Source organism: Streptomyces atratus (assembly GCF_040655115.1).
GTDB lineage: Bacteria > Actinomycetota > Actinomycetes > Streptomycetales > Streptomycetaceae > Streptomyces > Streptomyces atratus_D.
The window spans coordinates 57,384-114,576 of the sequence record NZ_JBFAJH010000011.1 but is presented as its reverse complement, the minus strand read 5'-3'; the positions used below and the strand labels follow the sequence as shown (position 1 = coordinate 114,576).

49 protein-coding genes, 1 tRNA gene and 2 pseudogenes (2 of these 52 only partly in view) are annotated in these 57,193 nt (G+C 70.2%); 16 read left to right on the top strand and 36 right to left on the bottom strand.

The window, feature by feature from the left end; translation table 11 throughout:
* Positions 1-62, bottom strand: the start of a protein-coding gene (locus AB0I23_RS15780) for a hypothetical protein (RefSeq protein ID WP_359109740.1). 217 nt of this gene lie to the left of the window's left edge; the window shows 62 of its 279 coding nt (coding positions 1-62); it begins with the start codon at positions 60-62; its stop codon lies beyond the left edge, outside the window.
* A 507-nt stretch (positions 63-569) separates the two neighbouring features.
* On the opposite strand from AB0I23_RS15780, the pseudogene AB0I23_RS15775 reads away from it, so the two are divergent.
* The 3 genes and pseudogenes from AB0I23_RS15775 to AB0I23_RS15765 form a co-directional block, all read left to right on the top strand.
* Positions 570-871 (top strand): annotated as a pseudogene (locus AB0I23_RS15775) (DUF2804 family protein); the annotation flags it as partial.
* A 43-nt stretch (positions 872-914) separates the two neighbouring features.
* On the top strand, positions 915-1,037 hold the full coding sequence (locus tag AB0I23_RS15770) for a DUF2804 family protein (RefSeq protein ID WP_359109821.1): 123 nt from the start codon (positions 915-917) through the stop codon (positions 1,035-1,037).
* Between the two features lie 37 nt (positions 1,038-1,074).
* Positions 1,075-1,755 carry a phosphotransferase gene (locus tag AB0I23_RS15765; RefSeq protein ID WP_359109739.1) on the top strand — a complete coding sequence of 227 codons (681 nt, stop codon included), beginning with the start codon at positions 1,075-1,077 and terminating at the stop codon, positions 1,753-1,755.
* Here AB0I23_RS15765 and AB0I23_RS15760 read toward each other — a convergent pair.
* From AB0I23_RS15760 to AB0I23_RS15750, 3 genes and pseudogenes are all read right to left on the bottom strand, one after another.
* Positions 1,736-2,392, bottom strand: a complete 657-nt coding sequence (locus AB0I23_RS15760; RefSeq protein ID WP_359109738.1) for a hypothetical protein — start codon at positions 2,390-2,392, stop codon at positions 1,736-1,738. The two genes, AB0I23_RS15765 and AB0I23_RS15760, sit on opposite strands and share 20 nt — an antisense overlap.
* A gap of 52 nt (positions 2,393-2,444) precedes the next feature.
* Positions 2,445-2,706: pseudogene (locus AB0I23_RS15755) on the bottom strand (GntR family transcriptional regulator); the annotation flags it as partial.
* A 647-nt stretch (positions 2,707-3,353) separates the two neighbouring features.
* Positions 3,354-3,725 carry a hypothetical protein gene (locus AB0I23_RS15750; protein ID WP_359109737.1) on the bottom strand — a complete coding sequence of 124 codons (372 nt, stop codon included), beginning with the start codon at positions 3,723-3,725 and terminating at the stop codon, positions 3,354-3,356.
* A 1,248-nt stretch (positions 3,726-4,973) separates the two neighbouring features.
* Between AB0I23_RS15750 and AB0I23_RS15745 the strand changes: the two genes are divergently transcribed.
* Positions 4,974-5,216, top strand: coding sequence for a type II toxin-antitoxin system VapB family antitoxin (locus AB0I23_RS15745; protein ID WP_359109820.1), 243 nt, complete (start codon positions 4,974-4,976; stop codon positions 5,214-5,216).
* Positions 5,216-5,635: a PIN domain nuclease gene (locus tag AB0I23_RS15740; protein WP_359109736.1), complete on the top strand. Its 420-nt coding sequence runs from the start codon at positions 5,216-5,218 to the stop codon at positions 5,633-5,635. The genes AB0I23_RS15745 and AB0I23_RS15740 overlap by 1 nt, the downstream gene beginning before the upstream one ends.
* A 106-nt stretch (positions 5,636-5,741) precedes the next feature.
* Here the strand turns inward: AB0I23_RS15740 and AB0I23_RS15735 are convergent, their stop codons facing one another.
* The 3 genes from AB0I23_RS15735 to AB0I23_RS15715 all read right to left on the bottom strand — a co-directional run bounded on the left by AB0I23_RS15735 (position 5,742) and on the right by AB0I23_RS15715 (position 8,588).
* Positions 5,742-6,215, bottom strand: coding sequence for a peptidoglycan-binding domain-containing protein (locus AB0I23_RS15735; RefSeq protein ID WP_359109735.1), 474 nt, complete (start codon positions 6,213-6,215; stop codon positions 5,742-5,744).
* A 474-nt stretch (positions 6,216-6,689) separates the two neighbouring features.
* Positions 6,690-6,854: a hypothetical protein gene (locus AB0I23_RS15725; protein WP_359109734.1), complete on the bottom strand. Its 165-nt coding sequence runs from the start codon at positions 6,852-6,854 to the stop codon at positions 6,690-6,692.
* A 621-nt stretch (positions 6,855-7,475) separates the two neighbouring features.
* A complete protein-coding gene (locus AB0I23_RS15715; RefSeq protein ID WP_359109733.1) occupies positions 7,476-8,588 on the bottom strand; it encodes a bifunctional NAD(P)H-dependent oxidoreductase/GNAT family N-acetyltransferase in 1,113 nt (370 codons plus the stop codon).
* 30 nt (positions 8,589-8,618) lie between these two features.
* Here AB0I23_RS15715 and AB0I23_RS15710 point away from each other — a divergent pair, with 30 nt between their 5' ends.
* Complete coding sequence (locus tag AB0I23_RS15710; protein WP_359109732.1) at positions 8,619-9,086, top strand: MarR family winged helix-turn-helix transcriptional regulator; 468 nt, start codon at positions 8,619-8,621, stop codon at positions 9,084-9,086.
* 711 nt (positions 9,087-9,797) lie between these two features.
* Here the strand turns inward: AB0I23_RS15710 and AB0I23_RS15705 are convergent.
* The 15 genes from AB0I23_RS15705 to AB0I23_RS15635 form a co-directional block, all read right to left on the bottom strand.
* A tRNA-Thr gene (locus tag AB0I23_RS15705) sits at positions 9,798-9,871 on the bottom strand.
* 124 nt (positions 9,872-9,995) lie between these two features.
* A complete protein-coding gene (locus AB0I23_RS15700) occupies positions 9,996-11,525 on the bottom strand; it encodes an alpha/beta hydrolase (protein WP_359109731.1) in 1,530 nt (509 codons plus the stop codon).
* Positions 11,526-11,613: 88 nt separating this feature from the next.
* On the bottom strand, positions 11,614-12,819 hold the full coding sequence (locus AB0I23_RS15695; RefSeq protein WP_359109730.1) for a DNA polymerase III subunit delta': 1,206 nt from the start codon (positions 12,817-12,819) through the stop codon (positions 11,614-11,616).
* Positions 12,820-12,935: 116 nt separating this feature from the next.
* Positions 12,936-16,055, bottom strand: coding sequence for a dTMP kinase (gene tmk / locus AB0I23_RS15690; protein ID WP_359109729.1), 3,120 nt, complete (start codon positions 16,053-16,055; stop codon positions 12,936-12,938).
* A 151-nt stretch (positions 16,056-16,206) separates the two neighbouring features.
* Positions 16,207-19,005 (bottom strand): type I DNA topoisomerase, encoded by a 2,799-nt coding sequence (gene topA / locus AB0I23_RS15685; RefSeq protein WP_359109728.1) that lies wholly within the window; start codon positions 19,003-19,005, stop codon positions 16,207-16,209.
* A gap of 335 nt (positions 19,006-19,340) precedes the next feature.
* The gene (locus tag AB0I23_RS15680; protein ID WP_359109727.1) at positions 19,341-19,538 is read right to left on the bottom strand and encodes a hypothetical protein; all 198 of its coding nucleotides are present in this window, start codon (positions 19,536-19,538) and stop codon (positions 19,341-19,343) included.
* A gap of 150 nt (positions 19,539-19,688) precedes the next feature.
* Entirely contained in the window at positions 19,689-20,504 is an 816-nt protein-coding gene (locus tag AB0I23_RS15675) for an ABC transporter permease (protein ID WP_359109726.1), read from the bottom strand.
* Positions 20,505-20,589: 85 nt separating this feature from the next.
* Positions 20,590-21,393: an ABC transporter permease gene (locus AB0I23_RS15670; RefSeq protein WP_359109725.1), complete on the bottom strand. Its 804-nt coding sequence runs from the start codon at positions 21,391-21,393 to the stop codon at positions 20,590-20,592.
* Entirely contained in the window at positions 21,390-22,421 is a 1,032-nt protein-coding gene (locus AB0I23_RS15665; RefSeq protein ID WP_359109724.1) for an ABC transporter ATP-binding protein, read from the bottom strand. The genes AB0I23_RS15670 and AB0I23_RS15665 overlap by 4 nt, the downstream gene beginning before the upstream one ends.
* An 84-nt stretch (positions 22,422-22,505) precedes the next feature.
* Positions 22,506-23,513, bottom strand: a complete 1,008-nt coding sequence (locus tag AB0I23_RS15660) for an ArsR/SmtB family transcription factor (RefSeq protein WP_359109723.1) — start codon at positions 23,511-23,513, stop codon at positions 22,506-22,508.
* A gap of 28 nt (positions 23,514-23,541) precedes the next feature.
* Positions 23,542-25,053, bottom strand: a complete 1,512-nt coding sequence (locus AB0I23_RS15655) for a class I SAM-dependent methyltransferase (RefSeq protein WP_359109722.1) — start codon at positions 25,051-25,053, stop codon at positions 23,542-23,544.
* Between the two features lie 80 nt (positions 25,054-25,133).
* Complete coding sequence (locus AB0I23_RS15650) at positions 25,134-25,760, bottom strand: small secreted protein (protein ID WP_359109721.1); 627 nt, start codon at positions 25,758-25,760, stop codon at positions 25,134-25,136.
* 302 nt (positions 25,761-26,062) lie between these two features.
* Positions 26,063-28,495, bottom strand: coding sequence for a sodium-translocating pyrophosphatase (locus AB0I23_RS15645; RefSeq protein WP_359109720.1), 2,433 nt, complete (start codon positions 28,493-28,495; stop codon positions 26,063-26,065).
* A 287-nt stretch (positions 28,496-28,782) separates the two neighbouring features.
* Positions 28,783-29,256 (bottom strand): ATP-binding protein, encoded by a 474-nt coding sequence (locus tag AB0I23_RS15640; protein WP_037690937.1) that lies wholly within the window; start codon positions 29,254-29,256, stop codon positions 28,783-28,785.
* 402 nt (positions 29,257-29,658) lie between these two features.
* Positions 29,659-30,012 carry an STAS domain-containing protein gene (locus tag AB0I23_RS15635; protein WP_003967428.1) on the bottom strand — a complete coding sequence of 118 codons (354 nt, stop codon included), beginning with the start codon at positions 30,010-30,012 and terminating at the stop codon, positions 29,659-29,661.
* A gap of 78 nt (positions 30,013-30,090) precedes the next feature.
* On the opposite strand from AB0I23_RS15635, the gene AB0I23_RS15630 reads away from it, so the two are divergent.
* A complete protein-coding gene (locus AB0I23_RS15630; protein WP_359109719.1) occupies positions 30,091-32,613 on the top strand; it encodes a DEAD/DEAH box helicase in 2,523 nt (840 codons plus the stop codon).
* On the opposite strand, the gene AB0I23_RS15625 is transcribed toward AB0I23_RS15630, so the two are convergent.
* From AB0I23_RS15625 to ssd, 7 genes are read right to left on the bottom strand one after another with little or no spacing between them, the layout of a single operon-like run.
* Positions 32,510-32,956: an Rv3654c family TadE-like protein gene (locus AB0I23_RS15625; protein ID WP_436846936.1), complete on the bottom strand. Its 447-nt coding sequence runs from the start codon at positions 32,954-32,956 to the stop codon at positions 32,510-32,512. The two genes, AB0I23_RS15630 and AB0I23_RS15625, sit on opposite strands and share 104 nt — an antisense overlap.
* Before the next feature lie 50 nt (positions 32,957-33,006).
* Positions 33,007-33,405, bottom strand: coding sequence for a TadE family type IV pilus minor pilin (locus AB0I23_RS15620; protein ID WP_359109717.1), 399 nt, complete (start codon positions 33,403-33,405; stop codon positions 33,007-33,009).
* Positions 33,392-33,601: a DUF4244 domain-containing protein gene (locus AB0I23_RS15615; RefSeq protein ID WP_359109716.1), complete on the bottom strand. Its 210-nt coding sequence runs from the start codon at positions 33,599-33,601 to the stop codon at positions 33,392-33,394. The genes AB0I23_RS15620 and AB0I23_RS15615 overlap by 14 nt, the downstream gene beginning before the upstream one ends.
* A gap of 57 nt (positions 33,602-33,658) precedes the next feature.
* Entirely contained in the window at positions 33,659-34,462 is an 804-nt protein-coding gene (locus AB0I23_RS15610) for a type II secretion system F family protein (protein WP_359109715.1), read from the bottom strand.
* On the bottom strand, positions 34,459-35,340 hold the full coding sequence (locus AB0I23_RS15605; RefSeq protein WP_436846935.1) for a type II secretion system F family protein: 882 nt from the start codon (positions 35,338-35,340) through the stop codon (positions 34,459-34,461). The genes AB0I23_RS15610 and AB0I23_RS15605 overlap by 4 nt, the downstream gene beginning before the upstream one ends.
* The gene (locus AB0I23_RS15600; RefSeq protein ID WP_359109714.1) at positions 35,337-36,485 is read right to left on the bottom strand and encodes a TadA family conjugal transfer-associated ATPase; all 1,149 of its coding nucleotides are present in this window, start codon (positions 36,483-36,485) and stop codon (positions 35,337-35,339) included. The genes AB0I23_RS15605 and AB0I23_RS15600 overlap by 4 nt, the downstream gene beginning before the upstream one ends.
* Entirely contained in the window at positions 36,482-37,555 is a 1,074-nt protein-coding gene (gene ssd, locus AB0I23_RS15595; RefSeq protein WP_359109818.1) for a septum site-determining protein Ssd, read from the bottom strand. The genes AB0I23_RS15600 and ssd overlap by 4 nt, the downstream gene beginning before the upstream one ends.
* A 565-nt stretch (positions 37,556-38,120) precedes the next feature.
* Between ssd and AB0I23_RS15590 the strand changes: the two genes are divergently transcribed.
* A complete protein-coding gene (locus tag AB0I23_RS15590) occupies positions 38,121-38,960 on the top strand; it encodes an HAD family hydrolase (protein WP_359109713.1) in 840 nt (279 codons plus the stop codon).
* A gap of 578 nt (positions 38,961-39,538) precedes the next feature.
* Here the strand turns inward: AB0I23_RS15590 and AB0I23_RS15585 are convergent.
* A complete protein-coding gene (locus AB0I23_RS15585; RefSeq protein ID WP_359109712.1) occupies positions 39,539-40,363 on the bottom strand; it encodes an oxidoreductase in 825 nt (274 codons plus the stop codon).
* A 102-nt stretch (positions 40,364-40,465) separates the two neighbouring features.
* Between AB0I23_RS15585 and AB0I23_RS15580 the strand changes: the two genes are divergently transcribed.
* Positions 40,466-41,461 (top strand): ATP-binding protein, encoded by a 996-nt coding sequence (locus AB0I23_RS15580; protein WP_359109711.1) that lies wholly within the window; start codon positions 40,466-40,468, stop codon positions 41,459-41,461.
* A gap of 102 nt (positions 41,462-41,563) precedes the next feature.
* Here AB0I23_RS15580 and AB0I23_RS15575 read toward each other — a convergent pair whose 3' ends face one another.
* A complete protein-coding gene (locus tag AB0I23_RS15575) occupies positions 41,564-42,889 on the bottom strand; it encodes a hypothetical protein (protein WP_359109710.1) in 1,326 nt (441 codons plus the stop codon).
* A gap of 287 nt (positions 42,890-43,176) precedes the next feature.
* On the opposite strand from AB0I23_RS15575, the gene AB0I23_RS15570 reads away from it, so the two are divergent.
* The 6 genes from AB0I23_RS15570 (at position 43,177) to AB0I23_RS15545 (ending at position 51,917) form a co-directional block, all read left to right on the top strand.
* Positions 43,177-45,801 carry a bifunctional SulP family inorganic anion transporter/carbonic anhydrase gene (locus tag AB0I23_RS15570; protein ID WP_359109709.1) on the top strand — a complete coding sequence of 875 codons (2,625 nt, stop codon included), beginning with the start codon at positions 43,177-43,179 and terminating at the stop codon, positions 45,799-45,801.
* 162 nt (positions 45,802-45,963) lie between these two features.
* Positions 45,964-47,958 (top strand): acetate--CoA ligase, encoded by a 1,995-nt coding sequence (gene acs / locus AB0I23_RS15565; protein WP_359109708.1) that lies wholly within the window; start codon positions 45,964-45,966, stop codon positions 47,956-47,958.
* A 597-nt stretch (positions 47,959-48,555) separates the two neighbouring features.
* Positions 48,556-49,962, top strand: coding sequence for a Na+/H+ antiporter NhaA (nhaA, locus tag AB0I23_RS15560; RefSeq protein WP_359109706.1), 1,407 nt, complete (start codon positions 48,556-48,558; stop codon positions 49,960-49,962).
* A 47-nt stretch (positions 49,963-50,009) separates the two neighbouring features.
* Complete coding sequence (locus tag AB0I23_RS15555) at positions 50,010-50,549, top strand: phage holin family protein (RefSeq protein WP_359109705.1); 540 nt, start codon at positions 50,010-50,012, stop codon at positions 50,547-50,549.
* On the top strand, positions 50,546-51,550 hold the full coding sequence (locus AB0I23_RS15550) for an alpha/beta fold hydrolase (RefSeq protein ID WP_359109704.1): 1,005 nt from the start codon (positions 50,546-50,548) through the stop codon (positions 51,548-51,550). The genes AB0I23_RS15555 and AB0I23_RS15550 overlap by 4 nt, the downstream gene beginning before the upstream one ends.
* Before the next feature lie 163 nt (positions 51,551-51,713).
* The gene (locus AB0I23_RS15545) at positions 51,714-51,917 is read left to right on the top strand and encodes a hypothetical protein (protein ID WP_359109703.1); all 204 of its coding nucleotides are present in this window, start codon (positions 51,714-51,716) and stop codon (positions 51,915-51,917) included.
* Positions 51,918-51,972: 55 nt separating this feature from the next.
* Here the strand turns inward: AB0I23_RS15545 and AB0I23_RS15540 are convergent, their stop codons facing one another.
* The 3 genes from AB0I23_RS15540 to nth all read right to left on the bottom strand — a co-directional run bounded on the left by AB0I23_RS15540 (position 51,973) and on the right by nth (position 54,969).
* A complete protein-coding gene (locus AB0I23_RS15540; RefSeq protein ID WP_359109702.1) occupies positions 51,973-53,178 on the bottom strand; it encodes a MarP family serine protease in 1,206 nt (401 codons plus the stop codon).
* A gap of 87 nt (positions 53,179-53,265) precedes the next feature.
* Positions 53,266-53,991 carry an NUDIX hydrolase gene (locus AB0I23_RS15535; protein ID WP_359109701.1) on the bottom strand — a complete coding sequence of 242 codons (726 nt, stop codon included), beginning with the start codon at positions 53,989-53,991 and terminating at the stop codon, positions 53,266-53,268.
* A 60-nt stretch (positions 53,992-54,051) separates the two neighbouring features.
* The gene (gene nth, locus AB0I23_RS15530; RefSeq protein WP_436846934.1) at positions 54,052-54,969 is read right to left on the bottom strand and encodes an endonuclease III; all 918 of its coding nucleotides are present in this window, start codon (positions 54,967-54,969) and stop codon (positions 54,052-54,054) included.
* A gap of 253 nt (positions 54,970-55,222) precedes the next feature.
* Here nth and AB0I23_RS15525 point away from each other — a divergent pair, with 253 nt between their 5' ends.
* Positions 55,223-55,897: a Crp/Fnr family transcriptional regulator gene (locus AB0I23_RS15525; protein ID WP_030925113.1), complete on the top strand. Its 675-nt coding sequence runs from the start codon at positions 55,223-55,225 to the stop codon at positions 55,895-55,897.
* A gap of 129 nt (positions 55,898-56,026) precedes the next feature.
* Here the strand turns inward: AB0I23_RS15525 and AB0I23_RS15520 are convergent, their stop codons facing one another.
* Together AB0I23_RS15520 and AB0I23_RS15515 are read right to left on the bottom strand one after the other, a co-directional pair.
* The gene (locus AB0I23_RS15520) at positions 56,027-56,857 is read right to left on the bottom strand and encodes an MBL fold metallo-hydrolase (protein WP_359109699.1); all 831 of its coding nucleotides are present in this window, start codon (positions 56,855-56,857) and stop codon (positions 56,027-56,029) included.
* Positions 56,854-57,193: the final stretch of an NUDIX hydrolase gene (locus AB0I23_RS15515; protein WP_359109698.1), read on the bottom strand. 575 nt of this gene lie beyond the right edge of the window; 340 of the gene's 915 nt are visible here — the last part of the coding sequence; the start codon falls outside the window, past its right edge — the gene reads right to left on this strand; its stop codon occupies positions 56,854-56,856. The genes AB0I23_RS15520 and AB0I23_RS15515 overlap by 4 nt, the downstream gene beginning before the upstream one ends.

The window sequence follows — 57,193 nt, the reverse complement described above, 5'->3', positions numbered from 1 at the left end:
ATGACGTACGCCGTCAACGCGATCATCGCCAGGACGACCGCCACGGTGATCAAGGTGTCCATGAGAGACGGCCCCCTTCGCACGCGCAGGCCGAGACTTCTCCAGGCTACTCCGCGAGCCGTCCGCAAAGCTCGTCGGCCGAACGGGGAAAGCGGCCCGGACCAGGAACGTTTCCGTTCCGGCCCGGACCGGGGCGCGGCCACCCAGGTGCGGAGGCATCCGGGGCGCGCCCGCGCAGCGGCGGTGCGCGACTGCTGCGTGTCATGCAGCACGCCTCACCGCCCCGCAGATCGGTGGACGTCCGCGGCTTCTCGCTCGCCCGACGCACCGTCACCACGGCGTGCTCGGATCCGGCGGTGGCGAGCAAGGCCTCGGGCACGGCGGACCCGACGACCGGGGCCCCTGCTCCGGCCCCGGTGATGCGGGCGCAGTCCGCGGTGTCGGTGGTGGCGACGGCCGGGAGACGGGGGCGGCATCGACGGAGGCGGTGCAGGTCGTCGGGTTGCCGGCGCGAGTACGCCGGTGGCCACGGTGGCGGCACAGGCGGCCAGTACACGTCCGAGCGCGAGATCACCGAGCCCGTCGACCTCTGCCGCCCCGACGGACTGCTGGACCCGGCAGCCGTCGGATGGTCCCGGCACCCTCTGCACCGGGCGAATCTGCGCGGCTGGGGCCGGACGAAGCGGGAGAGTACTGGTGCGTGACCACACCCACTCATCTCATCGCGCTGACCGTGAGCGATCTCGACGTCCTGGCACTGAACACGGTGTACGTACTCGGGTACGGGGCGGGCGGCCGCGCGACCGAACGCACCGCGATCATCCCCGGAGGCCGCGGCGTCCACCTCCCGCAGACGGTCGCCGGAGCCCCCGCACCCACCGTCGAAAGGTCCACGTCGGCGCGCCGCCTCGGGTCTGCTCAACCGCACCGACCGGTGCTTCGGCCACTACAACGGCCGGATCAGGGACGACCGGGGCCAGGAGATCGTCGTCGAGCAGCTCCTCGGCTGGGCGGAGGATGTCCATATGCGCTGGTGATCTCCCCGGGGTCCACCCGCAGCAGTAGGTTCCCCTCATGCGAATAGGCCACCTGCTGGGCACGGAACGATCTGCCGATGTGTACGCGATGGACGAGGCGTGGGTCCTGCGCCGCTACCGCGACAGCAGTGATGCCAGACCGGAGTTGGCCGTGATGTCCTACCTCTCGGCCTTCGGCTACCCGGTCCCCCGCCTCGGCCCGAGCCCGGCCGCCGCCACCCCCTCCGACCTCGTCCTGCAACGCCTGACCGGCCCGACCATGCGGGAGTCCCTGCTCTCCGGCGCACTCACCGGGGACGAAGGAGCCGCGATCCTCGCCGGTCTCCTCACCGACCTGCACACGATCCCGGCCCGGCTCTCCCCGGATCCCGGGGACCGGATCCTCCACCTGGACCTGCACCCGGACAACGTGATGCTGACGCCCGACGGCCCGGTGGTGATCGACTGGTGGACCGCCGCGGAGGGGCCGCCCGCCCTGGACCGGGCCATGTCGTCGCTGATCCTGGCCCAGGTGGCGGTCGATCGCACCTCCCCGCTGGCAACGGGCGCCCGCTCCCTGCTCAGCGCCCTGCTTCCCCGTCTCGCCGCGCAGGGCGGCGTCCCGGACGCCCAGCTGGCCCAGGCGGTCTGTCGCCGCGCGGCGGACCCGAACCTGACGCACGACGAACGGGAGTTCATCGACGAAGCGGCGGACCTGATCAGCGCATGGGCAGGCTGAGGATCGATCCGGCGACCTGTCGCTGAGGGGCGACGGCGGTCTCGATGTGCCGGACGACCCGGAGCAGATCCCGGTGGCCGAAGTACCTCATCCGGTCGTCCTGGAACGCCTCCGCAGACATACCCCGCTCCAACTCCGCGGCACATGCGTCGAGTCGTACGCGCATGTCTTCCGTCCACTCACCATCGACGCCGAGACAGGCAGCCGCGCACCGGTCCACCTCGCGCGCCGACGGCTCACTGCTGAGCGCCCCGGACTTCCGAAGCCGCCCGCGCCAGTGACCGATCGCGAACAGGGCGCCTTCGCGCGGAGCGCCGTACCAGTGGACGCAGTCGTTCGGATCGACCTGCCCGGCCGGCACGGTCCGCTCGCCCCGCCGCTTCGCCGCGGCCCGCTCGACGGCGTACGCCCGTAGCTCCGCCTGCCACACGGCCCGGCTGGCCTCCAGCACACCGAGCGCCCTCAGCAGGGCGGCCTCGTCCCGGCGGAACGGACCGGCCTTCGCCTCCAGACAGGCCACCGTCGCCTCGAACCCGATCGGCCGGTAGAGCTGTACGCACGAACGCAGCGACACCACCCGGTGCCCATGGGGCAGGGTGGTGTCGCGCACCTTGCGCGCGAAGTTGCCGAAGCTCATCACCGAAGGCTAAGGGCTGCAGCAGGCCCTTCTCGTCCTGCAGCGGTCGCGCGAATGTCTCCTCGAAGACCGCGGTGATCGGACTGCGGACGTCCTCACCGCTCATCCCCTCCTCGTGCGCCTGGCGCTCAGTCCGCGAGCCCGGCACGCCGCGGGGAGTCGACGCCGGTCCGGGGCTGGGCCAGAGAGTGCGTGATGAACGTCCCCGCGCCCTGGCGGACCTCGACGCGACCGGCCCGTTCCAGTTCCCGGTACGCCTTCAGCGTGGTGTTCGGGTTCACTTCGGTGGCCGCGACCACCTGTGCCGCGGTGGGTGCGACAGGCCGGCACGCCCACGACCGGAAGGTCCGCGCAACCGTCCGGGTCCAGCGGGCCCCAGGAGGGGGCCACCGGATCTCGAAGAGGGTTCAGGGGATCCGACACGTGGCTCTGCCGTCCCGTCCGCTGCCCGGAGTTCGTCGAGGATCGCGGGAATCCCGTCCGGGTCCTGTGCCGTCACCACCACCGCCACCTCGCCCTCGAGGGACGGCCAGTCGGCAGCGACCCGTACGGCCGGGTGTTCTTCGAGGCGGGACAGCAGCGCCGGGAGGTCGCCGTCGGACCGGGACCGGACAGGAGGGCCATCGCCGCGGTGGTGCACGAGGGGGGCGGGCCGCGGCACCTCACCGGGCGCGTCTCGCGCCCGCAGCACCGCCCCGCTGACCAGCCAGTAGCAGGACGTCACGCGGCGTTTCATCGGCTCGCACGGACCCGGACCGCACATACGGTGGCTCCCGGTGCCCCATATCGACCCGCAAGCGTCAGTCGTCGCTGACGACTCCGATGTCGATACGTAGCTCTGCCGGGAGCCTAGCCAGTTGCCGAGATGGGTGTCACTCGGGTCGATGGACGTCTCCATCGGCGGTGTGGCTCTCACCGGTTGGCTGGTGTATTAGTTAGCTTCCTCCTTATTTGTCCGTAGTCAAGAGAAGAAGCGAAAAAGATTCACCACGGATGGGGCGGCCCGGACGCTGCATGGCGAGTGGTGGCCCGGAGGGCTGGCCGAACCGATGAAGGACAGGGCGGCACCGCCGTCGCCATCGGTGACGTCCTTGGTGACGGCCACCACACGGCCCGGGACAGCGACAGACTCGGCCAGCAGGGCGGCGCGGGCGCGCACGTGTTGGATGTCCCGGCTGATCGCGACGATGACGAACAGCAGGCCGCCGACGCAGATCAACCCTCTCGGGTAGCCCCACACGAAGAACGCCTGGAGAACCAGCCCCACCAGCAACAGAGAGACCATGGAGTTCGGCCCGCCCAGCCCCCGCGTCTCCCCCACCATGTCCGCCATGAGGGTAGAACCGCTCCGGCCGCCCCCGCGGATAGCGCACCGGGAACTCTCGGCCCAGCCATGTCTCGCCCACCACGTGACCACGCCGCCCCGCGTGCCGCAGCCTGAGCTCCCGCCCGCTGGAAGGGTTCTGGAAAGCGACCGTCACCGGTATCCCGGGCCTCTTGGAGTCACCGTGGACCGGCTGATGCACCTCCACGACCCGCGCCGTCACCCACACTGCCCGCTGGGGCCGGGTCACCCCGGCCAACGAGCACCCGTAGCCGAGCAGCGCCAGCCCCGCCGGCACCGTCCACCACAGCCCGAGTACCCCCTGAGCACCCATCCGATGACGCCCCCTCCACACCGCGACACAGTGCCGACCGTCTGCCTCCTGACGATGTGGACGCTAGGCGCGCCGCAACTCCTACCGATCCCAGGTCCACCCGGAGTCACCTTCGACCCCCGCCGTTTTCCGCGCTCCGCACCGTGGGCGGCGCCGCCCACGGCCAGGTCGGGATGTGCGCAGCGACCACCGTGTCGGCCGACATCCGTTACACCGCGCGGCCCGTTGGTCCCGCCGGCGCCTGCGAGCAGGGGACATGGGGTCCTCGACGGCGAGGTCGGCGAGGTCGGCGAGGTCGGCGAGGTCGGCGAGGTCGGCGAGGTCACCCTCGTCGGTGTCCGCCGCCTGGACCAAGAGCTCCCACTGGAGCGTTCGCCGGCGCAGCCGTGCCTTCTCTCGCGCCCCTGTGGATCCGGCGGCACGCCCAGAGGGGGAACACCGTCCGCAACGGCCCCGAGATACGCAAAAGCCCCAGGTCACGGCGAGTGAGTCCTGAGGCTTCCACAGAGCCGCCTTCGGGATTCGAACCCGAGACCTACGCATCACGAGACCACGAGCGACCGTGTCGGCTGCTGCCGCATCATGCCGTCCAGTGACGTTCTTCCTGATCAGAGCATGCGCGGCAGGTCAGCCAGTGCCACCCTGTGATGCACCGTCCGAAGGCGTCTGTCCACCGACTGTCCACCGAAGGAGCCGCACAGCCGAGGCAGTGCACCGTCGCGGAGCCGCGAACCCGCCGCCTCGACGAAGGCGGGGCCGTGAGCGCGGACGATTGTCCGGTTCCGGCAGTCACCGACCGCGCGGAGTTCCAACCTGACTCCGACGCCGCCATACGCAACAAGCCCTTGCACGGAAACGATATCGAACCCAGCGAGCCACTGATATCATTTGCTAGACTTGACATCCGCGAAGGGATCATCCACATGGCTAGAACCGTCATCGACCTCGACGAGGACATGGTCGCGGAGGCCATGCGCATCTTCGGCACCAGGACGAAGGCCAAGGCCGTGCGCCTTGCCATGGAGGACGCCGTCAAACGCCACCTGCGGCAGGAGGGCTTCGACGCCATGGACGCCGGCGAGTTCGACTTCAGCGGGATCGTCGAGAGCACCGGTCCCCGCAACGCCGACGGAAGCCTCAAGCGCGATGGCGGCCGAGCCGCCTGATGCAAGATCGCTACCTGATCGACAAGTCTGCTCTCGCACGCTGGACGACGCCCAGCGTCAGGGAGGTACTCAAGCCCCTCCACGAACGCTACCTGCTCGCCGTATGCCAGCCCACCGAGTACGAGATGATCCACTCGGCCCGGGACAGCGCGAAGGCGACACGCATCAGCACCTGGCTCCACGCCTTCGACTACCTGCGCAGCGACGACGACACCTTCACCCGCGCGCTGGAGGTCCAGCGCCATGCTCTCAACGCGGGCTTTCACCGCGCCCTGTCACTCCCCGACCTGCTGATCGCCGCCACTGCGGAGCTGAACCGGCGGACCGTCCTCCACTACGACGGCGACTTCGACATGATCGCTTCTCTCACTGGCCAGCCCACCGAGTGGGTCGTCCCGCCTGGCAGCGCCGACCGCTGAGCAAACGGCCTGTCGAATTGACACCGCACTGAACAACCGCCGGTGTCGGCGAAACCGGTCAGGGACCAGACCGCGTCACTACCGGTTCGGCAGCCGCGCCGACCGGTCAGCAGCTGTCGGGATGCACAACCGCCGAGGCCGATCGGACCTTCGCGGAGGTCAAGGGCAGACAACTTGACTGGTTGGCCCCGAAGTAGCGCAGTGCGGGCCAGGTGCTGGGCCCCACGAAGCCGTCGGCCGCGAGCACGTGGTGCGACTGAAAGTCGGCCACGGCCGCCTGAGTGCGGGGGCCGTAGTAGCCGTCCACGGTCAGGCCGTAGCCCAGACGGTTGAGTATGCACTGGGTCTCGACGGCGGCGTAGCTCCAGCTTCCGCTTGAGGGGACGTAGCTCGTGCCGTCGTAGTAGCCGTAGTAGATGAAGTAGCCGGAGTAAGCGCCGATCCGGTTCCAGCTCTGGTGGGGGCTCGAACACGAGTAGGTGGTGGCAGCGCTGGCCGCCGGGGCGGCGCAGAGGTCGACGGCCCCCGCGAGCAGGCAGGCCGCCAGAGCCGCAGTGGCTGTGTACTTGCTGACACGCATCCAAGAACTCCCTTGTCCACGGCGCAGATCCGTCCCCCGCCTCGCAGTCTCTTCGACTCCCGCACTGCCCGATACGCAGCCAGGTGCGGTGATCAGTGACCGTCGCCGTCAGGTCCGGGGCCGGCTCCGCGCGTGGAGGAACTCGCGATCGTCCTGAGATCCGCAAGGTGATCCTCGGCCCACTGCGCATACGGGCGTGCCGGGTGGCCGGCCAACCGCTCCACGGTGTCGCACCGGAAACAGCTCGGTCGCATCCCGCAGCGCGGGGGAAAGCGTCGACGGATCGGACAGGTCCCCACGCACCACCTCCACGCCCTTCGGCAGTCCGGCCCGCTCAGGACTGCGCGACAGCACCCGCGCCTGTGCCACGGCTGCCGTCAGCACGCTCGCCGGTTGGAGTCCGCCGCGAAACCCGTCGGCCGACTCGCCGAGCACCGCCGTCTCGTGTGGGAGTCGGTCACGGCGACAGGACGGTCAGGCGAGTCCGGCGAAGAAGTCCCGGATGTCCCGCGCGAGCACCTCAGGCACCTGGTGCGCGGCGTAGTGGCCGCCGACGTCGTAGGTGTTCCAGCGAACGATGTTCTTGTGATCACGCGCCGGGCTGCGCGGGGAACGCCGCCGCAGCGCGGACGCCTGCACCGGCTACCTGCGGGCCAAGAGCGAGTTCCTCGGCTACGACCGCGCGCTCGCGGCCGGCTGGCCGATCGCGACGGGAGTGATCGAAGGCGCGTGTGGGCATCGGATCTGACCGCCGACCGCCTCGACATCTCCGGTGCACGCTGGGGCCCGGCCGGCGACGAAGCTGTCCTCAAACTCCGGCCGTGGAGAGCAACGGCGACCTCGACGTCTACTTCCGCTACCACCTCGCCCGTGAACACCAACGCGTTCACCAGGGCAGATACACATTCACGGCCTGATCAACGTGCTCACTGCAGAAGAGCTGCACCCAACCCGGGATGCCGGTGTCGATGGATTGGGGCCGCAGGCGGCTGTGGGCAGCGGCGGCAGTACTCGTCGGCGCAGAGCCAGGAGCTTCCTTTGGACGATCTACCGTGCGGCGGGTCTGCCGGGCTGGGTCGGGTCGATGCTTGCCCGTTCGGTTCCGCCGCCGCGGTTGCTCGGCGGCAACATGCGGGGCCGTTCGCGCCGTGGTCGCGGCTGTGCCAGTCCATTGTCCATCTCGGCTGCGTGCAACCCGGCCAGCGGCGTCGCTGTCCTGCCAGGTGGCCGCGGGGGGTATCGGTCAGCATCCGGACGACGTCAGGCTCGGCCCGCGGGCGCGAAGGTCTGGGTCGGGGTCGTGCCGGAGTTCCTGGTGGGGATCGTCTTGCCCAGGCGGGTTGCCCCGGGGGTGCCGTCGGGCAGTACCTGGTAGCCCTCGCTCTCGTAGAACGCGATGTTGCGGTGGCTGGCGGCGCCGGTGGACAGGACGACGCGCTTGCACTCCTCCCCGGCGGACTCCGCGGTGCGCAGCATCCACCGGCCGAGGTTGTGCCCGCGGAGGTCGGGGACGACGGCGAGTCGCCCGATGTGCCAGTCGTCGCCGCTGCGACGTGTCCGCACCATCGCCAGCAGCCGGCCGTCCCACCAGAGGCCTGTGGCGTTCCAGTCGGCCAGCCACGCGCGTACCTCTTCGAGCGGCTCATGCAGGGCGGGTATGGCCAGCGTGTCGTTGGCGACGGCCTCCTCGACCCAGCAGCACCGCTGCAGCACGGTGACCTCCGGTGCGTCGTCGGGGACGAGGCGCCGTACGTACGAACCCGGCAACGGGCCTGGCAGCGTGTCATTGGAGTAGCGCTCGCGCAACGGCCGCAGTGCGTGGGCGACGCTCACCAGCTCGTCGAGGACGCCGACGGCCGCACCGGCGAGGGCCGCCTCCGGCCGGACCCGCCCATCGTGCACTGCGTCCGCGATGCGGAGCGCGACGGTGGCACCCAAGGGGACGAGGCGGAGCGTGGTCACCACCTGCTTGGCGTGCTGGACCGCTCGGGTACCCGCCGAGGTATGTCCGTAGCTGACGAAGCCCACGGGCTTCCAGGCCCATTCCGGGCCCAGATAGTCAAGCGCGTTCTTCAGGGTTGCCGGCATTCCGTAGTTGTACTCCGGTGTCACGATGACGAAGCCGTCGGCAGCTTCGGCGATCGCGCTCCAGCGCCGTGTGTGCTCGTGGCTGTAGATGCCGGTGGACGGGTGCTCCTCCTCGTCCAGGAAGGGGAGGCCGAGGTCGTCGATGGTCAGTGACATGAGGTCCACGCCGAGCTCGCCGGCACGGGGTGTGATCGTCTCGGTCAGCCACGTACCGACTGCTGGGCCGAGGGCGCCAGGGCGCGTGCTGCAGACAAGGACGAGGACGCGAAGTCTTTTCGTTGACATGGAAATGAAGCTAGCTGCTAAATTGGTTACATGTCAACGAGGTCTTCCCGTCCCGTCACCCGCTGGCTGGCCCCGGAGGAGGAGCGCGCTTGGCGGGCGTACCGCCGCATGGTGATCGCCGTACAGGCGCGCACGGCGCAGGATCTGGCGGAGCACGGATTGTCCGAACCGGACTACGAGGTGCTCAGCACCCTCTCGGAGCGGCCGGGCAACACCAGCACCCTGCGCGAGCAGGCAGCCAAAATGGAGTGGTCACGAAGCCGCCTGTCCCGCCACGCCACACGCATGGAAGCACGCGGCCTCGTTCGGCGCGCTCCGGACCCGGCTGACGGCAGGGGGTGCTTCCTGATCCTCAGCGAGCAGGGCCTGGAGACGCTCAGGAGCATCGCCCCCGCCCACGTCGCGTCGGTGAGACGCCACTTCGTAGACCGGCTCACCCCGGAGGACCTCGCGGCGCTCGAACGCATTGCCACCAAGCTGGATGGCGCCGCTGACTGAACCGACGAACCGCGCAACCACGTCCCCAGTACAGGCCCGCACCCGGACAGACGTCGACGACACCATCACCGCGAGCCCCCGTCAGGGTGGGGTGACGATGCACGGCGGCGGCAAGCTGCGCCCACATGATCCATGCCACGGACGATGGCCGGGCGCCGCTCGCGGCTACGACCGCGAGCGAGTCGGATGCCGGGAATGACCCGCCCAGCTGTCGTAACAGCACAGATCGGCGCGGTCGACCACTGCCCCTCGGACCAGCCGAGAACCTGGTCTCGACCGGCCACGACATGGCAGTCCTGACGGACTGCCATGCACAGCTGTCCACCGGCCGCCCACCGGAGGCGGTGGCCGCCTGTCCGATCCGGCCAGTCAATGCGACAAAAAAGCAGGTCAGGAACTCGGAAGACTCACCGGCAACGAGGAGTGAACCTTCGACCTGCGCATTACGATACGCAGGCCACAAGTGTCCGATAAGCCCGAATTCCAAGGTCAGCTAAAAGAGGAAACCCCAAGTCAGAGGCCTGACCTGGGGTTCACCATGGAGCCGCCTTCGGGATTCGAACCCGAGACCTACGCATTACGAGCGCGGGCCCCCATCTGGCCCCCATGAGCCGATTCGGAGCCGAAGCAGGCGTGTGATGTAGACCACGAACTGATCGAGGAAAAGCAAAAGCCCCAGGTCACGGCGAGTGAGTCCTGAGGCTTCCACAGAGCCGCCTTCGGGATTCGAACCCGAGACCTACGCATTACGAGTGCGTTGCTCTGGCCAACTGAGCTAAGGCGGCACGCCCTGTCGCACTATGGTGCGAGCAGCAGCGTCGCTAAGTTTACACAGTTTCGGAGGGTGCTCCGCACCACCCGTCTCAGGGGCCGTATGCGCAGGTCAGGGGTGGGGAAGGCCGCAGGGAGTCAGGAGCACTTCGTGCCGTCGGCCGGCGGGGTGCCGTCCAGTAGGTACGTGTTGATCGCCGTGTCGATGCAGTCGCTGCCGCGGCCGTATGCGGTGTGACCGTCGCCCTCGTACGTGAGGAGTCTGCCCGAGGAGAGCTGGGTGGCGAGGGAGCGGGCCCACTTGTACGGGGTCGCAGGGTCACGGGTGGTGCCGACCACGACGATCGGGGACGCGCCCTTCGCCGTGATGCGGTGCGCGGTGCCGGTGGGCGCGGCGGGCCAGTGGGCACAGTTCAGGGCGGCCCAGGCGAAGGCCTTGCCGAAGACCGGAGAGGCCTTCTCGAAGCTGGGGAGGGCTTGGTCGACGGCGTCCGGGCCGGTGAAGGCCGGGGGCGCGTCCAGGCAGTTCACCGCGGCGTTCGCGAACATGAGATTCGCGTACGTGCCGTTCGGCTTGCGCTCGTAGTAGCTGTCGGCCAGGGCGAGCAGGCCGGACCCGTCGCCCGCCCGCGCGCCGGCGAGGGCGCTACGGAGCTGGGGCCAGGCCCCCTCGTCGTACATGGCGGCGATGACACCGGTGGTGGCGAGGGACTCGCCGAGTTTGCGGGAGTCGCCTGCGGGGACGGGCCTGGCGTCGAGATCGGTGAAGAGCTGCTTCAGATGCGTCGCGGCGTCGGCGGTGGAGGTGGTGCCGAGCGGGCAGTCCGACTTCTTCACGCAGTCCGCCGCGAACGACTGGAAGGCGCCCTCGAAGCCCGCCGTCTGGTCGCGGTTCATCTCCAGCGACGAAAGCGACGGGTCCATCGCACCGTCGAGGACAAGACGGCCGGTCCGGCCGGGGAAGAGTTCGGCGTACGTCGCACCGAGGAAGGTGCCGTACGACGCCCCGACGTACGTCAGCTTCTCGTCGCCGAGCAGGGTTCGCAGGATGTCCATGTCGCGGGCGGTCTCGACGGTGGAGACATGCGGGAGGATCGTGCCGGAGCGCTGCTCGCAGCCGTTGGCGAACTCGTCGAAGGCGGCGCCCAGCTTCGTGACCTCGGCGCTGTCGTCGGGGGTCTGGTCGACCTGGGTGTACGCGTCCATCTGCGGGCCGCTGAGGCATTCCACGGGCTCGCTGCGGGCGACGCCACGCGGGTCGATGGCGACCATGTCGTAGCGGGCGCGGACCGGGGCGGGGTAGCCCAGGGCCGCGTAGCTCTGGAGATAGCCGACGGCCGAGCCGCCGGGGCCGCCCGGGTTCACCAGCAGGGAGCCGATCCGCTTGCCCGGTCCGGTGGCCTTCTTGCGGGAGACGGCCAGCTTGATGTCGCCGCCGTCCGGCTTCTTGTAGTCGCGCGGCGCCTTCATCGTGGCGCACTGGAAACCGGAGACGCCGCAGTCCCGCCAGGTCAGTTGCTGCGCGTAGTAGCGCTGGAGCGCCGCGGACGCGGCGGGCGTCGAGCTCGACGCACTCGTCGTCGAACTGTCTTTGCTGCAGCCGGAGATGAGTAGGCCGGTCGTGCCGAGCACGGTGGCGAAGGTACGGAGCAGACGCCTGGTATCCATCCCCGGAGCGTAGCCGCCGAGGGGCGACTGGCCCGTTTCGTTACCCATTCGGATGAATCGGCGGTGCGCGACAGGAACCGCTGCCGGATCAGCCGGCGCGCAGAGCCATCGTCATCGCCTCCACCGCGAGCAGTGGCGCCACATTGCGGTCCAGCGCCCGGCGGCAGGCGATCACCGCCTCGATCCGGCGCAGGGTGCGCTCGGGCGTGGAGGCCCCGGCGATGCGGTCGAGTGCGTCCCGTACATCGACATTGGCGAGGGCGATCTGCGAGCCCAGCTGCAGCGCCAGTACGTCGCGGTAGAAGCCCGTCAGATCGGTGAGGGCGAGGTCGAGGCTGTCGCGCTGGGTACGGGTCTTGCGGCGCTTCTGCCTGTCCTCCAGCTCCTTCATCACCCCGGCCGTGCCACGCGGCATCCGGCCTCCGGCAGCCGCGCCGAGGGCGGCCTTCATGTCCTCCGTCTCCTTGACGTCCACCTCTTCGGCGACCTGCTTCGCGTCCTCCGCGGCGGTGTCGATCAACTCCTGGGCGGCCTTGAGGCAACCGCCGATGTCCTCCACCCGGAGCGGAAGCTTGAGCACGGCCGCGCGGCGTGCACGGGCCTTCTCGTCGGTGACCAGGCGGCGGGCCCGGCCGATGTGCCCCTGGGTTGCTCGAGCGGCTGCCGCGGCCCGCTCCGGCTCGATGCCGTCACGCCGGACCAGCACATCGGCAACGGCGTCGACGGCGGGCGTGCGCAGGGTGAGGTGACGGCAGCGGGACCGGATGGTGGGCAGCACATCTTCGAGCGAGGGCGCGCAGAGCAGCCACACCGTACGGGGCGCGGGCTCCTCGACCGCCTTCAGGAGCACGTTTCCCGCGCCCTCGGTGAGACGGTCGGCGTCCTCCAGGATGATCACCTGCCAGCGGCCCACCGCCGGGGACAGCTGGGCGCGGCGGACCAGCTCACGGGTCTCCTTCACGCCGATGGAGAGCAGGTCCGTACGGACCACCTCGACGTCGGCATGCGTCCCGATGAGGCTGGTGTGGCAGCCGTCGCAGAAACCGCACCCCGGTGCGCCGCCCAGCGCGCGGTCCGGGCTGGTGCACTGGAGCGCGGCGGCGAAGGCGCGGGCAGCGGTGGACCGCCCGGAACCCGGCGGTCCGGTGAACAGCCAGGCGTGGGTCATCTTCGACCCCAAAGGCACCTGCTCCCCCATGGAAATGGCGGTGACCAGCGCATCGGCGTCCCGGGCGGCGGCACCGAGCTGCTCCTGCACCCGGCCCTGGCCGACCAGGTCGTCCCATACGGTCATGGGTCACCGCCCTTTCGGTGGTGGTCTACGGCTCCGGCTTCCCATTGTGGGGGAAGGGTCTGACATTCCCGGCGATCCGGTCCGGCCCTTCCCGGGCCCACCCGCCGCGGCCGCTCTCAGCGGCGCGGCCGGCGGCCCCGTCCGGAAGTGCCGCGGCCCTCGTCGTCCCGGTCGTGGTCACCGAGCAGTTCGTCGGCCAGGGTCGGCAGATCGTCCAGCGGAGTCTCCTCGGCCCAGTCCGGGCGATGGCGGCGGCCGCTGCCCGGACGCTCCTGGCGCCGGTCCTCGGAGGCCTCCGGGGCAGCATGCGGATCGCTGAACTGCGGCAGCTCACGGGTGCGCTCGTTCTCGCCCTCCGGCCCGGCGTCCGCCGGGCGCTCGTCGCGGAAGATGCCCCGCGGAACCCGGTCCGCCGGCTGCTCGTCCCGTACCGGCGGGAGTACCGCCGTCTCGTCCGCGGAGCCCGTGGCGTCCCGTACCGCAGGCCGCTCGGACGAATCGGCGATCCTCGGGATCATCGTCGTCTCGGCCTGGTCCGAAGGCGTGTCGACCGGTGACGGCACCGGCTGCGTCACCTCGTTCGGGCTCACGACCGGCGTCGGCACCGTCAGCTCGTTGTCCGGGACGGAAGCGGCCGCCTGCGCGCGGGCGGCCTCCGCCGCCGCGGCGGCGGAGGCCTGCCGCCGGGCCGCCTCGGCCCGCAGCAGCGCCTCCTCCGCCTTGCGCTGCTTCTCCAGCCGCCGCGCCTCGGCCTCCTTGCGCAGCCGGGCCTCCTCCTGGGCCTGCCTGCGCAGCCGCTCCTGTTCGGCCTCGCGCGCCTGCTCCTCGGCCTCGCGCCTGGCCCGCTCCTCCTCGGCGACACGACGGGCCTCCTCGGCCCGCTGCCGGGCCTCCTCCGCCTGCCGCTCGGCCTCGCGCTGCCGCGCCTCCTCCAGCTCCTGGCGCTTGCGCTCCTCCTCCTCGGCGCGGAGCTTGGCGAGCTGCTCCTGACGCTCGCGCTCCAGCCGCTCCTCCTCCGCCCTGCGCGCCGCCTCTTCCTCGGCCTTGCGCCTGGCCTCTTCCTCAGCCGCCTTGCGCGCCTCCTCCTGGGCCTTGATCTCGGCCTCGGAGAGCGGCAGGAGCTGGTCGAGCCGGTGACGCACAACGGTGGTGATCGATTCCGGTTCCTGGCCGGCGTCCACCACCAGGTAGCGGGTCGGGTCCGCGGCGGCCAGCGTGAGGAAACCGGACCGTACCCGGGCGTGGAACTCGGGCGGCTCGGACTCCAGCCGGTCGGGCGCCTCGGTGAACCGTTCCCGCGCGGTCTCGGGGTCGACATCGAGCAGCACCGTCAGATGCGGAACGAGTCCACTCGTCGCCCACCGCGAGATCCGGGCGATCTCGGTCGGGGAGAGGTCGCGTCCCGCGCCCTGGTAGGCGACGGACGAGTCGATGTAGCGGTCGGAGATGACGATCGCGCCGCGCTCCAGCGCCGGACGGACCACCGAGTCGATGTGCTCGGCGCGGTCGGCGGCGTAGAGCAGCGCCTCGGCCCGGTTCGAGAGCCCGGCCGACGACACGTCGAGCAGGATCGAGCGCAGCCGCTTGCCGACCGGTGTGGCGCCCGGCTCGCGGGTGACGACGACCTCATGGCCCTTGGCCCGGATCCACTCGGCGAGCGCCTCGACCTGGGTGGACTTACCGGCCCCGTCACCGCCCTCCAGAACCAGGAAGAAGCCGGTGGCGGCGGGCGCGACAGCCGGCTCGCCGCCGCGCAGGGCCTCGCGCAGATCACGGCGCAGCGGCACTCCGGAACGGTCGTCCGTCTTCGCGAGGACGATGGCGGCGACCGGCAGCAGCAGGGCGCCGATGAGCATGAGGGCGAACGCGGCGCCGCCGTGCGCGAAGACGAAGCCGCCGACCGTCAGCCGATGGGTGCCGATCGCTGCGGCCAGCAGCGGCCCCCCGACCGCGCCGAGCGCGATCGGGACCCGGACGACTGCCTGGAGGTGCTCGGTCGCCCTGGCCCGGCGGGACTCCTCGGTCTCCTGGTCGACGAGCGTGTGGCCCGTGTTGGCCGCGACACCCGCCGCGTAACCCGCGAGGACCGCGAGGAACACCACGGTCGCCGTGTCCGGCACCAGCCCCGTCGCGAGGAGCGCGACCCCGGTGACGGCGGTGGCGAAGGCCAGCAGCCGGCGTCGCGACAGGGTGGGCAGCACCTTTTCCGCGGTACGGATACCGGCAGCCGTGGCGCCCGTCAGGGCGAGGATCAGCAGGGCGAACGTGACCGGCCCGCCACCGAGGTCGTCGGCGTGCAGTGCGAAGACGGCGGCCGCGGCGGCGATCGCTCCGGCGACGGCCGCGCACGCGCCGACGATCATCGGGACGGCACCGGTGCGACCCTTGTCCGGGCCGCTGCCGGTGGACGGCCGTCGCAGGCCCTCCAGGGGCGAGCGCGGGCGGGGCGTCGGCGAGCCGGGAAGTTCGAGGAAGTAGAGGGTCGAGATCGAGGCGGAGAACAGTCCGGCCGCGACGTACGAGCCGAGGGCCGCCTGGTGGAAGGAGAACCACTCGAGACCCGAGCCCAGCAGATTGCCGATCAGCGTGGCGATCAGGAGAACGGCCGCGGCGGCGGGGACGGCGGCGAAGTCCGTACGGAGGGAGAGCCTGCGCAGGGCGTCGAGGTGGTCCGGCAGCGGGCGCACCACGGCGACCTCGGGGGGCGGGGAGGGCAGCAGCGCGGGCGCGGCGCTCTCCTTCGCGACCGTCCACAGCCGTTCGCCGGCGCCGGTGAGGAAGACCGTGATGAGGATCATCATGAGCGCCCGGTCGGGCATCCAGTCGATCCACAGCGGCGCGACGACGAGCAGCGCGAGCCGGAGGCCGTCCGCCCCGATCATCAGCCACCGCCGGTCCAGCGGTCCACCGGGCGCGGTGAGCGTCGTCAGCGGCCCCAGGAGTACGGCTCCGAAGAGGAGCGTGGCAAGGATTCGGGCACCGAACACGGCGGCGACGGCAAAGGCCGCCCCGCGGTATCCGGATCCGAATGAGCCCTCAAGGACCGCCGCTTGCAGCGACAGCAGCACCAGCACGAGAAGGGCGAGTGCATCGCCGATACCGCCGACGAGCTGGGCGCTCCACAACCGCCTCAGCGGGGGAACACGCAACAGGGCTCGTACGGCGCGCTCGCGTGAGTCTGCGGCAAGTGTGTCGGAGGTGGGGCTCACGACCGTTGGCTGCTCGGCTCGCGTCATCCGCCCAGCCTATCCGGAGTGGTGCGCTCGGCGATGGCCCCGTCCGAACATATGGGCGCCCGAGCGGGATGCGGAGATGCTCCCCGCACGCCGGAGGGGCTGGAATGTCCAGCCCCTCGGGTGTTCGGAAACGCGTTGACCGCCGGTGCGGTCAGTCCTCCACGGACGCCGCGGTCGTCTTCTTGGCGGCCGTCGTCTTCTTCGCCGCCGCCTTCTTGGCCGTCGTCGCCTTCTTCGCGGGCGCCTTCTTCGCCGGGGCCTTCTTCGCCGTCTTCTTCTTGGCGGGTCCCTTGGCGCGCTTCTCCGCCAGGAGCTCGTAGCCGCGCTCCGGCGTGATGTCCTCGACGCTGTCGTCGGTCCGCAGCGTCGCGTTCGTCTCGCCGTCGGTGACGTACGCGCCGAAGCGCCCGTCCTTGACGACGACCGGAGCGCCGCTCACCGGGTCCGTGCCCAGTTCCTTCAGCGGCGGCTTGGCGGCGGCGCGCCCCCGCTGCTTGGGCTGGGCGTAGATCGCGAGGGCCTCTTCGAGCGTGATGTCGAAGAGCTGGTCCTCGGACGTCAGCGAACGCGAGTCCGTGCCCTTCTTCAGGTACGGGCCGTAGCGGCCGTTCTGCGCAGTGATCTCGACACCCTCGGCGTCCTCGCCGACGACCCGCGGCAGCGACATCAGCTTGAGCGCGTCCGCCAGCGTCACCGTGTCCAGCGACATCGACTTGAAGAGCGACGCGGTCCGCGGCTTCACCGCGTTCTTGCCGGTCTTCGGCGTGCCCTCGGGCAGCACCTCGGTGACGTACGGGCCGTACCGGCCGTCCTTCGCGATGATCTGGTTGCCGGTGACCGGGTCCGCGCCGAGCTCGTAGTCACCGCTCGGCTTGGCCAGCAGCTCCTCCGCGTACTCGACCGACAGCTCGTCGGGCGCCAGGTCCTCCGGCACGTCCGCGCGCTGGTGGCCTTCGGCGTCCTTCTCCCCGCGCTCGATGTACGGGCCGTACCGCCCGACGCGGAGCTTGATGTCGTTGCCGACGGGGAAGGAGGAGATCTCCCGGGCGTCGATCGCGCCGAGGTCGGTGACGAGCTCCTTGAGACCGCCGAGGTGGTCGCCGTCGCCGTTGCCCGCGGCGGAGGCCGCGCCACTGACGGTGTCGTCGCCCTCGCCGAAGTAGAAACGCCTCAGCCACGGCACGGACTGGGCCTCGCCCCGCGCGATGCGGTCGAGGTCGTCCTCCATCCGCGCGGTGAAGTCGTAGTCGACGAGCCGGCCGAAGTGCTTCTCCAGCAGGTTGACCACGGCGAAGGAGAGGAAGGACGGGACGAGCGCCGTGCCCTTCTTGAAGACGTAGCCGCGGTCGAGAATGGTGCCAATGATGGAGGCGTACGTCGACGGGCGGCCGATCTCGCGCTCTTCCAGCTCCTTGACCAGCGAGGCCTCGGTGTAGCGGGCCGGCGGCTTGGTGGCGTGGCCGTCGACCGAGATCTCGTCGGCGGACAGCGCGTCGCCCTCGGCGACCTGCGGCAAGCGGCGCTCGCGGTCGTCGAGCTCGGCGTTCGGGTCGTCGGCGCCTTCGACGTACGCCTTCATGAAGCCGTGGAAGGTGATCGTCTTGCCGGACGCCGAGAACTCGGCGTCGCGTCCGTCGCCCGCCCGGCCGCCGATCTTCACGGTGACGGAGTTACCGACCGCGTCCTTCATCTGGGAGGCGACGGTCCGCTTCCAGATCAGTTCGTAGAGCCGGAACTGGTCGCCGGTCAGACCGGTCTCGGCGGGCGTGCGGAAACGGTCGCCCGAGGGGCGGATCGCCTCGTGCGCCTCCTGCGCGTTCTTGACCTTCCCGACGTACGTACGCGGCTTGTCCGGCAGGTAGTCGGCGCCGTACAACTGCGTGACCTGCGCCCTCGCCGCGGAGACCGCGGTGTCGGAGAGGGTCGTGGAGTCGGTACGCATGTAGGTGATGAAGCCGTTCTCGTACAGCTTCTGTGCGACCTGCATGGTGGCCTTCGCCCCGAAGCCCAGCTTCCGGCTCGCCTCCTGCTGGAGGGTCGTCGTGCGGAACGGGGCGTACGGGGAGCGGCGGTACGGCTTCGACTCGACGGACCGTACGGCGAACGCGGAGTCGGCGAGCGCGGTGGCCAGGGCCCGGGCGTTCGTCTCGTCCAGGTGCAGCACCTGGCCGGAGCCGGATTTCAGCTGTCCGTCCGGACCGAAGTCGCGGCCCTGGGCGATCCGGCGGCCGTCGACCGCGCTGAGGCGGGCGGTCAGCGTCGACGGGTCGGAGGCGTCACCGGTACGGCCGGTGGCAAAGGTGCCGGTCAGATCCCAGTACTCGGCGGAACGGAAGGCGATGCGCTCGCGCTCCCGCTCGACGACGAGGCGGGTGGCGACGGACTGGACGCGGCCGGCCGACAGCCGCGGCATGACCTTCTTCCACAGGACCGGCGAGACCTCGTAGCCGTAGAGACGGTCGAGGATACGGCGGGTCTCCTGGGCGTCGACCATGCGCTGATTGAGCTCGCGCGGGTTGGCCACCGCCTCCCGGATCGCGTCCTTGGTGATCTCGTGGAAGACCATCCGGTGGACCGGGACCTTCGGCTTGAGCACTTCCTGCAGGTGCCACGCGATGGCTTCGCCCTCGCGGTCCTCATCGGTGGCGAGGAAGAGTTCGTCGGACTCGGCCAGCAGCTGCTTGAGTTTCCTGACCTGCGCCTTCTTGTCCGCGTTGACGACATAGATGGGCTGGAAGTCATGCTCGACGTCGACGCCGAGCCGACGGACCTCGCCGGTGTACTCGTCCGGCACCTCTGCGGCGCCGTTCGGCAGGTCGCGGATGTGCCCGACGCTCGCCTCGACGACGTATCCGGGGCCGAGGTAGCCCTTGATCGTCTTCGCCTTGGCAGGCGACTCGACGATGACGAGTCGGCGGCCGCCCTGTGCGGTCTCGCTGGTCGGGGACAACTTCGCTCTTCTCTCCGGTCGACACTCAGTGGGCATCCGGGCAGCGCGATGACGCTGCCGACGGTGCTGTCGCTGCGGAGTGTGACGGTACAACCCGCCCCCGTGTCAAACGGCAAAAGCCCGCAACGGCCACTCGAACGGTAACCCGACTTCCGCCATTCCTGCCGCCCGGAGTGCCCGATACGCGGCGTGCGCGGTCGCTGCCTGCGGGTTTCGCAGCGCCGTGGCGGTGCTGCGGCCGCCGGAGGAGAGGAGCGGGACAGCCGGGCGTGTTCACCTCCCGGGCCGGGTGATCACACGGTGGGCGACGTGGATGCCGAGGCCGCAGCGGTGGATCAGATGCGGGTGAGACACCCCACACCGAGGAGGAGGCAAAGTACGCCGAACAGAGTGGCGAGTGTGGCGGAGACAACGGGGCGCACCTCGTGCGCCACCGGCGCGCGGTGCACGACGCGCGCCCCCGTCCAGACCAGCAGCGCGGTCCCGAACAGCGTGAACGTCGTTCCGGCGAATACCGCAGGTCCGCTCTCCATGGCCGTACGCCTCTCTGTCCCCGCCCGGCCCGGGGCCACTGCCCGCGTCGAGTCAGGGGGGAGGCTGCCACCTCGGGGCGACACCGATGCGAACCCCGGGTGAACTCCGGCGCCACGGTCCCCCCGGGCGCTCCGCCCAGGTTGGCCGGATCACATCAGGTCGAGGGTCGCGCGGCGCCGACTGCCGCGTTCGAACAGCGCCAACAGGACCACGGCGAGCACCGCGTATCCGGCCCCCGTCGCCAGCTCGGCACCGAGCCGCCCCCGGTCGAGGCCACCACCTGCGGACAACTCCCGTGCGGCCTCGGCGGCATGAGTCAGCGGGAGAACGTCCCCGACGGCCCGCATCCACCCCGGCAGGGTCTCGCGCGGCACATTCGCGCCGGTCAGCAGCAGGAGTACGGAAGCGGCCACATTGGACACCAGGAACACATCACGGAAACGCAGTCCCAGCGCTCCGAGGGCGAGGCCGAGGGCGGAGCACCCGGCCGACGCGGCGAGCAGCACTGCGGCGAGACCGGGCAGCGCATCAACCGGAATCCGCAGACCCAGCAGGAGAGAGGCGACGGTGAGCGTGAAGACACTGATGAGGAGGCCATTCAGTACGTACGGCAGGGCGCGCCCGAACCAGAGCGGAGCCCGGTGCCGAGGACTCAGCAGCACCGCGCCGAGGGTGCCGTAGCGACGCTCGTTGGCGATGGCCATGGTGCCGCCGTAGACGCAGGCGGTGGATGCGGCGACAACGGCGTTGCCCATCAGGTAGAAGCGGTCGTCGCCGACTCCCAGCTGCCGTCCGAGGAAGACGAAGAACAGCAGTTGCAGGAGCGGGCCGACCAGCAGGGTGCCGATGAACATGGGCGGCGTCGTCCAGTTGAAGAGCGCCCGGTACGAGAGGGCGCCACCGACCACGACGAGTCGCAGCGTACGGACGCTCCTTCGGGCGAAGGAGAGGGAGAGGAAGGGCATGCGGGAACTCCAGGGCTTCGGGGCTGTGGGGCCGTCCGGCCGTCCGGCCGTCCGGCTACAGGCTTCAGGCTTCAGGCTTCAGGTTTCAGGCGAGGGAGAGCGTCGCCGCGGCCCGTGCCCGGCGTTCGACCCGCCCCAGGACCAGCACGGCGATCAGCCCGTAGAACACACCGAGGGCGAGGGCCACGGCCATCGGGGCCAGCACCTCACCGGCGGACGGGCCGCCCGAGGTCGCCGCGTGTACGGCCCGCGAACCCCACGTGGTGGGCAGCGCCCAGGAGACGGGACGCGTCCAGTCCGGCAGCACGGTGATGGGCACGAGCATCCCGGACAGCAGCCACACGGGCGTGTCCAGCGGGTTGGCGAGGGCGTTGGCGTTGCGCAGCAGCACGAACGTGGCGGCGAGGAGCAGCCCCATCATCCCGAGCGACAGGACGCACACCGGTACGGCCGCCAGGAACAGCAACGGGTGGGCGAAGTCGAGAGGCACATCGAAGAGCACCGCGCCCCAGATCACGGTCGCGCCCATGGCGTACGTGCCGATGACGGCCGTGGCGAGCGTGATGGGCAGAAGGACGAGGGAGAGCGGTGTGGGCGAGCTGACCAGCGTCTCCAGGGTGCCGAGCCAGCGCTGGTTCTGTACGGCTCCGCCCGATCCGAAGAGCACCGAGGACCAGATGCCCATCAGCCCCGCTCCGACAGCAGCCGTCAGCAGCCGGCCGGGGTCGTCCGCGGCACGGAAGAGGTAGACGGCGAGGGTCGCGTACACGAGGGGAACGAGGACGGCGAAGGTGATTTCGAGCGGTGAGCGGCTCATGTACGAAACATGGGTACGAACGCCGACGACGGTCAGGCGCAGCACCCGCGGCACGGTCGTCTTCCTGGTCATGCCGCGACCTCCTCGGACCGGTCGGCCACCGTGGCCCCGGGCACACGGTCCGCACCGCTCTCCGACTCCTCGACGATCGCGATGTACGCGTCCTCCAGGGTGGGTTCACGAGTGACGACGCGTCCGATCCGGATCCCGTCGAGCGCGGCCAGGACCCGTGTGTGCAGCTCGGCGCCCCGCTCCGTCTGCACCGTGACGGCCTGCCGGCTGCCGTGCTCCTCTGCCGCCACCCCGCGCACCCCGGGCAGTTCCCGGATGCGGTCGAGGTGCTCATCGGTCGCTCCGTACGCCTCGATCTCCAGGATGTCGCGCCCCTGGACCCGGCACTTGAGCCGGTCCGGGGTGCCGAGCGCCTGGATCGTGCCGCCCGCGATCACTGCGATCCGGTCGCACAACTCATCTGCCTCGGCCATGTAGTGGGTGGTGAGCAGGACGGTGGTGCCACCGGTCCGCAGATCGGCGACGGTACGGCGCAGATCGCGCGCCGCCACCGGGTCCACGCCGATGGACGGCTCGTCGAGGAAGAGGACATCGGGCTTGTGCAGCAGGCCACGGGCGATGTGCAGGCGTTGCCGCATCCCACGCGAGTAGCCCTCGACGCGTTCCTTCTCCCGGCCTGCCAGACCGACCAGATCGAGGAGTTCGTCGATCCGGCGCCTCTGGTCGCGCGGTTCGACACCGTACAGCTCGGCGAAGTAGCGCAGGTTGTCGAGGGCGGAGAGCCGGTCGTACAGGCCCCGGTCGCCGCCGAAGACGTAACCGATCCTGCGGCGTACGGCGACGGGGTCGGACGCCACGTCATGGCCGAGGACCCGGGCCGTGCCGGAGGTGGGCAGCAGCAGGGTGTTGAGCATCTTGATGGTGGTGGTCTTGCCCGCGCCGTTGGGGCCGAGCAGTCCGAACAGCTCGCCGCGCGCCACCTCGAAACTGACGCCGCGCACGGCTTCGGTCGCGGTACGGCGGGGGCGCAGAAAGCCGGTGCGGCTGGTGTAGGTGCGGCGGAGATTCTTCGCCTCGATCGCAAGCATGGCGCGGACGCTAGGCCCGCCCGTACCGCGCCTGCCATCGATTCGGGAGCGGCCGAATCATCGCCGTCGTCCGGTCCGATCCGGTCAGGACACGGCGCGCAGCACGTCCTCGCCCGAGAGCAGCGCGAGCAGCGCCCGGCCGGTGTCCGTCAGCTGGTAGTAGACGCTGCGCCCGACCCGGTGGCGGGTGACGACGTCCGCGTCGGCGAGGACGGACAGATGCTCCGAGACCGTGCTCGGGGCGAGCCCGAGCCGGTCGGCTATCCCGGCCGTGGTGAGCGGACCGCCGAGCTGGCGCAGCACCGATGCCCGGCCCCGTCCGAGCAGCACGCCGAGCCGGTCGGTGGCCTCCGGTCCCGCCCCGGCGGGTTCGCGGAGCGCGCCCGCGCCCCGGGCCTGGAAGGAGACGGCGAGGACCTCGGGATCGTCGGTGGAGTAGAGCCGGCAGCCCTCGGCGAAGACGAGCGGTACCAGCAGGAGCCGCCGCTCGCCCGCCCGGTACTCGGCGTCGATGTGCTTGGTCAGCTCAAGGACGGGCGGCGTCCACCTGGCCCGCGCCTCCAGTCCGGTGAAGAGCGCGTCCACGCCCTCGGTGGCGAACGTCCGTGCGCGGATGAGGACTTCGTCCTCGACGAGGCGCCGCACCGTCGGCCAGTGCGGCTCCATCGCCCCTTCCCAGTACGCGGCGTAGGAATCCGCGAGCGCGGCGCAGGCCGCCTCCGGATCCGCCAGATAGGGCCGGATGCGCGGATGGTCCTCGAGTCCCGGATAGTGCTCCTCGACCCCGGCCCGTACGACCTCGGGCGGCGTGGCCCTGATGATGTCCAGCTCCGTCTCGACGGACGAGGCGCCGACCGGCCGGGGAAGCAGGAAGTCCGGGAAGCTCAGCGGGCCGTCGATCAGCAGCTGCAGCGCCGCGGTCCGGTCGTCCTCGCGCAGCACTTCACGGGCCCGCCCGACCCACTTCTCGTACGGCCAGGAGGGCGTCCGGTGCGGCTTGGCCAGATGCAGGCTGCAGAAGGCGTCCCACAGCGGGCTGATGGCAATCCGGGTCGCGCCGAGCGCCGCCTCGTCCAGCTCGATCCGGATCACCCGGCGGTCACCGTCCGCTCCGCGCTCATCAGGCCTCCCCCACCGGCTCCAGGAACCCTTCCTCCACCAGCAGCCGGATCGCCTGCGGGGTACGGTCGCGCAGCAGTACCGGGTCCTCGTTCATCAACTGGGCGATCGCGTCCAGGATCCGGCCCGCGGGCAGCGTCCCGTCGCAGACGCCCGCGAAACCGGCGCCGACCGCGTCGACCTTCGTCGCGCGCCGCATGCCGTGGTTCTGACGCAGCACCACATGCTCGGGGTCCTCCGCGCCCGGCAGTCCGACCTGCTCCTGCATCACTTCCGGGGCCAGCGTGAAGTGGTCGGCGAGCAGCGCCGCGTCGTCGTGCGTCCGCAGATAGTCCTGGCGCGCGAAGTAGGCCTCCACGGCCGCGCCGAGCGGCTGTTCCACCGGATGCGGCCACTCCTCGATCACGACCGACGGATTCCCGTCGGCCGCGGCCGCGGACTTCCGGAGCGTGATCCAGCCGAAGCCGACGCCCTTCGTCTTGCGGGCCTCGAACTCGTCCAGCCAGGCGTCGTACCGTGCCGCGTACTCCGCGGGGTCCGTACGGTGGTCGCCGCTGTCGCGCAGCCACAGCTCCGCGTACTGCGTGATGTCCTGCACCTCGCGCTGGACGACCCAGGCGTCGCAGTCGCGCGGCACCCAGGAACGCAGGCGGTCCTGCCACTCCTCGCCCTCGACGTGCTGCCAGTTGGCGAGGAAGTGCGCGTATCCCCCCTCGTTCAGCCGGTCGCCGGCCTGCTGCACCAGCGTCCGGCACAGGTCGTCGCCGCCCATGCCGCCGTCGCGGTACGTGAGACGGGCGCCCGGTGAGATGACGAACGGCGGATTCGACACGATGAGGTCGTACGTCTCGGTGCCGACCGGTTCGAAGAGTGAGCCCTCGCGCAGATCGGCCGGGGCGGCACCGGACAGGGCGAGGGTCAGCCGGGTGAAGGCGAGGGCGCGGGGGTTGAGGTCCGTGGCCGTGACCCGGATGGCGTGCTGCGCGGCGTGCAGCGCCTGGATGCCGGAGCCCGTACCGAGATCGAGCGCGGAGGCGACCGGCGTACGGACGGTGATCCCGGCGAGTGTGGAGGACGCCCCACCGACCCCGAGGACCACTCCCTCCTCGTGCGAACCGATGCCGGCCGCGCCGCCGACCGCGCAGCCCAGGTCCGAGACGATGAACCAGTCCTGTCCGTCGGGCCCGCTGTACGGCCGCACATCGACGGTGGCACGCACCTCGTCGCCCGCACGGATCACCCAGCCGTCCTCGACGCATTCGTCCAGCGGGAACGCGGCGCGGGCCCGTTCGTACGGGACGGGGCACTGAAGCAGGAAGAGCCGCACCAGCGTGTCGAGCGGGGAGTCGCCGCGGGTGGCCCGCAGTGCCGGAACCGTCTCGCTGCGGGCGAGCGCGGCATAGGCGGGCGCGCCGAGCAGGTCGAGGAGACCGTCGGCGGTGAAGGCGGCGGCAAGCAGGGCTTCACGGAGCCGGGGCGAACGGTCGGGCGCGGGGAGACTGGTCGTACTCACCCGCCCATTGTGGCCGCTCCCACCGACAACGGCAGCGGCCCGGCAGCGTCGGAGCTGCCGGGCCGGTCGTACCACCGCTGTCAGGGCTTCTTGCTGGGCGACGCGGAAGCCGACTTCTCGGGGGCCTTCGACGGCGTGGCGGCCGGCGGGACCGAAGCCGTCGGCTTCTGGCAGCCCGGCTGCTTGGCCATCGCGATGCCGACCTCGCCGGACTGGAGCTTCTTCAGCGCCTGGTCGCCACTGGTGCTGATCTTGTTCAGCTCGTCGGCGATGCCCTTCAGACCGTCGGCGAACTTCGCCTGGTCCTTGGTGTCGAGCGCGTCGACCTTCTTCTGCAGCTCCGCGTACGCGGCCGAGGAGGCATTGAGCTCCTTCACGGCCTCCTTGTGCGTGGTCGCGCCGTCGTCGACCGGCGGTGCGCCCGCCGAGTCCACAGCTGTGCCCAGCGCTTTGTACGCCTGCGAGATCTGCTGGAAGGCGGCCGAGTCGGTCTTCTGGACATCGGCGGGCTTGCTGTTGTCGGCGGTCTGCTGCTGGATGGCGGCGTTGGCGTTCGCGATCTTCTGCAGCTGGGGCTTGACCTGGTCACAGACCTTCTTGGCCCAGTCGTTGACCTTGTTGTCGCTGCCGCTGTTGCCGCTGCAGCCGGACAGCGTAAGTACCAGTACCGCACCGCCGGACAGTGCGGCTGCAAGCTTCTTGTTCACCGGATCGGTCCCTTCCAAGGCTCTCGGCCCCGGAACTTACACGCCACATGAGCTCCATCCGGATGCCGGGCGTCCGATGGATGGCCTTTTGCAGCCATTTGCACCAAGGGAAATGGGGGAGATACAACTCACGCGCGAACGGGTGAACGCGTGCGCCGGGCGAACGGCAAACGGGTGGACAACGCCTCAGAGTGCGCCGCCCACCCGTTCTTTTGACCAGGTCATGCCCTTGCTTGATCAGGTGCTGCCCCTGGTTGATCAGGCGCAGCCCGCGGGCTGTCGCACTCTTCCCTTCACCCGCCTCATGAAACGGCCGCAGGATCGGTCGACATGGCAGTCGCGCCGCCGTCGTCATCGGAGTCGTCCTCGTCGCCCACGGCGATCCCGCGACGCTTGGAGACATAGACCGCGCCGACGATGACGGCGAGGGCGAGCACCGCCACCACCGCCCGCACGCCCGCGCTCGCGTTCTCCCCGTAGCTGAACTGCACCACCGCCGGCGCGATGAGCAGCGCCACCAGGTTCATCACCTTGAGCAGCGGGTTGATCGCCGGTCCCGCCGTGTCCTTGAACGGATCGCCGACCGTGTCGCCGATCACGGTCGCGGCGTGGGCCTCGCTGCCCTTGCCGCCGTAATGACCGTCCTCGACGAGCTTCTTGGCGTTGTCCCACGCGCCTCCGGAGTTGGCGAGGAAGACCGCCATCAGCGTCCCGGTGCCGATCGCGCCCGCGAGATACGAACCGAGCGCCCCGACACCGAGGGTGAAGCCCACCGCGATCGGCGCCAGCACCGCGAGCAGCCCGGGCGTGGCGAGCTCACGCAGCGCGTCCTTGGTGCAGATGTCGACGACGCGCCCGTACTCCGGCTTCTCGGTGTAGTCCATGATCCCGGGGTGCTCGCGGAACTGCCGCCGCACCTCGTAGACCACGGATCCGGCGGACCGGGACACCGCGTTGATGGCCAGGCCGGAGAACAGGAAGACGACCGCGGCTCCGAGGATCAGCCCCACCAGGTTGTTGGGCTGCGAGATGTCGAGGCTGAGGGTCAATTCCCCTGCCTTGGCACCCACGTCGTCGACCGCCGTGGCGATCGCGTCGCGGTACGAGCCGAAGAGCGCCGACGCCGCCAGCACGGCGGTGGCGATGGCGATGCCCTTGGTGATGGCCTTGGTGGTGTTGCCGACGGCGTCCAGATCGGTGAGGACCTGGGCACCGGCGCCGGTGACGTCGCCGGACATCTCGGCGATGCCCTGCGCGTTGTCGGAGACCGGTCCGAAGGTGTCCATGGCGACGATGACACCGACGGTGGTGAGCAGCCCGGTCCCGGCGAGGGCCACCGCGAAGAGCGCCAGCATGATCGACGTACCGCCGAGCAGGAACGCCCCGTAGACGCCGAGGCCGATCAGCAGCGCGGTGTAGACGGCGGACTCCAGACCGATGGAGATCCCGGCGAGTACGACGGTGGCCGGGCCGGTCAGCGAGGACTTGCCGATGTCCTGGACGGGGCGCCGGCCGGTCTCGGTGAAGTAGCCGGTGAGCTGCTGGATCAGCGCTGCCAGCACGATGCCGATGGCGACGGCGACCAGGGCGAAGAGCCGAGGGTCACCGCTGTGCGCGGTGATGGCGCCGTCGGTGACGCCGTTCAGGTCGGCGTACGAGGACGGGAGGTAAACGAAGACGGCCACCGCCACCAGGACGAGCGAGATCACCGCGGAGATGAAGAAGCCGCGGTTGATGGCGGTCATCCCGCTGCGGTCGGCGCGCCGCGGGGCGACCGCGAAGATGCCGATCATCGCGGTGACCACGCCGATCGCCGGAACGATCAGGGGAAAGGCCAGTCCTGCGTCGCCGAAAGCGGCCTTGCCGAGGATGAGCGCGGCGACGAGCGTCACGGCGTACGACTCGAACAGGTCGGCCGCCATGCCCGCGCAGTCGCCGACGTTGTCGCCCACGTTGTCGGCAATGGTGGCGGCGTTGCGCGGGTCGTCCTCCGGGATGCCCTGCTCGACCTTGCCCACGAGGTCGGCGCCCACATCGGCGGCCTTGGTGAAGATGCCGCCGCCGACCCTCATGAACATGGCGATGAGCGCGGCACCGAGCCCGAAGCCCTCGAGCACCTTGGGCGCGTCGGCGGCATAGGCGAGAACCACGCATGAGGCACCGAGCAGTCCGAGCCCCACCGTGATCATGCCGACCACGCCGCCCGTGCGGAAAGCAATCTTCATCGCCCGGTGCGATACCTCGGTGAGATCTTTTTCCGGTTCGCCGTCCGCCGGAGTCGCTTCACGCGCGGCGGCGGCCACCCGCACATTGCTGCGGACGGCCAGACGCATGCCGATGTATCCGGTGGTCGCCGAGAAAAGCGCACCCACCAGGAAGAACATCGACCGGCCGGCGCGCTGCGACCAGTTGTCGGCCGGAAGCAGCAGAAGCAGGAAGAAGACCACGACGGCAAAGACGCCGACCGTGCGCAGCTGCCGGGCCAGATAGGCGTTCGCGCCTTCCTGGACGGCCGCCGCGATCTCCTTCATGCGGTCGGTGCCCTCACCGGCGGCCAACACCTGGCGGGCCAGCAGTCGGGCGACGATCAGTGCGGCGACGGCGACGATCGCGATGACGATCACGATGACGCGGTTGTCAGCGGTGAGGACCGCGGCCGCGAGAGAGGTGGGTCGGTCGGAAAGTGCGGAAACTTCGGGCAGTTCTGCCATTGGTGTGTTGATGAAGCCCGCCATACGTCCTCCTTGACGCTCAGCGCTCAAGACGTGGACGGATTGTAGGGAGCAGAACCTGATCAAAACAGTGCGCGGGAAATGTAAATCGACTTTACCCGCCGATCGATAAATGATCGCACCCTCGGGTTGATCCGAATGCAGTAATGGGACAGAAGCATTGCCCGTGGATCGCTGATCAAGCAGAAATGAAAAAAGGCCCTGCTCGGCAGGGCCTCGGAGAGTGGATCAGGAGTGACGGATCGTCGCGGCGCCGCGACGGGCCGGCCCGCTGTGAGGCCTCCGGCGCCTCAGGGATGTGCCGTTGCGGGCGTCTTCGGCCAGCTCATGCGGATCACTTCGCCGTCGGCTCCCGATCTGACCTCCACGTCGTCGACGAGGCCGCTGATGACCGCGAGACCCATCTCGTCCTCGCTGTCGGCGTCGGTCTCGGTGTCCGGTTGGCCGGCGCCTGCTCCGGGCGTGGCGCCGGACGTCCCGGGCGCCTCGGCGGCTCCGGTCTCACCACCGGGGCCAGGCACCTCGTCGCCGACCTCGATGGAGAAGGACTTCTCCTCCTCGGTCAGGACCACCTTGACCGGAGCGGTGATGCCGTGGCTGCGGTGCAGCCCTACAGCGCGGCTGCAGGCCTCACCGACGGCGAGTCGGACCTCGTCGAGCACAGCCTCGTCGACCCCGGCCCGGCGCGCCACGGCGGCCGCCACGAGGCGGGCCGTCCTGACGTGTTCGGGCTGGGCGCTGAAACGGAGTTCAACGGTGGCCATGCGATCCCCCTCAAACGTACGGGCGTGCATCTCAGGGGCCCGGGCGCACTGCCCGGTACCCCCGCTCTCTTCTTCTCTCTTCTTCCTCCGGAAGCCGGCTCAGCCACCGGCCCACCGACAGCTGATGTGCCGACCGACGGCCCACCGGCCCGCCGACGGGTCGCCCCGTCGACGCCCGGAAGCCGTCCGCACCGATGGCCGACAGCCCGCTGCCGGGCGTGTCACAGCCGACGGCCCGGCCCGGCTGCCGGAATGCCGATGACCTGGCACCACGACATCCACCGAACCAGCCGCCCGCCGAACGGTCCGCGGCCCGGCCCGGCTGTTCACCGGACTGCCGCCTGCCGGGCGACCGCCTGCCGGACCGGCCTCCGGCCGATCCGAAACGCGGGCGGCCAGCCGTCAGTCGGTGGCCGCGACAGCCTCGTCGACCGTGGTGTGGATCGGGAACACCTTGGTCAGACCAGTAATCCGGAAGATCTTGAGAATGCGCTCCTGGTTGCAGACCAGGCGCAGTGAGCCCTCATGGGCCCGGACACGCTTCAGGCCGCCCACGAGCACGCCGAGGCCGGTGGAGTCGAGGAAGTCGACACCTTCCATGTCGACAACCAGGTGGTAGCTGCCGTCATTCACCAACTCGACCAACTGCTCGCGCAGCTTGGGCGCGGTATACACATCAATCTCGCCACCGACCTCGACGACCGTACGGTCGCCACCAGGGCCGGACACATTGCGAGTCGACAAGGACAGGTCCACGGATCCTCCAGCACCTTGCTATCGAGCGGTCGCCCCTCGGTCTCCCCGACGGAGCCAGGGGACGGATCGCCAGCCGCGATGGCATTCAATCACTTACCAGCAGCCATGCACGACGCCTTGGGACCATTGTCCGTCACGGCGGTGACACACTCGGTGCCAATGGCCAAGAATCACCGCCCCAGTCGACCACCCGAGAGCAGGGACTCCCGCCCCTCTCCCGCCATGGTCCTCGACCGGCTCGCCGCAGCGGCGGGCCGGTCCGCGCGCATCACTCATACGGAGCACTTGCCCCCGCGAACGGGAACCCATGCCATCTGGCCCGATCGCATCCGGCCAGAAGTGATCGCCGCCATCCAGAAGGCCGGTATCGACCACCCGTGGGCACACCAGGCGGCCGCCGCGGAACACGCCCTGGCCGGCAGATCCGTCGTGATCGCCACGGGAACCGCCTCCGGCAAGTCGCTCGCCTACCTCGCCCCGGTCCTCAGCGCCCTGCTCGACGGCTCCGAGGCCCCCAACGGCCGTGGCGCGACCGCCCTGTACCTCGCCCCCACCAAGGCGCTCGCCGCCGATCAACGGCGTTCGGTCAAGGACCTCGCCGCACCGCTCGGCAACGCGGTCAGACCCGCGGTCTACGACGGCGACACTCCGGTCGAGGAACGCGAATGGGTACGTCAGTACGCCAACTACGTCCTGACCAACCCCGACATGCTGCACCGCGGGATCCTCCCGTCCCATCCGCGCTGGTCCTCCTTCCTGCGCGCTCTGCGCTATGTCGTCATCGACGAGTGCCACACCTATCGCGGCGTCTTCGGCTCCCACGTCGCCCAGGTGGTGCGCCGGCTCCGCCGCCTGTGCGCCCGATACGGAGCCGATCCGGTCTTCCTGCTCGCCTCGGCGACCGCCGCGCAGCCCTCGGTCGCCGCGGGCCGCCTCACCGGCCTACCGGTCATAGAGGTCGCCGACGACGCCTCGCCCCGCGGCGAGATGGTCTTCGCCCTGTGGGAGCCGCCGCTGACCGAGCTGCATGGCGAGAAGGGCGCCCCCGTACGCCGTACGGCCATCGCCGAGACCGCCGACCTGCTCACCGACCTGACCGTCCAGGGCGTCCGCTCGGTCGCCTTCGTACGCTCCCGGCGCGGCGCCGAGCTCATCTCCGTCATTGCCAAGGAGCGCCTCGCCGAGGTGGACCACTCGCTGCCCGCCCGGGTCGCCGCCTACCGCGGGGGTTACCTCCCCGAGGAACGCCGCGCGCTCGAGCGCGCCCTGCACTCCGGCCGACTGCTCGGTCTGGCCGCCACCACCGCCCTCGAACTCGGCATCGACGTCTCGGGCCTGGATGCCGTCGTCATCGCCGGTTATCCCGGCACCAGGGCGTCGCTGTGGCAGCAGGCGGGCCGCGCCGGACGCGCCGGCCAGGGCGCCCTGGCCATCCTGGTGGCCCGCGACGACCCGCTGGACACCTTCCTCGTCCACCACCCCGAGGCTCTGTTCCAGCAACCCGTGGAGTCGACCGTTCTGGACCCGGACAACCCGTACGTCCTCGCCCCCCATCTGTGCGCGGCCGCCGCCGAGCTTCCGCTCACCGAGAGCGACCTGGAGCTGTTCGGGCCGGCCGTGGCCGAGCTGCTGCCGCAACTGGAGGCCGCGAAGCTGCTGCGCAAGCGGGCGACGGGCTGGCACTGGACCCGCCGCGAGCGGGCCGCCGATCTCACCGACATCCGGGGCGAGGGCGGTCGCCCGGTCCAGATCGTCGAAGAGGGCACCGGCCGACTGCTGGGCACCGTCGACGAGTCGGCCGCGCACACCGCCGTCCACGCAGGGGCCGTCCACCTCCACCAGGGCCGCACCTATCTGGTCCGGAAACTGGATCTGGAGGACTCGGTGGCGCTGGTCGAGGAGGCAAATCCGCCGTACTCGACGACTGCCCGGGACACCACTTCCATCACCGTCCTGGAGACCGACACAGAGATCCCCTGGGGTGACGGACGGCTCTGCTACGGCTCTGTGGAGGTCACCAACCAGGTCGTCTCCTTCCTACGTCGCAAACTGATCACCGGCGAGGTCCTCGGCGAGACCAAACTCGATCTGCCGCGCCGGACGCTGCGCACCCGCGCGGTGTGGTGGACGATCACCCAGGACCAGCTGGACAACGCCCGCATCAACCCGGAGATCCTCGGTGGCGCCCTGCATGCCGCCGAACACGCATCGATCGGGATGCTGCCCCTCTTCGCCACCTGCGACCGCTGGGACATCGGCGGCGTCTCCGTACCCCTCCATCCGGACACCCTGCTGCCGACGGTGTTCGTGTACGACGGTCATCCGGGCGGCGCCGGATTCGCCGAGCGGGCCTTCCACACCGCCCGCGGCTGGCTCACCGCGACCCGCCAGGCCATCGCGTCCTGCGAGTGCGAAGCGGGCTGCCCGTCGTGCATCCAGTCCCCCAAGTGCGGCAACGGTAACGACCCACTGCACAAGCGAGGTGCCGTACGCCTCCTCACCGAAGTCCTCCGCTCCGCCCCGGCGGACCCGGAAGAGACGGGGGAGCCGCCGAGCCCGGCGGACCGGGATCTCCCGTCGGAGGGCCCGCCCGGGACCTGACCTCGGGTGCGTACGGCCCGAACCGCACCCGGGCCGTCACATCGGCGATCTCCCCCTGCACGGCGCACCGCACCACCGCCGCACCCTGCGCCTCGGCCACCTCCGCGGCCGCCCCGCACGCCGCCTCGGCCCCCCGCAGGGCCCGGTCGGCCGCGGCCAGGGCCGCCAGGTCCGCCGCCCCGCCGGCCCGGTGCCGGGCGACCACCACTTGGCCGAGCGCAAGCACGGCCGCGAACACCGCGCACAGCGCTGCCGTGGTCACCGCCACCCACACCGTCGCCACCCCTCGATCACGGCCCTCCCCACACCCGCGCGAACCCAACACGCGCCAGACCCGTCGCACCCACCGCGGCCCCCGCTCTCGTCGCAGGGGCACCGCCCCGAACGCCCCCGTCACGGCTCCGCCCCCACCGTGTCCTCGGCCATCGCTGCCGCGTCCGCTCTCAGCGTCGGGGCCAGCGCACCCGGTCCGGGCGTCGGCGCAGCCACGCGTACCCGCCACAGCTCCCCGGCCCGTTCCACCTCCACCCGTGCCCGGTCGGGTGCCACCGAACGGGTGACGGCCAGCACCTGCGCCTCGGGTTCGGACCGGGCCGCCGCCCTCGCCCCGGCCCTTGCCGCATCCACACACCGGATCTGGGCAGAGGCGGCCATCAGCGCCCAGAGGAGTGCCAGGGCGAACAACACCAGCACCGGAATCACCATGGCCGCCTCCGCCGTCACCGCACCCCGGTCACGTCTCCCGTCGCAGTCCCCGACTCCGCCCCCCGAACGCCTCTCAGACCTTGGCATCGAGAGCGTCCGTGAGAATCGACTGCAGTGCCGCCATGACCGGCGGACTCGTGACCACCTTGTAGAGCACTGCGGCCAGCGCACAGGCGGCGATCGTCCCCACCGCGTACTCGGACGTCGTCATGCCGCGGTCCGTCCGGACTCGGCGCACCACACCGCGTGCCCAGCCGCTGATTCGCTTGATTCGCCATGCCATGTCAACCCCCGAAAGTGTTCGATTTCTACCAATTAGTTACTTATTCGATTCACTTGGTCACCGGGCGTGCAGAAGTCCGCTCGCCAGGCCGATGACCACCGGCGCTACACCGACCGCCAGAAAGGCCGGCAGAAAGCAGAGCCCCACCGGGGCTGTGATCAGCACGCCGGCCCGCTGGGCGCGCGCCACGGCCTCGCTCGACCGTTCCGCCCGCATCGCCTCGGCCAGCCGGGCGACCGCTTCCGCCGCCGGAGCCCCGGTCGAACCCGCCCGGTGCAGACAGCGGGCCAGCGCGCCGGCGCCCGGTATCTCGCCGAACCTCCCCCAGGACACCGCAGGTTCGCCGCCCAGCCGGATCTCCGCCGCCGTCCGTGCCAGCCGTTCGCCGACCGGACCGCCCAGAGACTCCCCGACCGCCTCGGCCGCTTCCCTCGGGCCGGCTCCGGCAGAGATGCACGCTGCCAACAGGTCGGCTGCCAACGGGAGCCCACGTACGGTCTCCGCGGCTTCCGCGGCGGAAACGGCGGGTGCGCCCCGTTTCCGTGTCTGCTGCCACCGCCACGTGCCGCACGCCGCCGTCAGTCCGACCGCGCACCCCCACAAACCGCCGACGAGGAACCAGCCCGTCACCACGGCGCCCAGCAGCGCAGCCCCGTTCTTCACCCGGGCTCCGGACACCGACCGCTTGCGCCGCCGCCTCCCGGCGTCCACCGCCAGCAGCATCGCGCCCCGGCGGCGCACCGTCCGCGCCCGCCTCCGCCCCGCCAGGCAGACGGCCAGGTATCCGACCGCGCCCAGAACGATCCCCACCGGAGCCGGCCCGTGGACGGCGTGCACCACTACGCCGGCTGCTTCGCTCATGGCCGTTCCCCCGCCCGTACAATCCGGCCGGCCCAGCAGAGACCGGCCGTCTCCAGCAGCCCTCCCGCCAACAGGCAGGCCAACCCGGCCGGACTGTGCAGGAGCACCCCCAACGGGTCGGCCCCCAACGCCGCCCCCAGCCCCAGGCCAAGCACCGGCAGCAGCGCCAGCACGGCCACCGTCGACCAGGCCCCCGACAGTTGCGCCCGCAACTCCTCCCGCCGACGCCGCTCGGCCCGCAACGCGCCCTCCAGGCGGTCCAGACCGGCCGCCAGCCCCGCCCCGCCGTCGACCGCCACCCGCCAGCAGGCCGCCACCCCGGCGAGCCCATCCAGCCCGGGCTCGCGCGCCGCCTGTCCGAGCGCCCCCGGCACATCGCCACCGAACCGCGCCGCGGCCGACACGGCGGCCTCCGCCGGACCCATCGCCCCCATGCCACGCAGCGCCACCAGCAGTGCCTGCCCCGGCTCGTGCCCGGCCCGCAGCTCGCCCACCACCGCACCGCACAGCGCCACCACGGCATCCGCCCGGCGCTCCCGCTCTTGCCGCCAGGCCCGCTTCCGTAGCCATCGCCGCACCATCGGCACCGCCAACGCCCCCGCGACCAACGGCAGCACGGACTCGCCCAGCACAGCGAGAAACAACGCCGCCGGAAGACACAGCCACTCCCGACGCTCACGGAACATTCCCCGGCACCACAGCCGGACCCGGTCCCGGCCGATCCGCGGCCCCGGCACCACCACCGAGCCGACGAACAACACCCTTGCCCGCCGAGCTCCTTGGCCTTGCCCCACGACCAGCCAGGTCGCGGCCCCCGCACACACGGCCGACGCATACGTCGCGTATTCCGGCGCGCCCACCGCCACGCCACCGGTCACAGCGCACCCCCGATCAGCGACTGCAGTCGCTCCCGGCCCCGCTCGTGGACGAAGCCTTCGTCGCCCCACCGCAGCGCCGGAACGGTCACCACCAGCCCGGCTGCATCCCGCTCCAGCACGTGCACCTCGGCGATCCGGCGCACCCCGGCCCGATCCCGTACGAGATGGACCACCACCGACAGCGCCGCCGCCAGCTGACTGTGCAACGCCACCCGGTCGAGACCGGCTGCCGTCCCCAACGCCTCCAGCCGGGCCGGGACGTGCTCGGCGGCATTGGCGTGGACCGTCCCACAGCCGCCCTCATGGCCGGTGTTCAGCGCAGCGAGCAGTTCGGTGACCTCGGCGCCCCGCACCTCCCCGACCACCAGACGGTCGGGCCGCATCCGAAGCGCCTGCCGCACCAGGTCCCGCAGCGTCACCCGCCCGGCACCCTCCTGGTTGGCAGGGCGCGACTCCAGCCGCACCACATGCGGATGGTCCGGCCGCAGCTCCGCCGAGTCCTCGGCGAGCACAATCCGCTCCCGCTCCCCGACAACACCCAGCAGACTCGAGAGCAAAGTGGTCTTCCCCGCCCCCGTCCCGCCACTGATCAGGTAGGAGACCCTGGCCTCGACCAGCGCCCGCAGTACCCGGTCGCCACCTGGCGGTACGGTTCCCGCCGCGACCAACTCCGCCAGCGAGAAAGCCCGGGGGCGCACCACCCGCAACGACAGGCAGGTGGAACCCACGGACACCGGCGGCAGGACCGCATGCATCCGTGTCCCGTCCGGAAGCCGCGCGTCCACCCAGGGCCGGGCATCGTCCAGCCGCCGACCCGCCACCGCCGCGAGCCGCTGTGCCAGCCTGCGCACCGCCGGAGCGTCACGGAAGGTCACCCCGGTGAGTTCGAGCCCACTGCCCCGGTCCACCCACACCCGGTCCGGTGCGGAGACCAGCACATCCGTCACCGCCGGGTCGGCGAGCAGCGGTTCCAGCACTCCCGTACCAACCAGTTCGCCGCGCAACTCCTCTGCCGCGCCGAGCACTTCGGCATCACCGAGAAGCCTTCCCTGGGCGCGCAGCGCGGCCGCCACCCCGGCCGGGGTCGGTGCCGCCCCGCTCTGTGCAAGCCGCTGCCGCACGGCGTCGAGGAGCCCGTCGGTCATGACGCACCTTCCCCACCGGGGCCCGCACCGATGCCCCCGACGGCTCCGCCGGCAAGCGCCCGCTCCCAGAACGCGGTACAGAATCGAGCGAGCGGCCCGCGGGCACCGGAGCCGGGCGGCACTCCGTCGTCCTGAGCCGCCAGCAGGCCCGATTCCAGAGGGAGTTCACCGGCGAGCGGCAAGTCGAGCGCCTGCGCCACCCACCGCTCGTCCAGCCCTGCCGCATAAGGGCCGCGTGCCACGACCCGCAGGTCGCCCAGGACCATCCCGGCTGTCGACGCCACGCGCTTCGCCGCCGCGACCGCCCGCAGCTCACCGGGGACCACGAGCAGCCCGAGGTCCAGTTGCGCAAGCGCCTCGGCCGCCGACTCGTCGACCCGGCGCGGCAGATCGACGACCACCACCCCGCCGAGCCTGCGGGCGGCCGCCAGCACCGCCTTCATGGCCTGTGGCGGGATGACCACGGAGTCGTCACGCCCCCAGCTGAGCACCCGCAGACCGTGCAGTGCGGGCAGCGACTCCTCCAGAGCGCCACCGCCCACCCGCCCTTTGGAATGGGCGAAATCCGGCCACCTCATTCCCTCGGCCCGCTCGCCGCCGAGCAGCACATCGATGCCACCGCCCAGCGGATCGCCGTCGATCAGCAACGTCCGCCGCCCGGCCCTGGCCGCGGTCACAGCGAGAGCGCAGGCCAGCGTGGACGCGCCGGCGCCGCCCCGTCCGCCGATCACCCCGACGGTAAGAGCGGGCCGCCCCACCCCTTCCGCCGCATTGGCGATCTGGTCGACGAGCCAGCTCTCCGCATCGGGCAGCCGCAGTACATACTCGGCTCCGATCTCCACGGCCTGCCGCCAGACATCCGGTGCGTCCTGGTCGTGCCCCACGAGCATCACGCCTTGCCTGCGCAGCGCTCCGCGGCACCGCGGAGCCGCGTCGTCGCCCACCAGGACCATCGGGGCCTGCTCCCAGCCGCCTCTGCCCTCGGGCAGCGTGTGGTGCACCTCAGGCTCCGTGCCGGCGGCCGCGCACAGCCGCAGCAGATCGTCGAGAAGTTCCACATCCTCGGTCACGATCAACGGTCCGCCCCGGCGTTCTCCGACGACCGGCAGACGATCCCGTGCGATGGATTCAGTCACGATCTCCGCCCCCTTCTCACTGCGCCTTCACCGCGGTTTCGCGGCGATCTCGGAGCGTTCCGAGATCGGCGATATCCGGAACCCGCGGACTTCGCGGGTGGAATCACCGTGCAGCGCATCGGGAAATCGTGTGGATCTTGCTCAAAAACTGTGGACAACCCCACCGCTGTGAATATCTCGGTCACCCGGACCGGGGACTTCCGGAGAGCAGCACTCCCGTTACACACCGTGACGGAACGGGGAACGGGGAGGCGGAAAGGACAGGCCGTCGCAGCCGAGAGGGAGACGGAATGCTTGATTCCGAGCGACAGAAATACGTCCGGACATGCGACGACCCCCGCCGGGGGGGAGAGCGGGGGTCGTCCCCACGGCCGACTCGGGGGGGGAGGAGTCGGACCGGGTTAGCACGGTCGCGAACGATCCGTGACTTCCATGGTGTACCCGAGAGCCTTCTCAGGCAAACCCATGCACCAGAGTTTACGCCGAATGGTGGCCCCCTATGCTCTGCCTTGTGGAAAACCACTCCTTGCCGCGCACAGCAGCCTTCTTCGACCTGGACAAGACGGTCATTGCGAAGTCATCGACACTGACCTTCAGCAAGTCCTTCTACCAAGGCGGACTGATCAACCGCCGTGCCGTACTGCGCACCGCGTACGCACAGTTCGTGTTCCTCGCCGGGGGCGCCGATCACGACCAGATGGAGCGGATGCGCGAATATCTCTCCGCGCTCTGCAAGGGGTGGAACGTCCAGCAGGTGAAGGAAATCGTCGCCGAGACCCTGCACGATCTGATCGACCCGATCATCTACGACGAGGCGGCGACCCTCATCGAGGAGCATCACACCGCCGGGCGCGACGTGGTCATCGTGTCCACCTCGGGCGCAGAGGTCGTCGAGCCGATCGGCGAGCTGCTGGGCGCCGACCGGGTCGTCGCCACCCGAATGGTCGTCGGCGGCGACGGCTGTTTCACCGGCGAGGTGGAGTACTACGCGTACGGGCCGACGAAGGCCGAGGCGGTCGAGGCACTTGCCGTGTCCGAGGGGTACGACCTCTCGCGATGTTACGCCTACAGCGATTCCGCGACCGATGTACCGATGCTGGAGTCCGTAGGCCACCCGCATGCGGTCAATCCGGACCGCGCGCTGCGGCGCGAGGCGATGCTCCGGGAATGGCCGATTCTCGTCTTCGACCGCCCGGTCCGACTCAAGCAGCGGCTGCCCGCGTTCTCGATGCCGGCGCGCCCGGCACTCGTCGCCGCGGCGGCGGTGGGCGCGGCGGCCATCGCGGCGGGGCTGGTCTGGTACACCTCACGCCGGCGCACGGCCGCAGCATCCGGCTGACCTCCGGCACCCGGGGCCTCCTACGTCAGGCTCGGCCCGGCACCCGAGTCCGGCCTGCATCCCGGCCCGCGCCCGAACACGTCCTCGGCCACCATTCCCGACCGTGGGCCGGGATGCCGCCCACAGGCATCCCGACGCGGGTCGTCGGCGTCCGGACCGCGCCCTCGAACCGACCGCCCGGCTCATCCGTATTTGAACGCAAAAGTAAAGAAGTACGGCCAGCACTACCGCTTGCCCTGGCTCTGGAGTAGAAAGGACTCAACGGCCCGCGAGACCAAGGACGTCCGAGAGGATTACCTGAAAACGCAGAGAAGGCCCCACGGACCGAGCATGAATACCCAGCACCCACGCGACGTCGACCCGTCGATTACGGGCCAGCCGCACCAGGGAACGGGCTGAGTTCCCGACCTGATGGGCAATTTTCGAGGACGCATGGTAACCGGGTGGACGTGCCAGCGGCGGTACCGAGGACGGTACCGCCGCAACCCTTTTGTCGGGCAGTGAAGCCGACGAAGCAACGAGGTTGACGGACCCGTCAGTTGAGGTGCGTGTCGACAGCCTCGCAGCTCCGCGGACCATCACGCAGCTCCGCGCTGAAGCGCCTCGCAGACCGCTGTGGACTCCCTGACCCCCAGCTCCACCGCACGCCCGCAGTGTGCGATCCAGGCGGACATCCCGTCCGGCGTTCCCGACCGGTACCCCTCGAACGCCGCGACGTACGCCGCTCTGCCCTGCTCGGCGTGACCTACCTCGGCGGGGCAGATCGCTTTCGGGTCGAGCCCGCTCCCGATCAGGACGATCCGCTCGGCGGTCCGCGCGACAAGACCGTTGTACGAGCCGAAGGGACGCAGCGCCAGCAATTCACCGTGCACGACTGCGGCCGTCACCAACGCGGGCGCCGCGGTGCCCGAAAGGATCAAGCTGGAGAGACCTTCCAGCCGGCCGGTGACCTCGTCGGCGTCGGGCAGCGGCGCTTCGATCAGCGGCTCGTCGACCGGCTCTCCGGCCAGCCGCGGGCGGCCGACCGCGTCGTCGGGTGCGGCTCCACCCGCCGCCACGAGGTGCAGCCGGGCGAGGACCCGCAGTGGCGACTGCCGCCAGATGGAAAGCAGTTGGCCCGCCTCCGCGGTCAGCCGCAGGGCGGCGCCGATCACCTGCGACTCGTCGTCGCCGCTGAAGTCGGTGCGCCGACGCACCTCCTCCAGGTTCCAGTCGGCACCCGAAAGTGCGGCGGAGCCGCGGGCGCCGCGGAGCGCCGCCTCCGCGGTGATCTCGTTGCTGCGGCGTCGCATGACGCGGTGGCTGTAGACCCGGTCGACGGCCTTGCGTACGGAGTCCACCGCGTCGGTGACACCCGGCAGGGCGCCCAGGGCGGCGAGCGGATCTGGGGCAGTCGTACTCATAAGTAGCGAGGCTACGCGCCCCCTGCATCCTCACCACCCCGGAGTGGCCATCTTCACGAAGTGTGACAGCACAGCGCATTCGCACCGCTACCCTAGGTGAACATGAAGATCGCTTTCGTGGGGAAGGGCGGCAGCGGCAAGACCACGCTGTCCTCGCTCTTCATCCGCCACCTTGCCGCCAATGAAGCCCATGTCGTCGCAGTGGACGCCGACATCAACCAGCACCTCGGGGTCGCGCTCGGCCTCGACGAGGAGGAGGCCGCGGCGCTGCCCGCCTTGGGGGCGCACCTGCCCCTGATCAAGGAGTATCTGCGGGGCAGCAACCCCCGTATCGCCTCGGTCGAGACGATGATCAAAACGACTCCGCCCGGCGAGGGCTCGCGGCTGCTGCGGGTCCGCGAGGACAACCCGGTCTACAACGCGTGCGCCCGCACGGTCGGGCTCGACGACGGGGACATCCGGCTCATGGCCACCGGACCGTTCACCGATTCGGATCTGGGGGTGGCGTGCTACCACTCCAAGGTCGGCGCGGTCGAGCTCTGCCTCAACCACCTCGTCGACGGCCCCGACGACTATGTGGTCGTCGACATGACCGCGGGTTCGGATTCGTTCGCGTCCGGCATGTTCACCCGCTTCGACATGACGTTCCTGGTTGCCGAACCGACCCGCAAGGGTGTCTCGGTCTACCGCCAGTACAAGGAGTACGCACGGGACTTCGGGGTCGCCCTGAAGGTCGTGGGAAACAAGGTGCAGGGCCAGGACGACCTGGACTTCCTACGGGCCGAGGTCGGCGACGACCTGCTGGTCACGGTCGGCCACTCGGACTGGGTCCGGGCGATGGAGAAGGGGCGTCCGGCCCGCTTCGAGCTTCTGGAGGCGGACAACCGGATGGCCCTGCAGGCTCTGCAGAACGCCGCGGAGGACTCGTACGAGCAGCGCGACTGGGAGCGCTACACACGGCAGATGGTGCACTTCCACTTGAAGAACGCGGAGAGCTGGGGCAACGAGAAGACGGGCGCCGACCTGGCTGCCCAGGTCGACCCCGCCTTCGTGCTCGACGAGCGGAGCGCACAGGCGGGCGCCGTACAGCCCGCGTGAGCCGATCGCCCGAAGCCATGCCCACCGATGACCCCGCGGCCGACGCCGAGGCGCCCGGCGCCCCGAACACCCACGATCCGGCGGACGGCCGATCGGCGGGCGTCAGTTCTCCGCCGGTTTCGTGTCGGACGTGTCGGGAGCCTTGACGGTTCCTGGAGTCCTGGCCGTTCCGGAGGTCTGGGCGGTGAGATGGGCCGCCCAGCCCTCCTTCGGCGCCTGGCCGACGTCGAGCGTGCGGAGTTCTGCCAGCGTCGCCGGGTCCTGGGCGTCCAGCCAGTCGGCGAGCTGCCTGAAGGACACGCAGCGCACGCCCTCCTTGGTGCAGACCGTCTCGATGGTCTCCTCGACGGCGCGCATGTACGCGCCACCGTTCCAGGACTCGAAGTGGTTGCCGATGATCAGCGGGGCGCGGTTTCCCTCGTAGGCGCGGTCGAAGGCCTGGATCAGGCCGTCGCGCATCTGGTCGCCCCAGTGCTCGTACTGGTCCGGGTCTCCCTGCATCGTCGTCCCGGACTGGTTGAACATGAAGTTGTAGTCCATCGAGAGCGTCTCGAACTCCCGCCCCGGCACGGGCACGAGCTGCATGGAGAGGTCCCAGACGCCGTCCTTCTTCTTCGGCCAGACCTGGTTGTTGACGCCGCTGGAGTCGTAGCGGAAGCCCATCGACCGCGCTGCGGCGACCATGTTCTTCCGCCCTTCCAGGCAGGGGGTGCGGCCGCCGACCAGCTCCGTGTCGTAGTCGAAGGGCAGCGGCTTCTCGTCCACGAGGTCCGGGACGTTCGTCCTCCATTTCTTCACGAAGGACTTGGCCTGGCTGATCTCGCGCTTCCACTCCGCGACCGACCAGGTGCCGACGCCGCCGTCCGGGCCGCAGAAGTGGCCGTTGAAGTGGGTGCCGATCTCGTCGCCGTCCTGCCAGGCGCCCCGGATCTGGGCGATGGTGTCCCGGATTCCCCCGATGTCGTTGAAGCCGATGTCGGAACTCCCCGCATTGTGCTTGGGCGGGTCATAGAGCTCCCGCTTCTCCTCCGGCAGCATGTACACGCTACTGAGGAAGTACGTCATGTTCGCGTGGTACTTCTTGCCCACCTCGCGAAAGTGGGAGAACAGCTTCTGGCTGTCCCCACCCACGCCGTCCCAGGAGAACACCACGAACTGCGGGGGCTTCTGACCGGGCGCCAGGCGCAGCGGCACGGGCTGCTTCGGCTGGCTGCCGGTGAAGGAGGTGGAGCCGTCGCCGATGAGCCGGAAGGCCCTCTCAGGGGCGGCGCCAGGGGCGTTCCGTTCGGGCCCGGCAGCCCCTTTCTCGGCGCCCGGCCCCGCAGCCCCGGACGCCGAACCCGAGTCCGAGCCGGAACAGCCGGCAAGTCCCGCAACGAGCGCGGCGGCCATGACACCCAGGGCGGCCCTCTTCGTGGCGGCCATCATCCGCCCACCCTCTTCCTTTTCAGGTCATTTGCCTGGAATGCGCCGACATCGCGCGTCCACGTTCGCACGCAGTCCTGAGCGAATCGACACGACAAGCCATATGAAAAGCTGCTTATTCACGTGAATGGGTGATCGAATGGACCATTCGCCATCAATCATGGACATAGAACTTTACTCTCCATTACGATCTATTTACTGAGAGTTAAGAAATCCCGCCGCTGCACGCCGTGACCCACGGCCGCGTCCCCCACGTTCCGCGACCGCGCTGCCCCGGAGGAGACGGGAACATGTCTGCCTGCGTCCCCACTCGCCATGACCGCACGTCCCGCAGTTGGCGCCAGTCCAACGGCTCGGGAATCAAGCGACCTCACAGCCCGCCACCGCCGCGCCGCGGCGGACGATTCCGTGTCGCGGGCGCCGACCTGTCCGCATCGATCACTGTCTTTCTGATTGCCGTGCCCATGTCCCTCGGCCTCGCCGTGGCCATGGACGCACCGCTGGAGGCCGGACTCGTCTCCGCCGCCGTCGGCGGCATCGTCGCCGGACTGCTCGGCGGCACGCCCCTTCAGGTCAGTGGCCCGTCCGCCGGACTGACCGTGGTCACAGCCGAGTTGATCCAGATCTACGGCTGGCGCACCACCTGCGCGATCACCATCGGCGCCGGGCTGCTGCAGATCCTGCTGGGCTCGATGCGTGCGGCGCGCAGCGCTCTCGTCGTCAGCCCCGCCATCGTGCACGGCACCCTGGCCGGTATCGGAGTCGCCATCGCACTGGCCCAACTGCACATCGTGCTCGGCGGCTCACCCCAGAGTTCGGCCGTCGACAATGCCCTCGCACTGCCTGCCCAGTTGGACCGGCTGAGCCCGGCCGCCCCTCTCATCGGCGGGCTGGCCATCGCCATCCTGGTGGCCTGGCCACGGCTCCCCGGACGGATCGGGCGGGCGGTACGGCGGATTCCGGCGGCCCTCGCCTCGGTGGCGATCGCAACAGCGGTGGCGGCGGTGGCGGCTCCGGGGATCGCCCGGGTGGATCTGCCCTCCTGGCGGTCCCACGCCCTGCCCGAACTGCCGCAGGGCCCCGTACTGGCCCTCGCCACCGCCGTGTTCACCGTGATGCTGGTGGCCAGCCTCGAATCACTGCTCGCGGCGGTCGCGGTGGACAAGCTGACCACCGACCGCGCCGGGCGGCAGACCGCTGGGTCTCCCGCACCGGCAGTCCCGGTCACCCCGCCGGTCAGACGCTCCGACCTCGACCGCGAATTGCGCGGCCAGGGCATCTCCAATGTGCTGTCCGGCCTGCTGGGCGGTCTGCCGGTGTCAGGAGGCGCGGTGCGGAGTTCGGCGAATGTGCGGGCCGGGGCCACCGGTCGCGCCTCCACCGTCCTGCACGGTGTCTGGGTCCTGCTCGCCGCCGGGCTGCTGGTCACGGCGCTGGAGTGGATCCCACTGGCCGCGCTCGCGGCGCTGGTGATGATGGTCGGCATCCAGATGGTGAGCTTCGCCCACATCCGCAATGTCCATAAGCACCGCGAATTCCCGGTCTACGGGACGACGATCACCGGTGTGGTGCTCTTCGGCGTGTTGAAGGGCGTGGTGATCGGCATCGCGGTGGCCGTCGCCATCGCTCTGCACCGGCTGGCCCGGACACGGATCACGGTGACGGATCAGGGTGGGCAGCATCTCGTGGTCGTGCGCGGGCAGTTGACGTTCCTCGCGGTTCCACGGCTCAGCCGGACACTCGGCCAGCTTCCCCACGGCGAGGATTGCGTCGTCGAGTTGGACGGCTTCTTCATGGACCATGCGGCATACGAGACCATCCAGGACTGGAGCAACGCTCAGACCGCCCAGGGCGGCCGGGTCGTCTTCACCGGCAGATCCGGGGGCCGGATCGCCGAGCCTGCCTCGGCGGCGCACTCCTGCTGCCGCCCCTGGACGCCGTGGCGCAATCACCACTGCCACGACCGGTCCGAACCGGCGAGCGTCCACCACGACCGCGTCACTCGCGCCGACGCCGGCGGTGGTGAGCACCACGAAACCGTCGACCCCAGCCCCAGTCCCCGAACAACCGACACCACGGGGGCCGACACCATGCCCGACGTCACGAGCGACGCAACGCCCACCACAAGCGCCGTGGCCGCAGCCGCCGAACCCACTCCCGGCACTCCGTCATCCAGCACACCACCCGCCGCTCCCCGTCGGACCGGCGCGCACCGGCTGGTCAGTGGTCTGAGCTCGTTCCAGCGCCATACGGCTCCGCTGGTGCGCGAGGAGCTGGCCCGGCTTGCCCGGGACGGGCAGCGCCCTTCTCAGCTCTTCATCACCTGCGCGGACTCCCGGCTGGTCACCAGCATGATCACGGCCAGCGGTCCGGGCGACCTGTTCACCGTGCGGAACGTCGGCAATCTGGTGCCCCCACCGGGCGCGGGAGCCAGTGACGACTCGGTGGGCGCCGCGATCGAATACGCGGTGGAGGTGCTGCAGGTGGAGTCCATCACTGTCTGCGGCCACTCCGGCTGCGGCGCGATGCAGGCGCTGCTGGGCGCCAAGCCGGGCACCCCGCAGACATCCCTGTGGCGGTGGCTGCGGCACGGTCTGCCGAGCCTGGAGCGGATGGCGTCCCGGGACCGCGCCTGGGCGCGGATCTCCGGCCGGCTTCCCGCCGATGCCGTGGAGCAGCTCTGCCTCACCAATGTGGTCCAGCAGTTGGACCATCTGCGCGCCCACGAATCGGTGGCGCGGCGACTGGCCGAGGGCACTCTGCACCTCCACGGGATGTACTTCCATGTCGGTGAGGCGCAGGCATACCTCCTGGCCGAGGACGCGAGCGCCGGTACGTCCATCGACGAGGTATTCGACTATGTGGGCCCCGGCGATCCTTCCGGTTCCGGCGAATTGGAACGGACAGGCGCCTGAACCGCACGCACCTCGGGTCCGTGAGACCTTGTGGTCCCGCTTCCGCATTGCACTGTGCCACCGCGTTGCCGGTGGGAGCGGGGCCGTGCCTTATACACGAAAACACAGGTCTAAACCAATTCCTGGCAGACACTTGTCACCCGGCCCCTGGACTGATGAGCTATGCCTCGGGACACAACGGACACCCTGGGAATGGGAGATGTCGTGAGCAACGAAAGCCTGGCCAATCTGCTCAAGGAGGAGCGGCGGTTCGCACCGCCTGCCGATCTGGCCGCGAACGCCAACGTCACAGCGGAGGCGTACGAGCAGGCCGGGGCGGACCGGCTGGGCTTCTGGGCCGAGCAGGCCCGGCGCCTGACCTGGGCCACGGAGCCGACCGAGACGCTCGACTGGAGCAACCCGCCCTTCGCGAAGTGGTTCGCGGACGGCAAGCTGAACGTCGCGTACAACTGCGTGGACCGCCACGTCGAGGCGGGCAACGGCGACCGGGTCGCCATCCACTTCGAGGGTGAGCCCGGCGACAGCCGCGCGATCACCTACGCGGAGCTGAAGGACGAGGTCTCCCGCGCCGCCAACGCCCTCACCGAGCTCGGTGTCGGCAAGGGTGACCGGGTCGCCGTCTATCTGCCGATGATCCCCGAGGCCGCCGTCGCGATGCTGGCCTGCGCCCGCATCGGTGCCGCGCACTCGGTGGTCTTCGGCGGCTTCTCCGCCGACGCCATCGCCGCCCGCATCCAGGACGCGGACGCCAAGGTCGTCATCACCGCCGACGGCGGCTATCGCCGTGGCAAGCCGTCGGCGCTGAAGCCCGCGGTCGACGACGCCGTATCCCGTATCGACAGCGTCGAGCATGTCCTCGTGGTGCGGCGCACCGGCCAGGACACCGCGTGGACCGAGGGCCGCGACGTCTGGTGGCACGAGATCACCGAACGCCAGTCCACCGAGCACACCCCCGAGGCCTTCGAGGCGGAGCATCCGCTCTTCATCCTCTACACCTCGGGTACGACGGGTAAGCCGAAGGGCATCCTGCACACCTCCGGCGGCTATCTGACGCAGGCCGCGTACACCCATCACGCGGTCTTCGATCTCAAGCCGGAGACCGATGTCTACTGGTGCACGGCCGACATCGGCTGGGTGACCGGGCACTCGTACATCGTGTACGGACCGCTCGCCAACGGCGCGACGCAGGTCATGTACGAGGGCACGCCCGACACCCCCCACCAGGGGCGTTTCTGGGAGATCGTGCAGAAGTACGGCGTCACGATCCTCTACACCGCGCCGACCGCGATCCGTACGTTCATGAAGTGGGGGGACGACATCCCCGCCAAGTTCGACCTGTCGTCGCTGCGGGTCCTCGGTTCGGTCGGTGAGCCGATCAACCCCGAGGCGTGGATGTGGTACCGCAAGCACATCGGCGCCGACAGGTGCCCGATCGTGGACACCTGGTGGCAGACGGAGACCGGCGCGATGATGATCTCGCCGCTTCCCGGTGTCACAGAGACCAAGCCCGGTTCGGCGCAGCGCGCCCTGCCCGGTATCTCCGCCACCGTCGTCGATGACGAGGCCAACGAGGTGGCGAACGGCGGGGGCGGCTATCTCGTCCTCACCGAGCCGTGGCCGTCGATGCTCCGCACCATCTGGCGCGACGACCAGCGCTTCATCGACACCTATTGGTCGCGCTTCGAGGGCAAGTACTTCGCGGGCGACGGCGCCAAGAAGGACGAGGACGGCGACATCTGGCTGCTCGGCCGGGTCGACGACGTGATGCTCGTGTCCGGGCACAACATCTCGACCACCGAGGTCGAGTCGGCACTCGTGTCGCACCCGTCGGTCGCCGAGGCCGCCGTGGTCGGCGCGGCCGACGAGACGACCGGTCAGGCCATCGTCGCGTTCGTGATACTGCGTGGTACGGCGTCCGCCTCCGACGAACTCGTTACGGACCTGCGCAACCATGTCGGTGCCACGCTCGGCCCGATCGCCAAGCCGAAGCGGGTCCTGCCGGTGGCCGAGCTGCCGAAGACCCGCTCCGGCAAGATCATGCGGCGTCTGCTGCGTGACGTCGCGGAGAACCGTGAGCTGGGCGACGTCACCACGCTCACGGATTCGGATAGCGTGCGTCGCATCGCTGACAGTTTGAAGCCGACCGACTCGGAGTAGGCCCCAGGGCCTCGCCCCAAGGTAGGCATGACAGAAACCCCCGCCGAGTGCGGGGGTTTCTTCATGTGTGCTGTCCCGTGAACGTGCCATCGGACTTTGAGTGATCGGGACCGCGGAACCCAGGCTCCCGAGCCCGGCGTCTTGCTTGGCACTCATGATCCGTCAGAGGGGGAGCGCTGTGGAATCCGATGGGCCGTGGTGGGCGATCTTCGTGGTCGCAGCAGGGGCGACGGTCGTCCTTGGGGTGATCCTTCTGTCTATGGTTGCCGCAGTTGCCCTGGGAGCAGGTTGGGTACGGCGGAGGCGCGGACGACAGTTCGGTGGCACGAACTCGCTTCCGTCAAAGTTCGACGGCACGCCCGATTCGCTGCCCAGGACATGTGCAGCCCTTCGTACGAACCCGAGGGGCATCCACGCGCCGGGTGCCCCTCGGGCCTCTAAGGTGAAGATCACTGGATACGCCCCCGCACACCCCGGGTACAGTGGCAGCCACATCAACAACACATCAAGAAATCTCCACAGGGTGTGCCGGGAAGTCTGGTCGGCAAGTGCATCAGCCATGCCATCGCTGCCGTACCGACCCGGAGGTCTCCACTCGTGGCCGCGCCCACCCCCACACCCCCGTCGTCCCGCCGCACCGTCCTCGGGCGCCTCCCCCTCCCCGAGCGGAACTACCTCGCGGACGCCCTGCGCACCGAGACCGTCGGTGGAGTCATCCTGCTGGTCGCCGCCATCGCGGCACTGGTCTGGGCGAACACCCTCGGCTCCAGTTACCGGGCCCTCAGCGACTTCCACTTCGGGCCGGGGTCCCTGGGGCTCAACCTCTCCGTGCAGCACTGGGCGGCCGACGGGCTGCTCGCGATCTTCTTCTTCGTCGCGGGCGTCGAGCTCAAGCGCGAACTGGTCGCTGGTGAGCTGCGCGATCCCAAGGCGGCCGCGCTGCCGGTCATCGCCGCCGTGTGCGGAATGGCCGTGCCGGCTGTCGTCTACACGCTGGTGACCGTGATCGGCGGCGGTTCGACCGCCGGATGGGCCGTCCCCACCGCCACCGATATCGCCTTCGCGCTCGCTGTGCTCGCGGTCATCGGCACCTCGCTGCCGTCCGCGCTCCGCGCCTTCCTGCTCACGCTCGCCGTCGTCGACGACCTCCTCGCGATCCTGATCATCGCGGTCTTCTTCACCGACGACATCGACCTCGCCGCACTCGCCGGCGCCTTCGTCGGCCTCGCCGTCTTCTACCTCCTGCTGCGCAAGAACGTGCGCGGCTGGTACGTCTACATCCCGCTCGCCCTGGTCATCTGGGGACTGATGTACAACAGCGGCGTCCACGCCACCATCGCCGGTGTCGCCATGGGGCTGATGCTGCGCTGCACTCGGCGCGAGGACGAGGAGCACTCCCCCGGCGAGCACATCGAGCACCTGATACGCCCGCTGTCGGCCGGTCTCGCCGTGCCACTGTTCGCGCTGTTCTCAGCCGGGGTGTCGCTTTCCGGCGACGCGGTGGCGAATGTCTTCACGCGGCCCGAGACGCTCGGTGTCGTGCTGGGGCTCGTCGTCGGCAAGACGGTCGGCATCTTCGGCGGTACGTGGCTGACCGCCCGCTTCACCAAGGCGGAGCTGAACAAGGACCTGACCTGGGCGGACGTCTTCGCGGTCGCCTCACTCGCCGGGATCGGCTTCACCGTCTCGCTGCTCATCGGCGAGCTGGCGTTCGGGGCCGACGCGTTCATCGAGAACGAGATCAAGGCCGCCGTGCTGCTGGGGTCGCTGATAGCGGCCATGTTCTCCGGTGTGCTGCTCAAACTCCGGGTACGTACCTACCGAGCGCTGTACGAGGCGGAGGAGCGCGACGAGGACGAGGACGGTGTGCCCGACATCTACGAACAGGACGATCCGGCGTACCACCTCCGGATGGCCGCGATCTACGAGAAGAAGGCCGCAGAACACCGACGCCTTGCCCAAGAGGCGGGGGTGGCGAGCGGCAAGCCGGACAGTCCGGCATGATCTGACACCAGATGTATTGAGCAGGAGAGCAGAAGAGGGAGTCAGGGATGAGCGACCCCGGCAACTACGCGGGCAGCGCCGACCGCAGTCTCGGGCAGCTGGTCGCCTCGGCGACGGCCGAGATGTCCGCGCTGGTGCACGACGAGATCGCCCTGGCCAAGGCCGAGGTGCGGCAGGACGTCAAGCGGGGTGTGACCGGCAGTGTGGCGTTCGTCGTCGCGGGAGTGCTGATCCTGTTCTCGTTGCCGGTGCTGAGCTTCGCGGCGGCGTACGGAATTCACAACCTGGGTCTCGGGCTCGCCTGGTCGTTCCTGATCGTGGGCGGCGCGTTCATTCTGCTGGCGATCGTGCTCGCGCTGATCTCCATGGCCAAGTTCAAGAAGGTCAAGCCGCCGGAGAAGTCGATCGCGTCGGCCAAGCAGTCGGCGGCCGTGCTGCAGGGCGTCAAGCCGCACCCGCGTCCGGCGATCACCGCGAGTGTCGGTCTCCCGGCCGTCACCGCCTCGGGCAGCACGCGGACGGAGAAGGCCGGAGCGAAGTCCGCGGTCAAGGACAAGGCGTCCCCTGTGGCACGCTCGTCCACATGACCGTCCCCGATTCCAGCGCATTCGGCCCCACAGGCCCCGGCCCGGGCTCCGGGTCGACAGGCCCCGGCTCAACAGGCCCTGGCTCCGGCAGTCCCGTACGGATCGACGGTCCCTGGATCCACCGGGATGTGGCAGCCAATGGGGCACGCTTCCACATCGCTGAACTGGGCGACGGCCCTCTGGTGCTGTTGCTGCACGGCTTCCCGCAGTTCTGGTGGACCTGGCGTCATCAGCTGACCGCGCTCGCCGACGCCGGGTTCCGTGCCGTCGCGATGGATCTGCGCGGGGTGGGCGGCAGCGACCGTACGCCGCGGGGGTACGACCCCGCCAACCTGGCTCTCGACGTCACCGGCGTGATCCGCTCGCTCGGCGAGCCGGACGCGGCGCTGGTCGGCCATGACATGGGCGGTTACCTCGCCTGGACAGCCGCGGTGATGCGGCCGAAGCTGGTGCGCCGACTCGTCGTCTCCTCGATGCCGCATCCGCGCCGCTGGCGGTCCTCGATGCTCTCCGACTTCGCTCAGTCCCGGGCGGGCTCGTACATCTGGGGTTTCCAGCGCCCCTGGGTGCCGGAGCGTCAGCTCGTGGCGGACGACGGGGCCTTGGTGGGCCGGCTGATGCGCGACTGGTCGGGACCGCGGACGCCCGAGTTCCCCAACGACGCGGCGGTGGACGTCTACCGGCGTGCAATGTGCATCCCCTCGACGGCGCACTGCTCGATCGAGCCGTACCGCTGGATGGTGCGCTCCATGGCGCGCCCGGACGGCATCCAGTTCAACCGCCGTATGAAGCGCCCGGTGCGGGTGCCGACGCTGCATCTGCACGGTTCGCTCGATCCGGTGACCCGTACGCGAAGTGCGGCGGGGTCCGGCGAGTACGTCGAAGCACCGTACCGTTGGCGACTTTTCGACGGTCTGGGGCACTTCCCGCACGAGGAGGATCCGGCCGGATTCTCGACCGAACTCATCAACTGGCTCAAGGATCCCGAGCCCGACCGGTAGCCCCGGGACGGACTCCGCGCGTGGCCGGACAGATGACTGGTCGCGACCATCCGGTGGCCGGAAGAGCACAGTTGTCCGACGAACAGCCAATTGCCTGGCGCATAGGCCAATTGGCTGGCGCCCGCACGATTACCGACCATGAGGCACGGGCAGACGTCGGGGTATGGGCTGGACGCACGACTTCGGTGACGCAGCACGCAATCGTCGCTCGACCGCTACGGCGGACCCGAGCATTCATGAGGGGGACGGCTCTCAGGGCCGGGTGCACGGTGTGCATGATCTGCATGATCCCCAGCTGGGCATTCCACACATTCTCCGCCGCCGGGCCCGCTGGGTCTCGGCGCGGCTGCGCCATCCCCGCGTATGACGCGGTCCTGAACTGATCACAGGGGCCGGCCCCGGGCCGGCCCCTGTCCGTTTCCCTACAGCGCGCACGCCTGGCTGTCGACCTGCTGGTTGGCGGTGCGGCCATGGGCGATGTCCTGGCGGATCTCGTCGGCCGTCAGGGCGTAGCCCGTGTCGGGGTCGTCCAGCGACTTGGCGAAGACGACCCCGTACACCTTGCCGTCGGGAGTCAGCAGCGGTCCGCCGGAGTTGCCCTGGCGGACCGTCGCGAAGAGCGAGTACACATCGCGGCGGACGGTGCCCCGGTGGTAGATGTCCGGACCGTCGGCGTCGATGCGGCCGCGGACGCGCGCGGAGCGTACGTCGTACGAGCCGTTCTCCGGGAAGCCCGCGACGATGGCGCTGTTCCCCGTCGCGGCATCGTGGTCCGTATCGGTGAACTTCAGCGGCTTCGCGTCGAGGTTCGGGACGTCGAGTACGGCGATGTCGCGCTGCCAGTCGTAGAGGACGACCTTCGCGTCGTACAGCCGCCCCTGGCCGCCGATCTGAACGGTCGGCTCGTCCACGCCGCCGACGACATGGGCGTTGGTCATCACCCGGCGATCGGAGAAGACGAAGCCGGTGCCTTCGAGGACCTTGCCGCAGCCCGGGGCCGTACCGACGACCTTGACGATGGACTGCTTGGCGCGGGCCGCGACGGGGCTGTCGGCCAGGGCCGGGTCCGGGGGCCTGACCTCGGTGATCGGCTCGTTGGCGAAGGGGCTGAAGACCTGCGGGAAGCCGTTCTGCGCGAGGACGGAGGAGAAGTCCGCGAACCAGTTGGAGGCCTGGGCGGGCATCACCCGGGAGACGCCGAGCAGCACCGAGGAGTTACGCACCTCCTTGCCCAGCGTCGGCAGCGACGTGCCCGCCAGCGCGGAACCGATCAGCCACGCCACCAGCAGCATCGCGACCACATTGACGAGTGCGCCGCCTGTCGCGTCGAGGGCGCGGGCGGGCGACCACGTGATGTACCGGCGGAGTTTGTTGCCGAGGTGAGTGGTGAACGCCTGGCCGACGGAGGCGCACACGATCACGATGATGACCGCGACCACGGCGGCCGTGGAGGAGACCTCGGAGCCGTCCGTCAGCTGATCCCACAGGACCGGCAGCAGATAGACGGCGACCAGGCCGCCGCCCAGGAAGCCGATGACCGACAGGATGCCGACGACGAAGCCCTGGCGGTAGCCGATCACTGCGAACCACACGGCGCCGGCCAGCAGCAGGATGTCCAGCACGTTCACCGTCTATTGCCTCGCAGATTCGTCACCGGACCCGTTCGATCGGCTGGACCGGGCAGGCCCGAACGGCCCAGCACGGGAGTCAGCCTGTCATGCGCGCCAGTCGAGTGGCACCTGCCTGGTCCGGTCCCAGGGGCGCTCCCAGCCGGCGAAGTGCAGAATGCGGTCGATCACGCCGGCGGTAAAACCCCAGACCAGTGCCGATTCGACCAGGAATGCCGGGCCTCGGTGACCGCTGGGGTGCACCGTCGTCACCCGATTGGCCGGATCAGTGAGATCCGCCACGGGAACCGTGAAGACCCGGGCAGTCTCGGCCGGATCGACGACCCCGACCGGGCTCGGCGCCCGCCACCAGCCCAGTACGGGCGTGACGACGAAACTGCTCACCGGGATGTAGAGCCGGGGCAGCACAGCGAAGAGCTGGACGCCGCGCGGATCCAGTCCGGTCTCCTCCTCGGCCTCCCGCAGAGCAGCCCTGAGCGGCCCTGCGGTCGCCTGATCGCCGTCCTCGGGGTCCAGGGCGCCCCCGGGGAAGGAGGGCTGTCCGGCGTGGGAACGCAGTGAGCCGGAGCGCTCCATCAGCAGCAACTGGGGTCCGCGCTCACCCTCACCGAACAGAACAAGGACGGCGGACTGCCGCCCGGCGCCGCTCTCGGGCGGCAGGAAGCGGCTGAGCTGCTGGGGCTCGATGGTCCGTGCGGCGCGGGCAACGGGCTCGAGCCACTCGGGCAGTCCCTCCGTCGAGACGGCGATCGCGTCGTCCCGGCCCACGCCTGCGGAGGGATCCTCCACGTGGCTCTGTTCGTGCGTCTTCATAGGCACCCCTCGTCTCACAACGCCTGCGGTCACGCATTTCGTTCCGGAAGGACGTCCCCGTCACCCGGCCCGCAGCGCCGGCGCGGGCTCGCCCGGATAGTCGGGTGGCGGGCTGAGCCGCTGGCCGGGCTGTCCGCCCATCTCGTACTTCAGGAGCTTCCGGGCCTTCTCGGGGTCCGTCTCGCCCTCGCCGTACGAGGGGCAGAGCGGGGCGATCGGACAGGCACCGCAGGCGGGCCTGCGGGCGTGGCAGATGCGGCGGCCGTGGAAGACGACGCGGTGCGAGAGCATCGTCCACTCGCTCTTGGGGAAGATCGCGGCGATCTCCGCCTCGATCTTCTCCGGGTCCTCCTGCTCCGTCCACTTCCAACGGCGGACCAGTCGGCCGAAGTGGGTGTCGACCGTGATGCCGGGGACACCGAAGGCATTACCGAGGACGACATTGGCGGTCTTGCGGCCGACGCCGGGCAGCGTGACCAGGTCCGCGAGCCGCCCCGGCACTTCACCGCCGAAGTTGTCCCTGAGGGACGCGGAGAGCCCTATCAGCGACTTGGCCTTGGCCCGGAAGAAGCCGGTCGGCCGGATGATCTCCTCCAGCTCCTCGGGAACGGCCGCCGCCATGTCCTCGGGGGTCGGGTAGGCGGCGAACAGAGCGGGGGTGGTCTGGTTGACCCTCAGATCGGTGGTCTGGGCGGAGAGGACCGTGGCGACCAGGAGTTCGAAAGGGTTCCGGAAGTCCAGCTCCGGGTGGGCGTACGGATAGACCTCGGCAAGCTCACGGTTGATCCGGCGGGCACGGCGGACCATCGCGAGGTGCGACTCCGGCTTCCCGGGCTTTCCCGGCTTCACCGGTGCCCCGGACGTCTTCACGGACACGTCGGCCTTCTTCGCGGCCCCCCCGGACTTCACAGACTTCACAGACTTCCCCGTCGGGCGTTTTGCGGCTTTTGTCGGTTGACTCGTAGACTGTTCGCCCACAGCGGAATCACGATCTTCCGACACCCCATCAGCCCCCTTGGCCTGCGCTCTCACCGGCTTGTTGGACACCCGACCAGCCTAGAGCCAGGCACTGACATCCGCCCCGGTCACTGTGGATCCACCCCCAATCGGCCCCCTGTCGCACGAAGGGGTGCGCCCGTGCGTCAAACTGGTTTGTGATTGATCGCACTGTTTTACCGTCCGGCATGATGGGGACCACGGTTCCCTGAACAGGCCGACAAGGAGAGAACTCGTGGACGACGTTCTGCGGCGCGCCCCGCTTTTCGCGGCGCTCGATGATGAGCAGGCCGCGGAGCTCCGCGCCTCGATGAGTGAGGTGACCCTCGCACGCGGCGACGCTCTCTTCCACGAGGGTGACCAGGGTGACCGCCTGTACGTGGTCACCGAGGGCAAGGTGAAGCTCCACCGCACGTCCCCCGACGGACGCGAGAACATGCTGGCCGTCCTCGGTCCCGGCGAGCTGATCGGCGAGCTGTCGCTCTTCGACCCGGGCCCGCGCACCGCCACCGCGACCGCGCTGACCGAGGTCAAGCTCCTCGGCCTCGGCCACGGCGACCTGCAGCCCTGGCTGAACGCCCGTCCCGAGGTGGCCACGGCCCTGCTGCGCGCCGTCGCCCGCCGACTGCGCAAGACCAACGACCAAATGTCCGACCTGGTCTTCTCCGACGTGCCGGGCCGTGTCGCCCGCGCCCTCCTCGACCTGTCGCGCCGGTTCGGCGTCCAGTCGGAGGAAGGCATCCACGTCGTCCACGACCTGACCCAGGAAGAGCTGGCCCAGCTGGTCGGCGCCTCCCGCGAGACGGTCAACAAGGCGCTCGCCGACTTCGCGGGCCGCGGCTGGCTGCGCCTCGAGGCGCGCGCCGTGATCCTGCTGGATGTGGAGCGTCTGGCGAAGCGTTCGCGCTAGCCGGACACCACCCCTCACGACGCGAGAGGCCCCGTCGTCCGGCGGGGCCTCTCGCGTCGTGAGGGGGCCTCGGCCACGCGTCAGCGCCGCGCAGCCTCGTCGTATCGGCGCCGCGGCCGCAACAGCGGCTCAGATCAGCCCGTGCTCGCCCAGATACTCCAGCTGCGCCCGCACCGACAGCTCCGCCGCAGGCCACAGCGACCGGTCCACGTCCGCATACACGTACGCCACCACCTCCGTGGCCGAGCGGTGCCCGGCCTCGACCGCCGTCTCCACCTGGGCGAGCCGGTGCGCGCGGTGGGCGAGATAGAACTCGACGGCGCCCTGCGCGTCGTCCAGGACCGGACCGTGCCCCGGCAGCACCGTGTGCACCCCGTCGTCGACCGTCAGCGAGCGCAGCCGTCGCAGCGAGTCGAGGTAGTCGCCTAGCCGCCCGTCCGGGTGTGCGACGAGCGTGGTGCCGCGCCCGAGGATCGTGTCGCCGGTCAGCACCACCCGGTCGGCGGGCAGATGGAAGGAGAGCGAGTCGGAGGTGTGTCCCGGGGTCGGGACCACCCGTAGTTCGAGCCCCCCGGTGGTGATCACGTCGCCGGTCGTCAGTCCCTCGTCCCCGAGCCGCAACGCCGGGTCCAGCGCCCGCACCTTCGTACGGGTCAGCTCGGCGAAGCGTGCCGCGCCCTCCGCATGGTCGGGGTGACCGTGAGTGAGGAGGGTGAGGCCGATCCGCCGGCCGGCGCGCTCGGCGGTGTCGATGACGGCCTGCAGATGGCTGTCGTCGAGCGGGCCCGGGTCGATGGCGACCGCGAGGTCGGAGTCGGGCTCCGCGACGATCCAGGTGTTGGTGCCGTCGAGCGTCATCGCCGAGGCGTTGGGTGCGAGGACGTTGACCGTGCGGACGGTCGCGGGGCCGGAGAGGACCCCGCCGCGCGGCTGCCCGGGCAGCGCTGTCGCATCGCTCATGCGCAACCATCTCCGGTCGGGATGTGCTTGGTGAACTCGTCGTGCCCAGGCCAACTCAGCACCAGTTCGCCGTCCTCCAGCCGGGCCTGCGCGAGTACGGGGGTGAGGTCCTGGGAGAACGAGGCCTTCAGCGCCTCGGCAGCGGTGGCGTACGGGCGCAGCTGACGCAGCGTCGACACGGTCGGCGGCATCATGAGCAGCTCGCCCCGGTCGTATCCGTCGGTGGCGTCCGCCGGGGAGATCCATAGCGCGAGGTCGGCCTCGGTGGAGGCGGAGGGGGCGCCTCCCGTGCTTTCAGGGCTGTGGGAGAGGGTGCGCTGCCCCTCGGGGAGCGCG

What these genes read in the sequence shown, in the direction of transcription:
- AB0I23_RS15765 (WP_359109739.1), top strand. Translation starts at nt 1,075, where the DNA reads ATGCGAATAGGCCACCTGCTGGGCACGGAACGATCTGCCGATGTGTAC.
- AB0I23_RS15760 (WP_359109738.1), bottom strand. Translation starts at nt 2,392, where the DNA reads ATGAGCTTCGGCAACTTCGCGCGCAAGGTGCGCGACACCACCCTGCCC.
- AB0I23_RS15750 (WP_359109737.1), bottom strand. Translation starts at nt 3,725, where the DNA reads ATGGCGGACATGGTGGGGGAGACGCGGGGGCTGGGCGGGCCGAACTCC.
- AB0I23_RS15745 (WP_359109820.1), top strand. Translation starts at nt 4,974, where the DNA reads ATGGCTAGAACCGTCATCGACCTCGACGAGGACATGGTCGCGGAGGCC.
- AB0I23_RS15740 (WP_359109736.1), top strand. Translation starts at nt 5,216, where the DNA reads ATGCAAGATCGCTACCTGATCGACAAGTCTGCTCTCGCACGCTGGACG.
- AB0I23_RS15735 (WP_359109735.1), bottom strand. Translation starts at nt 6,215, where the DNA reads ATGCGTGTCAGCAAGTACACAGCCACTGCGGCTCTGGCGGCCTGCCTG.
- AB0I23_RS15715 (WP_359109733.1), bottom strand. Translation starts at nt 8,588, where the DNA reads ATGTCAACGAAAAGACTTCGCGTCCTCGTCCTTGTCTGCAGCACGCGC.
- AB0I23_RS15710 (WP_359109732.1), top strand. Translation starts at nt 8,619, where the DNA reads ATGTCAACGAGGTCTTCCCGTCCCGTCACCCGCTGGCTGGCCCCGGAG.
- AB0I23_RS15700 (WP_359109731.1), bottom strand. Translation starts at nt 11,525, where the DNA reads ATGGATACCAGGCGTCTGCTCCGTACCTTCGCCACCGTGCTCGGCACG.
- AB0I23_RS15695 (WP_359109730.1), bottom strand. Translation starts at nt 12,819, where the DNA reads ATGACCGTATGGGACGACCTGGTCGGCCAGGGCCGGGTGCAGGAGCAG.
- tmk (WP_359109729.1), bottom strand. Translation starts at nt 16,055, where the DNA reads ATGACGCGAGCCGAGCAGCCAACGGTCGTGAGCCCCACCTCCGACACA.
- AB0I23_RS15680 (WP_359109727.1), bottom strand. Translation starts at nt 19,538, where the DNA reads ATGGAGAGCGGACCTGCGGTATTCGCCGGAACGACGTTCACGCTGTTC.
- AB0I23_RS15675 (WP_359109726.1), bottom strand. Translation starts at nt 20,504, where the DNA reads ATGCCCTTCCTCTCCCTCTCCTTCGCCCGAAGGAGCGTCCGTACGCTG.
- AB0I23_RS15670 (WP_359109725.1), bottom strand. Translation starts at nt 21,393, where the DNA reads ATGACCAGGAAGACGACCGTGCCGCGGGTGCTGCGCCTGACCGTCGTC.
- AB0I23_RS15665 (WP_359109724.1), bottom strand. Translation starts at nt 22,421, where the DNA reads ATGCTTGCGATCGAGGCGAAGAATCTCCGCCGCACCTACACCAGCCGC.
- AB0I23_RS15645 (WP_359109720.1), bottom strand. Translation starts at nt 28,495, where the DNA reads ATGGCGGGCTTCATCAACACACCAATGGCAGAACTGCCCGAAGTTTCC.
- AB0I23_RS15640 (WP_037690937.1), bottom strand. Translation starts at nt 29,256, where the DNA reads ATGGCCACCGTTGAACTCCGTTTCAGCGCCCAGCCCGAACACGTCAGG.
- AB0I23_RS15630 (WP_359109719.1), top strand. Translation starts at nt 30,091, where the DNA reads ATGGCATTCAATCACTTACCAGCAGCCATGCACGACGCCTTGGGACCA.
- AB0I23_RS15620 (WP_359109717.1), bottom strand. Translation starts at nt 33,405, where the DNA reads ATGCCAAGGTCTGAGAGGCGTTCGGGGGGCGGAGTCGGGGACTGCGAC.
- AB0I23_RS15615 (WP_359109716.1), bottom strand. Translation starts at nt 33,601, where the DNA reads ATGGCATGGCGAATCAAGCGAATCAGCGGCTGGGCACGCGGTGTGGTG.
- AB0I23_RS15610 (WP_359109715.1), bottom strand. Translation starts at nt 34,462, where the DNA reads ATGAGCGAAGCAGCCGGCGTAGTGGTGCACGCCGTCCACGGGCCGGCT.
- AB0I23_RS15600 (WP_359109714.1), bottom strand. Translation starts at nt 36,485, where the DNA reads ATGACCGACGGGCTCCTCGACGCCGTGCGGCAGCGGCTTGCACAGAGC.
- AB0I23_RS15590 (WP_359109713.1), top strand. Translation starts at nt 38,121, where the DNA reads ATGCTCTGCCTTGTGGAAAACCACTCCTTGCCGCGCACAGCAGCCTTC.
- AB0I23_RS15585 (WP_359109712.1), bottom strand. Translation starts at nt 40,363, where the DNA reads ATGAGTACGACTGCCCCAGATCCGCTCGCCGCCCTGGGCGCCCTGCCG.
- AB0I23_RS15580 (WP_359109711.1), top strand. Translation starts at nt 40,466, where the DNA reads ATGAAGATCGCTTTCGTGGGGAAGGGCGGCAGCGGCAAGACCACGCTG.
- AB0I23_RS15575 (WP_359109710.1), bottom strand. Translation starts at nt 42,889, where the DNA reads ATGATGGCCGCCACGAAGAGGGCCGCCCTGGGTGTCATGGCCGCCGCG.
- AB0I23_RS15570 (WP_359109709.1), top strand. Translation starts at nt 43,177, where the DNA reads ATGTCTGCCTGCGTCCCCACTCGCCATGACCGCACGTCCCGCAGTTGG.
- acs (WP_359109708.1), top strand. Translation starts at nt 45,964, where the DNA reads ATGCCTCGGGACACAACGGACACCCTGGGAATGGGAGATGTCGTGAGC.
- AB0I23_RS15555 (WP_359109705.1), top strand. Translation starts at nt 50,010, where the DNA reads ATGAGCGACCCCGGCAACTACGCGGGCAGCGCCGACCGCAGTCTCGGG.
- AB0I23_RS15550 (WP_359109704.1), top strand. Translation starts at nt 50,546, where the DNA reads ATGACCGTCCCCGATTCCAGCGCATTCGGCCCCACAGGCCCCGGCCCG.
- AB0I23_RS15545 (WP_359109703.1), top strand. Translation starts at nt 51,714, where the DNA reads ATGGGCTGGACGCACGACTTCGGTGACGCAGCACGCAATCGTCGCTCG.
- AB0I23_RS15535 (WP_359109701.1), bottom strand. Translation starts at nt 53,991, where the DNA reads ATGAAGACGCACGAACAGAGCCACGTGGAGGATCCCTCCGCAGGCGTG.
- AB0I23_RS15520 (WP_359109699.1), bottom strand. Translation starts at nt 56,857, where the DNA reads ATGAGCGATGCGACAGCGCTGCCCGGGCAGCCGCGCGGCGGGGTCCTC.